This window comes from Actinophytocola sp. KF-1 (assembly GCF_054661535.1).
Genome location: NZ_BAAFVK010000001.1, coordinates 900337 through 958007, shown reverse-complemented (window position 1 = coordinate 958007; position 57671 = coordinate 900337). Strand labels below are relative to the sequence as shown.

General features: G+C 71.6%; 49 protein-coding genes (2 of these 49 only partly in view). 32 read left to right on the top strand and 17 right to left on the bottom strand.

What is annotated here, in order from left to right; genetic code table 11:
• The 6 genes in view from ACYQ77_RS04660 to ACYQ77_RS04635 are tightly spaced (at most 1 nt apart) and all read left to right on the top strand, a layout consistent with a single transcriptional unit that may run on beyond the window.
• Nucleotides 1-1772 carry the 3' portion of an acyl-CoA dehydrogenase family protein gene (locus ACYQ77_RS04660; RefSeq protein ID WP_459708151.1) on the top strand. It extends 157 nt beyond the left edge of the window, so only the last 1772 of its 1929 coding nucleotides appear in the window; its start codon lies off the left edge, out of view; it ends in the stop codon at nt 1770-1772.
• Nucleotides 1772-2710: an acyl-CoA dehydrogenase family protein gene (locus ACYQ77_RS04655; protein ID WP_459707704.1), complete on the top strand. Its 939-nt coding sequence runs from the start codon at nt 1772-1774 to the stop codon at nt 2708-2710. Before ACYQ77_RS04660 ends, ACYQ77_RS04655 begins: the two co-directional genes overlap by 1 nt.
• A gap of 1 nt (nt 2711) precedes the next feature.
• Complete coding sequence (locus ACYQ77_RS04650) at nt 2712-3860, top strand: acyl-CoA dehydrogenase family protein (RefSeq protein ID WP_459707702.1); 1149 nt, start codon at nt 2712-2714, stop codon at nt 3858-3860.
• Nucleotides 3857-4729 (top strand): bifunctional MaoC family dehydratase N-terminal/OB-fold nucleic acid binding domain-containing protein, encoded by an 873-nt coding sequence (locus ACYQ77_RS04645; RefSeq protein ID WP_459707700.1) that lies wholly within the window; start codon nt 3857-3859, stop codon nt 4727-4729. Before ACYQ77_RS04650 ends, ACYQ77_RS04645 begins: the two co-directional genes overlap by 4 nt.
• A complete protein-coding gene (locus tag ACYQ77_RS04640; protein WP_459707698.1) occupies nt 4726-5112 on the top strand; it encodes a MaoC family dehydratase in 387 nt (128 codons plus the stop codon). Before ACYQ77_RS04645 ends, ACYQ77_RS04640 begins: the two co-directional genes overlap by 4 nt.
• A complete protein-coding gene (locus ACYQ77_RS04635; protein WP_459707696.1) occupies nt 5112-6269 on the top strand; it encodes a lipid-transfer protein in 1158 nt (385 codons plus the stop codon). The genes ACYQ77_RS04640 and ACYQ77_RS04635 overlap by 1 nt, the downstream gene beginning before the upstream one ends.
• 357 nt (nt 6270-6626) lie before the next feature.
• Here the strand turns inward: ACYQ77_RS04635 and ACYQ77_RS04630 are convergent, their stop codons facing one another.
• Nucleotides 6627-7676 carry an alpha/beta hydrolase gene (locus ACYQ77_RS04630; protein ID WP_459707694.1) on the bottom strand — a complete coding sequence of 350 codons (1050 nt, stop codon included), beginning with the start codon at nt 7674-7676 and terminating at the stop codon, nt 6627-6629.
• 49 nt (nt 7677-7725) lie between these two features.
• Between ACYQ77_RS04630 and ACYQ77_RS04625 the strand changes: the two genes are divergently transcribed.
• Nucleotides 7726-8526, top strand: coding sequence for an SAM-dependent methyltransferase (locus tag ACYQ77_RS04625; RefSeq protein ID WP_459707693.1), 801 nt, complete (start codon nt 7726-7728; stop codon nt 8524-8526).
• A 33-nt stretch (nt 8527-8559) separates the two neighbouring features.
• Here ACYQ77_RS04625 and ACYQ77_RS04620 read toward each other — a convergent pair whose 3' ends face one another.
• From ACYQ77_RS04620 to ACYQ77_RS04585, 8 genes are all read right to left on the bottom strand, one after another.
• On the bottom strand, nt 8560-9789 hold the full coding sequence (locus ACYQ77_RS04620; protein WP_459707690.1) for a class I SAM-dependent methyltransferase: 1230 nt from the start codon (nt 9787-9789) through the stop codon (nt 8560-8562).
• A gap of 17 nt (nt 9790-9806) precedes the next feature.
• Complete coding sequence (locus ACYQ77_RS04615) at nt 9807-11174, bottom strand: FAD-binding oxidoreductase (protein WP_459707688.1); 1368 nt, start codon at nt 11172-11174, stop codon at nt 9807-9809.
• 1063 nt (nt 11175-12237) lie between these two features.
• Nucleotides 12238-13089: a hypothetical protein gene (locus ACYQ77_RS04610; protein ID WP_459707686.1), complete on the bottom strand. Its 852-nt coding sequence runs from the start codon at nt 13087-13089 to the stop codon at nt 12238-12240.
• The gene (locus tag ACYQ77_RS04605; protein WP_459707684.1) at nt 13086-14924 is read right to left on the bottom strand and encodes a Xaa-Pro dipeptidyl-peptidase; all 1839 of its coding nucleotides are present in this window, start codon (nt 14922-14924) and stop codon (nt 13086-13088) included. The genes ACYQ77_RS04610 and ACYQ77_RS04605 overlap by 4 nt, the downstream gene beginning before the upstream one ends.
• 73 nt (nt 14925-14997) lie before the next feature.
• Nucleotides 14998-16152 carry an acyl-CoA dehydrogenase family protein gene (locus ACYQ77_RS04600; protein WP_459707683.1) on the bottom strand — a complete coding sequence of 385 codons (1155 nt, stop codon included), beginning with the start codon at nt 16150-16152 and terminating at the stop codon, nt 14998-15000.
• Complete coding sequence (locus ACYQ77_RS04595; protein WP_459707681.1) at nt 16149-18116, bottom strand: acetyl/propionyl/methylcrotonyl-CoA carboxylase subunit alpha; 1968 nt, start codon at nt 18114-18116, stop codon at nt 16149-16151. Before ACYQ77_RS04595 ends, ACYQ77_RS04600 begins: the two co-directional genes overlap by 4 nt.
• 2 nt (nt 18117-18118) lie before the next feature.
• Entirely contained in the window at nt 18119-19723 is a 1605-nt protein-coding gene (locus ACYQ77_RS04590; RefSeq protein WP_459707679.1) for a carboxyl transferase domain-containing protein, read from the bottom strand.
• A 156-nt stretch (nt 19724-19879) separates the two neighbouring features.
• A complete protein-coding gene (locus ACYQ77_RS04585) occupies nt 19880-20677 on the bottom strand; it encodes an SGNH/GDSL hydrolase family protein (protein WP_459707677.1) in 798 nt (265 codons plus the stop codon).
• A gap of 316 nt (nt 20678-20993) precedes the next feature.
• Here ACYQ77_RS04585 and ACYQ77_RS04580 point away from each other — a divergent pair, with 316 nt between their 5' ends.
• The 4 genes from ACYQ77_RS04580 (at nt 20994) to ACYQ77_RS04565 (ending at nt 25043) form a co-directional block, all read left to right on the top strand.
• Complete coding sequence (locus ACYQ77_RS04580) at nt 20994-21563, top strand: SACE_7040 family transcriptional regulator (protein ID WP_459707676.1); 570 nt, start codon at nt 20994-20996, stop codon at nt 21561-21563.
• 126 nt (nt 21564-21689) lie between these two features.
• On the top strand, nt 21690-22487 hold the full coding sequence (locus ACYQ77_RS04575; protein WP_459707674.1) for an SAM-dependent methyltransferase: 798 nt from the start codon (nt 21690-21692) through the stop codon (nt 22485-22487).
• A gap of 101 nt (nt 22488-22588) precedes the next feature.
• Complete coding sequence (locus ACYQ77_RS04570; RefSeq protein WP_459707673.1) at nt 22589-24610, top strand: diguanylate cyclase domain-containing protein; 2022 nt, start codon at nt 22589-22591, stop codon at nt 24608-24610.
• A 40-nt stretch (nt 24611-24650) separates the two neighbouring features.
• Nucleotides 24651-25043 carry a hypothetical protein gene (locus ACYQ77_RS04565; protein WP_459708149.1) on the top strand — a complete coding sequence of 131 codons (393 nt, stop codon included), beginning with the start codon at nt 24651-24653 and terminating at the stop codon, nt 25041-25043.
• Here ACYQ77_RS04565 and ACYQ77_RS04560 read toward each other — a convergent pair.
• Nucleotides 25040-25426 carry a glyoxalase superfamily protein gene (locus ACYQ77_RS04560; protein ID WP_459707671.1) on the bottom strand — a complete coding sequence of 129 codons (387 nt, stop codon included), beginning with the start codon at nt 25424-25426 and terminating at the stop codon, nt 25040-25042. The two genes, ACYQ77_RS04565 and ACYQ77_RS04560, sit on opposite strands and share 4 nt — an antisense overlap.
• 56 nt (nt 25427-25482) lie before the next feature.
• Here ACYQ77_RS04560 and ACYQ77_RS04555 point away from each other — a divergent pair, with 56 nt between their 5' ends.
• The 12 genes from ACYQ77_RS04555 to ACYQ77_RS04500 all read left to right on the top strand — a co-directional run bounded on the left by ACYQ77_RS04555 (nt 25483) and on the right by ACYQ77_RS04500 (nt 38360).
• Nucleotides 25483-25827 (top strand): PadR family transcriptional regulator, encoded by a 345-nt coding sequence (locus ACYQ77_RS04555; protein ID WP_459707669.1) that lies wholly within the window; start codon nt 25483-25485, stop codon nt 25825-25827.
• Nucleotides 25824-26261: a VOC family protein gene (locus ACYQ77_RS04550; RefSeq protein WP_459707667.1), complete on the top strand. Its 438-nt coding sequence runs from the start codon at nt 25824-25826 to the stop codon at nt 26259-26261. The genes ACYQ77_RS04555 and ACYQ77_RS04550 overlap by 4 nt, the downstream gene beginning before the upstream one ends.
• Nucleotides 26262-26314: 53 nt before the next feature.
• On the top strand, nt 26315-27190 hold the full coding sequence (locus tag ACYQ77_RS04545) for a hypothetical protein (protein ID WP_459707666.1): 876 nt from the start codon (nt 26315-26317) through the stop codon (nt 27188-27190).
• Nucleotides 27187-27492: a transcriptional regulator gene (locus ACYQ77_RS04540; protein WP_459707664.1), complete on the top strand. Its 306-nt coding sequence runs from the start codon at nt 27187-27189 to the stop codon at nt 27490-27492. The genes ACYQ77_RS04545 and ACYQ77_RS04540 overlap by 4 nt, the downstream gene beginning before the upstream one ends.
• Before the next feature lie 22 nt (nt 27493-27514).
• Complete coding sequence (locus ACYQ77_RS04535; RefSeq protein ID WP_459707661.1) at nt 27515-29050, top strand: PucR family transcriptional regulator; 1536 nt, start codon at nt 27515-27517, stop codon at nt 29048-29050.
• A 124-nt stretch (nt 29051-29174) separates the two neighbouring features.
• A complete protein-coding gene (ald, locus tag ACYQ77_RS04530; protein ID WP_459707660.1) occupies nt 29175-30290 on the top strand; it encodes an alanine dehydrogenase in 1116 nt (371 codons plus the stop codon).
• Nucleotides 30291-31140: 850 nt separating this feature from the next.
• On the top strand, nt 31141-31263 hold the full coding sequence (locus tag ACYQ77_RS04525) for a hypothetical protein (RefSeq protein WP_459707659.1): 123 nt from the start codon (nt 31141-31143) through the stop codon (nt 31261-31263).
• A 17-nt stretch (nt 31264-31280) separates the two neighbouring features.
• The gene (locus ACYQ77_RS04520; protein ID WP_459707657.1) at nt 31281-31598 is read left to right on the top strand and encodes a hypothetical protein; all 318 of its coding nucleotides are present in this window, start codon (nt 31281-31283) and stop codon (nt 31596-31598) included.
• A gap of 87 nt (nt 31599-31685) precedes the next feature.
• Entirely contained in the window at nt 31686-32987 is a 1302-nt protein-coding gene (locus ACYQ77_RS04515) for an ABC transporter ATP-binding protein (RefSeq protein ID WP_459707655.1), read from the top strand.
• Nucleotides 32987-33889 (top strand): ABC transporter permease subunit, encoded by a 903-nt coding sequence (locus ACYQ77_RS04510; protein WP_459707654.1) that lies wholly within the window; start codon nt 32987-32989, stop codon nt 33887-33889. Before ACYQ77_RS04515 ends, ACYQ77_RS04510 begins: the two co-directional genes overlap by 1 nt.
• Before the next feature lie 83 nt (nt 33890-33972).
• Complete coding sequence (locus ACYQ77_RS04505) at nt 33973-37758, top strand: ABC transporter ATP-binding protein (protein ID WP_459707653.1); 3786 nt, start codon at nt 33973-33975, stop codon at nt 37756-37758.
• 119 nt (nt 37759-37877) lie between these two features.
• Nucleotides 37878-38360, top strand: a complete 483-nt coding sequence (locus ACYQ77_RS04500) for an SRPBCC family protein (protein WP_459707652.1) — start codon at nt 37878-37880, stop codon at nt 38358-38360.
• A 1329-nt stretch (nt 38361-39689) separates the two neighbouring features.
• On the opposite strand, the gene ACYQ77_RS04495 is transcribed toward ACYQ77_RS04500, so the two are convergent.
• A complete protein-coding gene (locus tag ACYQ77_RS04495) occupies nt 39690-40880 on the bottom strand; it encodes an MFS transporter (RefSeq protein WP_459707650.1) in 1191 nt (396 codons plus the stop codon).
• A gap of 58 nt (nt 40881-40938) precedes the next feature.
• Between ACYQ77_RS04495 and ACYQ77_RS04490 the strand changes: the two genes are divergently transcribed.
• From ACYQ77_RS04490 to ACYQ77_RS04465, 6 genes are all read left to right on the top strand, one after another.
• Nucleotides 40939-41904, top strand: a complete 966-nt coding sequence (locus ACYQ77_RS04490; protein ID WP_459707649.1) for an ArsR/SmtB family transcription factor — start codon at nt 40939-40941, stop codon at nt 41902-41904.
• A 402-nt stretch (nt 41905-42306) separates the two neighbouring features.
• Entirely contained in the window at nt 42307-46074 is a 3768-nt protein-coding gene (locus ACYQ77_RS04485; protein WP_459707647.1) for a multifunctional oxoglutarate decarboxylase/oxoglutarate dehydrogenase thiamine pyrophosphate-binding subunit/dihydrolipoyllysine-residue succinyltransferase subunit, read from the top strand.
• Nucleotides 46075-46078: 4 nt separating this feature from the next.
• Nucleotides 46079-46255: a DUF6104 family protein gene (locus ACYQ77_RS04480; protein WP_459707645.1), complete on the top strand. Its 177-nt coding sequence runs from the start codon at nt 46079-46081 to the stop codon at nt 46253-46255.
• Between the two features lie 79 nt (nt 46256-46334).
• Nucleotides 46335-47132 (top strand): inositol monophosphatase family protein, encoded by a 798-nt coding sequence (locus ACYQ77_RS04475; protein ID WP_459707643.1) that lies wholly within the window; start codon nt 46335-46337, stop codon nt 47130-47132.
• Between the two features lie 318 nt (nt 47133-47450).
• Nucleotides 47451-48104, top strand: a complete 654-nt coding sequence (locus ACYQ77_RS04470; RefSeq protein WP_459707642.1) for a hypothetical protein — start codon at nt 47451-47453, stop codon at nt 48102-48104.
• A 10-nt stretch (nt 48105-48114) separates the two neighbouring features.
• Entirely contained in the window at nt 48115-49080 is a 966-nt protein-coding gene (locus tag ACYQ77_RS04465; RefSeq protein WP_459707639.1) for a hypothetical protein, read from the top strand.
• Between the two features lie 46 nt (nt 49081-49126).
• On the opposite strand, the gene ACYQ77_RS04460 is transcribed toward ACYQ77_RS04465, so the two are convergent.
• Nucleotides 49127-50119: an aldo/keto reductase gene (locus tag ACYQ77_RS04460; RefSeq protein WP_459707637.1), complete on the bottom strand. Its 993-nt coding sequence runs from the start codon at nt 50117-50119 to the stop codon at nt 49127-49129.
• A 31-nt stretch (nt 50120-50150) separates the two neighbouring features.
• Between ACYQ77_RS04460 and ACYQ77_RS04455 the strand changes: the two genes are divergently transcribed.
• Nucleotides 50151-52127 (top strand): glycogen debranching N-terminal domain-containing protein, encoded by a 1977-nt coding sequence (locus ACYQ77_RS04455; protein WP_459707635.1) that lies wholly within the window; start codon nt 50151-50153, stop codon nt 52125-52127.
• 17 nt (nt 52128-52144) lie between these two features.
• Nucleotides 52145-52330: a hypothetical protein gene (locus ACYQ77_RS04450; RefSeq protein ID WP_459707634.1), complete on the top strand. Its 186-nt coding sequence runs from the start codon at nt 52145-52147 to the stop codon at nt 52328-52330.
• A 95-nt stretch (nt 52331-52425) separates the two neighbouring features.
• Here the strand turns inward: ACYQ77_RS04450 and ACYQ77_RS04445 are convergent, their stop codons facing one another.
• Entirely contained in the window at nt 52426-52578 is a 153-nt protein-coding gene (locus tag ACYQ77_RS04445) for a hypothetical protein (protein ID WP_459707632.1), read from the bottom strand.
• A 306-nt stretch (nt 52579-52884) separates the two neighbouring features.
• Between ACYQ77_RS04445 and ACYQ77_RS04440 the strand changes: the two genes are divergently transcribed.
• Nucleotides 52885-53070, top strand: coding sequence for a hypothetical protein (locus ACYQ77_RS04440; protein WP_459707631.1), 186 nt, complete (start codon nt 52885-52887; stop codon nt 53068-53070).
• Here the strand turns inward: ACYQ77_RS04440 and hutI are convergent.
• The 4 genes in view from hutI to hutU are tightly spaced (each overlapping or abutting the next) and all read right to left on the bottom strand, a layout consistent with a single transcriptional unit that may run on beyond the window.
• Nucleotides 53067-54206 carry an imidazolonepropionase gene (gene hutI / locus ACYQ77_RS04435; RefSeq protein ID WP_459707629.1) on the bottom strand — a complete coding sequence of 380 codons (1140 nt, stop codon included), beginning with the start codon at nt 54204-54206 and terminating at the stop codon, nt 53067-53069. The genes ACYQ77_RS04440 and hutI overlap by 4 nt on opposite strands.
• Complete coding sequence (locus tag ACYQ77_RS04430) at nt 54203-55510, bottom strand: formimidoylglutamate deiminase (RefSeq protein ID WP_459707627.1); 1308 nt, start codon at nt 55508-55510, stop codon at nt 54203-54205. The genes hutI and ACYQ77_RS04430 overlap by 4 nt, the downstream gene beginning before the upstream one ends.
• Nucleotides 55507-56712, bottom strand: a complete 1206-nt coding sequence (locus ACYQ77_RS04425; protein WP_459707626.1) for an allantoate amidohydrolase — start codon at nt 56710-56712, stop codon at nt 55507-55509. The genes ACYQ77_RS04430 and ACYQ77_RS04425 overlap by 4 nt, the downstream gene beginning before the upstream one ends.
• Nucleotides 56709-57671 carry the 3' portion of a urocanate hydratase gene (hutU, locus tag ACYQ77_RS04420; RefSeq protein WP_459707624.1) on the bottom strand. The gene runs 690 nt beyond the window's last position, so only the last 963 of its 1653 coding nucleotides appear in the window; the start codon falls outside the window, past its right edge — the gene reads right to left on this strand; the stop codon is at nt 56709-56711. The genes ACYQ77_RS04425 and hutU overlap by 4 nt, the downstream gene beginning before the upstream one ends.

The following is a 57671-nucleotide window of genomic DNA, read 5'->3' as shown; positions in this document are numbered from 1 at the left end:
TGCTCACGACCGCGTTGCTGGGGTCACCGACGGGCATCGCCTTGTCGGCGGGCGACGTGACGGTCACCGGCGGCCGCGTGTCCGGCAGCCTGACGCCCGTCCTGCCCGTCGACGGACCGGTGCTGTTCCGCGACGGCGACCGGTGGTTCACCGCCACCGGTGCCGCCACTCCCCTGACGCCGGTCGACTTCTCCCGCCCGCTCTGCCGCGTGCGGTTCGACACCGTCCCGGCCACCCCGGTCGACATCGGCACCCGTCAGGTCGACGACCTCGCCGCGACGCTGTTCGCCGCGGAGGCCGCCGGGATCGCGCGGTGGTGCCTCGACACGGCCGTCGCCTACGCCAAGGTCCGCGAGCAGTTCGGCAGGCCGATCGGGTCGTTCCAGGCCGTCAAGCACCTGTGCGCGGAGATGCTGTGCCGCACCGAGCAGGCGTCCGCGCTCGCGTGGGACGCGGCCAGGGGCGGTGAACTGTCCGCCGCCGCGGCCGCCGCGCTCGCGGTCGACGCCGCGGTCGAGAACGCGAAGGACTGCGTCCAGGTCCTCGGCGGCATCGGGTTCACGTGGGAGCACGACGCCCACCTCTACCTGCGCCGCGCGCTCGCCAACCGCCAGCTCCTCGGCGGCACCGCGCGCTGGCGCCGCGAGGTCGCGGCACGGGCGCTCGCCGGGGAGCGCAGGAGCCTGGGCGTGGACGTGGCCGACGACGAAACCCGTGCCGCCGCACGGGAGTTCGCGGTGTCGGTGGCTCCGCTGTCCACTGCGGAGCAGCGCATCCGGTTGGCGGACAGCGGTTATCTCGTGCCGCACTGGCCGCGTCCGTACGGGCTCGCCGCGTCACCGCGTGAACAGCTGGTCATCGACGACGAGCTGGCCAAGGCAGGCGTCCGCCGCCCGGACCTGGTGATCGGCGCGTGGGCCGTGCCCACGATCCTCGCGCACGGCACCGAGGAGCAGCGGACACGCTTCGCCGGGCCCACACTGCGGGGCGAGCTGCGGTGGTGCCAGCTGTTCTCCGAACCCGGCGCGGGCTCCGACCTCGCCGCGCTGCGCACCAGGGCGACCCGCGCCGGCGGCGGCTGGGTGCTGAACGGGCAGAAGGTGTGGACGTCCTCGGCGGTGGCGGCCGACTGGGGCATCTGCCTCGCCCGCACGGACCCGGACGCGCCGAAGCACAAGGGCATCACCTACTTCCTCGTCGACATGCGCTCGGCGGGCATCACGTTGCGGCCGCTGCGGGAGATGACCGGCGAGGCGCGGTTCAACGAGGTGTTCCTCGACGACGTGTTCGTGCCCGACGACTGCGTGGTCGGCGACGTCGACGGCGGCTGGCCGCTCGCACGTACCACGCTCGCCAACGAGCGGGTCGCCCTCGGCGCGGGTTCGGCGCTCGGCGATGGCGTCGAGCGACTGCTCGCGCTCGCGGCGGAGCACGCACTCGACGACGGCACCCGCGAACGCGTCGGCGCGCTGGTGGCGCAGGGCCTCTCGGTGTCGCTCGTGGACCTGCGGGCGACGTTGCGGCAGCTCGACGGCCGCGGCCCGGGACCGGAGTCGAGCGTGTGCAAGCTGGTCGGCGTGCGGCACCGGCAGGACGTCGCCGAGGCGGCCGTCGACCTGCTCGGCGCCGGTGGCGCGGCCGTCGACGACGCGACGGCCGCCGCGCTGCACGAGTTCCTCGTCACCCGCTGCCTGTCGATCGCGGGCGGCACCACGCAGGTGCTGCGCAACCTCATCGGCGAACGGATCCTCGGCCTGCCAAGGGAGCCTTGATGGACTTCGCGTTGGACGAGACACAGCAGGCCGTCGCGGACCTGGCCCGTGACGTGCTGGCGCGCGAACCCGACGCCGGCTCGGCGTGGAAGGCGCTCGGGCAGGCGGGTCTGCTGTCCGGCGAGGGGCTCGGCGTGCTGGAGACGGCGCTCGTGCTGTTCGAGGTGGGCCGCGCGGCGGCGCCGCTGCCCGCGTTGAGCACGCTCGCGCTCGGCGTGCTCCCCATTGTCTACTGTGGAGCGGAACACCACCGGTCGCTGGTGCCGCCGGTCGCGGCGGGCGAGCGGTTCCTCACCGCGGCCCTGCGCGGCGACGTGACCGCCGACGGCAACCGGCTCTCCGGCACGGCGGTCGGGGTGCCGGACGCCGGCCGGGCACACCGGATCCTGGTCCCCGCGGGCGACACCGTGTTCCTCGTCGCGCCGGAGGACGTCACGCTGACCGAGACCTACTCGGCGTCCGGTGCGCCGGAACACACCGTGGTGCTGGACGACGCGCCCGGCGACCCGCTGTGCGACACCGTGGAACTGCGGCGGTTCGCGCTCGCCGGCGCCTGCGCGTACGGCGACGGGCTCCTGGCGGGCGCGCTGTCGCTGACCGCGGCACACGTCCGGACGCGGGAGCAGTTCGGCAAGCCGCTCGCCACGTTCCAGGCGGTCGCGCAGCAGATCGCGGACGTCTACATCGCGTCCCGCACGCTGCACCTCGCGGCGTGGTCGGCGATCTGGCGGCTGTCCGCGGACCGCGACCCCGACGACGACATCGCCATCGCCGCCTACTGGCTCGCCGCCGAGGCCATGCCCGCCCTGCACACCTGCCACCACCTGCACGGCGGTCTCGGCGTCGACGAGAGCTACCCGATGCACCGCCACTACTCGGCGACCAAGGACCTCGTCCGCCTGATCGGCGGCGTCGAACACCGGCTGGCGGCGGTCTGACGTGGACATCGAGCTCTCCCCGGCGCAGCAAGCGCTCGAAGCCGAGCTGCGTGCGTACTTCCGCGACCTGCTGTCGCCCGAGGAACGCGACGCCATGCTCACCGACCGGCACGGCGCGGCGTACCGGGCGCTGGTGAAGCGGATGGGTGACGACGGCAGGCTGGGCGTCGGGTGGCCCGCCGAGTACGGCGGCCGCGGGTTCGGGCCCGTCGAGCAGCAGATCTTCGTCAACGAGGCCGCCCGCGCCGACGTGCCGCTGCCGTACGTGACGCTGCAGACCGTCGGCCCGACCCTCCAGGCCTTCGGCACGCGGGCGCAGAAGGACTTCTTCCTGCCGAGGATCCTCGCGGGCGAGATCCACTTCGCGATCGGCTACACCGAGCCGTCGGCGGGCACCGACCTGGCGTCGCTGCGGACCAGCGCGGTCCGGGACGGCGACCACTACGTCGTGAACGGCCAGAAGGTCTTCACGACCGGCGCCCACGACGCGGACTACATCTGGCTCGCGTGCCGCACCGACCCCGCCGCACCACGCCACAAGGGCATCTCGATCCTCATCGTCGACACCCGCGACCCCGGCTTCTCGTGGACGCCGATCATCACCTGCGACGGCGCGCACCACGTGAACGCGACGTACTACACCGACGTGCGGGTGCCCGCGGACATGCTGGTGGGCGAGGAGAACGCGGGCTGGCGGCTGATCACCACGCAGCTCAACCACGAACGCGTGATGCTCGGCCCGGCCGGGCGGCTCGCCGCGCTGTACGAGCGGGTGCGGGACTGGGCGGACGCGCACGACGTGCTCGCGGAACCCGACGTGCGCAGGGCCCTCGCGAAGGTCCGCGCGCACGTGCGGGTGAACGAGCTGTTGAACTGGCAGGTCGCCGCGGCGGGCGCGGACGTGTCCATCGCGGACGCGTCGGCAACGAAGGTGTTCTCGTCCGACCGCACGCAGTGGCTGGGGCGCGCGCTGGAGGAGGTCGTCGGGGCGCACGGCGACCCGGCCGACCCGGATACCGGCGCGTTGCTGCGGTGGCTGGACGTGCAGGCGAAACGCAACCTGGTGCTGACGTTCGGAGGTGGCGTGAACGAGGTGCAGCGCGAGCTGATCGCCATGGCGGGGCTGCAGCTGCCGAGGGTGCCGCGATGACCGGCATCGAGGCCGCCGCCCGCCGGGTCATGGACCGCGGCGAGTCCGCGCGGCGGCCGGGGCGCGACCCGGTCAACCTGCCGATGGTCCGCAACTGGCTGGAGGCGCTCGGCGACGAGAGCCCCGCGTACGCCGAGGTCGCGCCGCCCGCGATGGCGCAGGTGTGGACGATGGGCGGCCTGCGCCACCAGCGCCCGGACGACGACCCGCTGGGCGCCATGCTGGCCGTGCTCGACGACGCCGGGTACACGTCGATCGTCGCGACCGACTGCGAGCAGACCTACCACCGCTACCTGCGCTACGGCGAGGAGGTCGCGATCGCGTCCCGCCTGGCGAGCGTCGTCGGTCCGAAGAGGACCGCGCTGGGCGAAGGCTGGTTCGTGACCACCCACAACACCTGGTACGTCGGCGACGAGCCGGTCGCGGAGATGATGTTCCGGGTGCTCAAGTTCGCGCCCGCCCCGGCGAAACCCCCGCCCGCGCCGGTGATCCGGCCGGTGGTCAACCGGGACACGGCGTACTTCTGGGAGGGCACGGCGGCGGGCGAGCTGCGCATCCAGCAGTGCGGCGGCTGCGGCGAGCTGCGCCACCCGCCGGGGCCGATGTGCCCGTCCTGCAACGAGACCAAGCCGGAGTACGTCGTGGCGAGCGGGCTCGGCGAGGTGTACAGCTTCGTGGTGCACCACCACCCGCCGGTACCCGGGCACACGCTGCCGTTCGTGGTGGCACTGGTGGAACTGGAGGAAGGCGTGCGGTTCATGGCGGAACTGGCGGCACCGCCGGAGGAGGTCCACATCGGACTCCCGGTGCGGATCGGGTTCCAGCGCGTCGACGACGAGCTGACCATGCCCGTCTGGCGGCGCCGATGATCACCGTCGGGGATGCGCTGCCGCCGCTGGAGATCGACGTGACGCCGACGTTCGTGGTGAGCACGGCGCTCGCGACCAGGGACTTTCAGGACGTGCACCACGACCGGGACCTCGCGGTCAAGCGCGGCTCGAAGGACATCTTCCTGAACATCCTCACCGACACCGGCCTGGTGCAGCGGTTCGTGACGGACTGGGCCGGACCGTCGGCGCTCGTGCGCACGATCGCGATCCGGCTCGGTGTGCCGTGCTACGCCCACGAGAAGCTGACGTTCACCGGGCGGGTCGTCGAGCACGAGGGCAGCGAGTACGTGATCGCGGTGGTGGCGCGCAACAGCCTCGGCGACCACGTGACGGGGACCGTGCGGATCGAGGTGCCGTCGTGATGGACGCGGCCGTCGTGGGCATCGGCGCGACGGAGTTCTCGAAGGACTCCGGCCGCAGCGAGCTGCGGCTCGCGGCGGAGGCGGTGCGGGACGCGCTCGCCGACGCGGGCCTGACGCCGTCCGATGTGGACGGTCTGGTGACGTTCACCATGGACGCCAACGCGGAGATCGCGGTCGCGCGTGAGCTGGGCATCCCGTCGCTGTCGTTCTTCTCGCGCGTCGGGTACGGCGGCGGCGCGGCCTGCGCGACCGTGCAGCAGGCGGCCATGGCGGTCGCGACCGGCATGGCGAACGTCGTCGTGTGCTACCGCGCGTTCAACGAGCGGTCGGGCAACCGGTTCGGCCGCGTCCAGACGGCCGCCGCGGCCGCGCCCACGTCGAGCGGCCTCGACAACGCGTGGCACTACCCGATGGGCCTCGGCACGCCTGCCGCGTCGGTGGCGATGTTCGCGCGCCGGTACATGCACGAGTACGGGGCGACGAGCGAGGACTTCGGCCGGGTCGCGGTGGCCGACCGCAGGCACGCGGCGACGAACCCGAAGGCGTGGTTCCACAACCGCCCGATCACGCTGGCGGACCACCAGAACTCGCGCTGGATCGCCGAGCCGCTGCGGTTGCTCGACTGCTGCCAGGAGAGCGACGGCGCGGTGGCGCTGGTGGTGACGTCGCTCGCGCGGGCGGCGGACCTGCCGCACACCCCGGCCCGCGTCGCGGCGGCCGCGCAGGGCTCGGCGCACGACCAGTTCACGATGAACAGCTACTACCGGGCGGACCTGACCGGCCTGCCCGAGATGGGTGTCGTGGCGGAGCAGCTGTGGCGGCAGAGCGGCCTGGGTCCGCAGGACATGTCGGTGGCGGTCCTCTATGACCACTTCACCCCGTTCGTCCTGGTCCAGCTCGAGGAGCTGGGGTTCTGCGCACGCGGCGAGGCCCGCCACTTCGTCGCCGACGGCGGCCTCGAACTGGACGGCCGCCTGCCGACGAACCCCCACGGCGGCCAGCTCGGCGAGGCGTACATCCACGGCATGAACGGCATCGCGGAAGCGGTCCGCCAACTCCGCGGCACGGCGGCGAACCAGCTCGTGGACGCGGCGAACGTGCTGGTCACGGCCGGTACCGGGGTGCCGACCAGTGCGCTGATCCTGTCGGCTGTCTGACTGCCGCGCCTGGCCTCCGGCCCCCGGTTGCCAGCGTACGGGCAGGCACCGACAGTCCCGGACGGCGTGATCCAGGTTGTCCGCAGGGAGCGGGCCGCTATCGCGTGGCCGGGAGGCGCGAGCCGCCGCCGTCGGCTCCCCGACGAGCGCCCGCGGCGGCTGCCCGGGCCGCGCTGCCGCGGGCACGGAGGGTGACCGGCGGCCTCCGGCCCCCGATCACCAGCCTAGACGCGACCACCGACAGTTCCCGGCACCGAACCCGCGGTTGTCCACACCCTGTGGACAACCGCACCCGCGACGGCCGGGACTGTCGGTGGTCGCCGGTACGCCGGCAACCGGGGGCCGGAGGCCGCCGCCCTACCGCAACGGGGCGTGCCTGCCGAGGAACTCGTCCAGGTAGGCCCACGTCGTCGCGCGTGCGCCGCGGCCCGCCAGCACGCCCAGGTGCCCGCCGGGCGCCGTCTCGAAGCGGACCTCCGCCGCGTTGTCGAGCACGTCCACCAGCCGGCGGACCGCTCGTTCCGGGGCGATGCTGTCGCCCTTGCCCGCGACCACGAGCACCGGCGACTTCACCTCGTGCAGCGAGATCCGCCGCCCGCCGAAGTCGACCTCGCCGTTCGACAGGTCGTTGGACCGGAAGAAGCGGTGGTACATCTGCCCGAACGTGCGCCCGGGGTAGGCGACCATGTTGTCGGTGAACCGGTCGACCGCCTCGATCTGGGCCAGGAAGTCGCGGTCGTCGAGGTGCGACAGGATCGCGTACGGCTTGGTGACGACCTTGTCGATCGCCGACAGCTGGAACACCCGCTTCACCACCGACCGCGGCGCGCTGCCGAGCAGGCGGTACACGGGCGTCAGGATCCAGCCGTTCGTCACGTCGACCAGCGGCTTGATCGGCGCCACGAGCGGGATCGCGGTCATGTCGATCGGCGCGGCGATCGTCGCGATCGAGCCGATCGGCAGGTCCTGCTGGTCGGCGTGCGTGAGCAGCGACAGGATGCCGCCGAGGCACCACGCGACCACGTGCACCGGCGCGCCGCCCGCGTCCCTGCTGACCGCGCGGATGGTCCTGGGCAGCACCTCGTGGATCCAGTGCTCCAGCCCGAGGCCGCGGTCGGAGAACCGGACCTGGCCGTAGTCGACCAGGTAGAGCCGCCTGCCCGCGTCGACGAAGTGCTCGGCCAGGCTGCAGCCGCGGCGCAGGTCGAAGCAGAACGCGGGCACGGCCAGCGGCGGCACCAGCAGCACCGGCTCGCCGCCGAGCTCGCGGTCGCCCGCCACGAAGCGGTACACCGACCGGTTTGGCCCCTTGTCGATGAGCACCCTGGGCATCGGCCGGAGGTCGGCGACACCCCCGCGCAGCACCATGTCCATGACGTTGTTCGAGGCGGCGGACAGCGACATCATGCCGACATACTGCCTCGTCAAGCCGCCTTTGTCGCATAACATCGGGTGCATGACAGGTGACCGCCCGAGTTGGGCCCCGGAGTCGATCGACCTTGACCGCCCCAACGCCGCGCGGATCTACGACTACCTGCTGGGCGGCGCCGCGAACTTCGAGCAGGACCGGGTGTTCGCGGAGAAACTGCTCGAGGTGATGCCGCTCGCACGGGCCGCGGCACGGCTGAACCGGGCGTTCCTGCGGCGCGCCGTGCGGTTCTGCCTCGACTCGGGCATCCGCCAGTTCGTCGACATCGGCTCGGGCATCCCGACCGCCGGGAACGTGCACGAGATCGCGCAGGAGGTCGATCCGGCGACGCGCGTGCTGTACGTGGACAACGAGCCGGTGGCGGTGACGCACAGCGAGCTGCTGCTGAAGGACAACCCGAACGCCGAGGTCATGCGCGGCGACCTGACCGACCCCGACCCGGTGCTGGCCTCGCCGCTGATCGACTACTCGCAGCCGGTGGCCGTGCTGATGGTCGCGGTCCTGCACTTCATCCCCGACTCGGCGCGGCCGCACGAGGCCGTGGCCCGGTACGTGTCGGCGATGGCGCCGGGCAGCCTCCTCGTGCTGTCGCACGGCGTCGAGAACCCGTCGCTCGAGGGCCGCGAGGAGGTGGACCGGCTGTACCAGGAGTCGAGCCATCCCGGCGTGCGCAGGACACCGGACGACATCACCCGGTTCTTCGAGGGCCTGGAGTTCGTCGAGCCGGGGCTGGTGTGGACCCCGGAGTGGCGGCCGGAGTCGCCGGAGGACGTCGGCGAGCACCCGGAGGCGTCGCTGGTCTTCGCGGGTGTCGCCCGCAAGCCCTGACGGGCCGGTGACCCGTCAGGGCTTGCGGACGGGTCACCAGTCCGGGCGCAGCGGCATGTGCGCGTTCGCGCCGTCGAGCTTCACCGCGAGCACCTGGTGGAGCTGGATGTTGTTCTCCTCGAAACCGAGCCGCGAGCCGGCCATGTAGAGCCGCCACACCCTGGCCCGCTCCTCGCCGACCTCGCGCACGGCCTCGTCCCAGTGCGCGTCGAGGTTCGCGCACCACGCGGTCAGCGTCTTCGCGTAGTGCTCGCGGAAGTTCTCCTCGTGGCGGACCTCGAACCCGTTGTCGTGGATGGCCGAGATGATGTGGCCGGGGCCGAGCAGCTCACCGTCGGGGAACACGTACCGGTTGAAGAACCCGACGACCCGTGCCGGGCGCGTGTTGTCCGGCCGGGTGATGCAGTGGTTCAGCAGCCGCCCGCCCGGCCGCAGCTTGTCGTACAGCGACCGCACGTACGACGGCAGCTCCGCCTCGCCGATGTGCTCGGTCAGGCCGATGGAGCTGATCGCGTCGAAGCCGGACTCGGTGACGTCGCGGTAGTCCATGTGCCGGATCTCCGCGAGGTCCGTCAGCCCCGCCTCGGCGATCTTCTTCTGCCCCCACTCGGCCTGCTTGCGGGACAGCGTGACGCCCAGCGCGCGCACGCCGAAGTGCTTCGCGGCGTGCATCACCATGCCACCCCAGCCGCAGCCGACGTCCAGCAGCCGCATGCCTTCCTTCAGGCCGAGCTTGCGTGCCACGAGGTCGTGCTTGGTCCACTGCGCCTCCTCGAGCGAGGAGTCGGCGTCCGGGTACACCGCGCACGTGTACGCCATCGACGGGCCGAGCACCCACTCGTAGAAGCGGTTGGACACGTCGTAGTGGTAGGAAATGGCCTCCTGGTCCCGTTTCTTCGAGTGCCGTCTGCCGCGCAGCCGGGACTCCGCCGCCGGATGCGGCACCGGCCACCACAGGCGGGACCAGCCGAGCCGCAGCAGCAGCTCGGCCTGGGCCTTCGGCGGCACCGAGCCCAGTTCGAGCGCCGCCATGTTGCGCAGCGCCGTGTACATGTCGCCGTGGATGTCAAGGGCCCCGCTCACGTACGCCCTGGCGAGCCCGAGCTCACCCGGTGCGGACGCGATGTGGGACAACGCGAGCGGTGATTTCACGTCGATGCGCACCGGTGCGTGCCGGTCCCCCGCCCGGCTGCCGTCGTAGGCCGTGAACTCCAGCTGGGTGTTCCGCCCCACCGCACGTTCGATGATCTCCGCCAGCCGCATGTTGCCGCTCCTCCCCGTCACTGGTTCCGCACGACCTTCGAGTACAGGTCGGGTAGCCGACCCTCCGGGTCGTAGGTGTTCTTGAGCTGCCGGTACGTCTCCCCGTCGTAGGCCGACCAGAACTCATCCTCTTCGAAGTACGAAGTGGAGTACAGCGACTTGTGCCCGCCCAGTTCGGTGACCTTGTTCTCGATGAGCCTGTTGTGGGTGCCGTCCCGCTGGCCCGGTCCCAAGGGGACGGTCGCCCAGAAGCCGGCGTTCACGTAGAGGCGGCCGGGTTTCATCGGGTACAGCGGCCAGCCGGTGCTCTCGCGCAGCTTCAGCGGGCACAGCCAGACCGGGCTGATGCGGATCTCGTCGGTGAAGAAGCGGAGGAAGTCGGCGAGCCGCTCGACGGGGATCTCGACGTCCTGGATGACCGGTTCGCGGGCGGGTTTGCCGAGGGCTTTGTAGACCCGGCCGGACAGGTCGTACCGCCGGTCGAGCGCCACGATCCTGCGGTAGACGTCGGAGCGCAGGTAGCGGCGCGGCCAGAGGCGGCGGACGAGCGGGTGCTGCGCGCCGAGGGCCTTGGAGCACCAGAACCAGTCGGTGTCCCAGCGCCACAGGTAGTCGCGGATCGTGAGGTGGTCGACGACGCGGTCGCGGATGGACTTGTAGAAGATCCGTTGCCCGGTGTAGTCGGACAGCGTCGGCGCCGAGTCGGCGTAGCCACCGAGCGTCAGGTACAACTCGCTGCTGCCGAACATGACCCCGTCGAGGAAGTCGACGGGCTCGTCCCGGTAGGCGCCTGCCGCGCAGATGTCCTCGATGGCGCGGGCGCAGTCGACGGCGTCGGTGAACCGGACGTGCCGCAGGCGCACGAACGGTTTCACGTGTTCGAGCTCGATCCGCAGGCGCAGCGCGTAACCGAGGGTGCCGTAGGAGTTGGGGAAGCCGCGGAAGAGGGCGGCGTGCTCGTTGTCCGGGGTGGCGGTGACGACGTCGCCGGCCGGCGTGAGGATGTCCATCTCCAGGACGGACTCGTGCGGCATCCCGTTCCGGAAGGACGTCGACTCGATGCCGAGCCCCGCGACCGCCCCACCCAGCGTGATCGTCTTCAGCTGCGGGACGACGTGCGGGATCGCGTGGTGCGGGAGCGTCGCGTCGACGAGGTCCTCGTAGGTGGTCATGCCACCGACGTCCGCGGTCGTCCCGTCGACGTCGATGACCCCGGAGAAGGCACTGACGTCGAGGGCCCCCTGCCCGGGCGGCTCCCGGAAGCGGAAGAGGTTCGAGGTGGGTTTCGCCAGGCGGATCGGCGACCCAGCCGGCCGGGCGACGAGCTGCGCGCGGAGGGCGTCCACGGCGCGGTCGTGGGAGATCCGTGCAGGTGAGCGGCTCACGGTTTCGATGCTAGCCCTGTTCGGGCCCGGAGACCGGATGGCTTTTCCGGTGGTGATCACATGCCGGGACGGTGTCGCTCGCCAAACCGGACACGTGCACCCGAAACGTCGCTTGTGCCCATTCACGCGGTGCCGCTGATCACGGCGGCTGCCCCGCACAAGCTGTGGGTCGGCACTTCTCCGGGAGCAGCCGGATCGGCCACGTGTTCCGGATGGCGGCCTCCGGCCCCCGGATTCCAGCCTAGCCGGGAGGACCGACAACCCCGTCGGCCGCGGCCCCGGTTGTCCACACCTTCCTGAGGGCCCAGCCACAACGAGCGACCACCGGGTGTCCACGGCCTTCTCGGGGTGACTCCCGGCCCATCCCTGGCCGCAACACGTTCGACAACGAGGCTCCGGTCCTGTCACAACGCCCGGCACGTACACGTTCCCCGGGGACGGCCTCCGAACAGCAGCGTACCCACGACCACCGACAGTCCCAGCGACCGCAACCACGGGTTGTCCACAGCCGCGCGGAGGACACGCCTCCGGTTTCCAGCCTATCCGCGACCACCGACAATCCCGGCGTCTGAACCCGGGTTGTCCACAGCCGCGCGATCGGCGCGCCTCCGGCCCCGAACACCACCCCCAGCCACGGCCACCGACAATCCGGCGGCCACAACTCCGGTTGCCCACAACCGCGCGAAAGGCGCGCCTCCGGCCCCCGGTCACCAGCCGGGCCGCGACCACCGACAATCCCCGCGACCTCAACCCCGGTTGCCCACAACCGCGCGAAGGACGTGCCTCCGGCCCCCGAACACCAGCCCAGCCGCGACCACCGACAATCCCGGCCACCACAGCCCGGGCTGTCCACAACCGCGCAAAGCGCGCGCCTCCGGCCCCGAACACCAGCCTAGCCGCGGCCACCGACCATCCCGGCGTCCACAGCCCCGGTTGTCCACAACCGCGCAAAGGACACGCCTCCGGCCCCCGGTTTCCAGCCTAGCCGGGAGGACCGACAGTTCCGGACCTCGCGACCCGGGTTGTCCACAGCGCTCCGAGCCTGTGGACAACCCGGGCTTCGTCAGCGGGCGGTGTCGGTGGTTGCCTGTAGCGTGGATTCCGGGGGCCGGAGGCCGTCCCGGTACTCGTCGAACAGGTCTTCCACGTACGCGAGGAACAGGCCTGCCATGCCGAAGACACCCGTGATCGGGTTCAGCTCGGCGAAGCCGTACGCCATCTCGCAGCTCCGGCGCGACGGGGCCGACTCGCTGACGTCCGTGAACCAGTCGTAGAACGGCACCCGCATGCGGGCCAGGTCGGGGTGGATCAGCGGCCCGTAGATCGCCAGCAGGTCCAGTGCGAACGGGCGGTTCCGCAGCGCCCACCGGTACATCTCCGAGAACTGGTAGAACCGCCACTCGACCGCCGTCGGCGGCTTGCCCCGGGACACCGCCAGCGCGTTGCCGTACTCGGTCGACGCCTGCTCGGCCTCGCTCCACGCCTTGTCGTGGGCTGCGCGGGTGGTCAGCGCGCCGGTCGACAACCGGGTCAGGTAGCTCGCCCACTTCGCCGAGCCCGGGTTGCCGCCCGTGTCCGCCGACCAGCCAAGGGCGATCGCGATCCCGCGCTGGATGCCTTCCACGATCCCCGCATCCACATAGGACACCCACGTGCCGGGGGCGCCGAGGTTGCGGTCGCGGAAGAACGAGATCACGCCCTCGATGTTGCGCCACCGGTCCGACGCGCCCAGCGCCGCCGCCGGGCCGGCCTGCATGTCCCGCACGAACTCCAGGCGGTCCGCCATCGACATCGCGTCGATCTCGTCGACCGTGCAGTCCAATGTAGCGGTGCAGGGCGGGGGTTCGGCGGCCGCCACCGCGGGGACCCCGCCCAGCACCGCCACGACCGAGACGGCCACCAGCAGTCGCTTCACAGGTGGCCTCCCACGATCGGCAGCGTCACCGAGCTCTTGCCGGGGTGCACGGTGAGCCGCGTGCCGGGCAGGGGACGCAGCGTGAAGTGCATGTCCGTCGACACGACCACCAACCCGATGCGGTGCCCGGCCGGGAACACGTAGTCGTCCGGTTCCAGCGGCCAGTCGAACGTGTACGCCCGGCCCTGCTCGATCGGCGTGCTCTTCGCGACGTCCTTGCGGTTCTGCACGTCCGTCCACCCGCGCGTCACCATCGTCTGGCCGTCCGGGCCGTAGTCCACCAGCACGGCGGTCAGGTTGGCCGCGTACCGGTTGTCCACCGACGCCCGCAGCGACACCGTCGGCGTCCCGCTCAGGTGGGTGTCCCGCGCCAGCGGCTCGGTCAGGTACACGAGCCGGTTCGGGTTCGCCGCGTCCGGGTTCGGGAGCAGCGCCACGTCGGTGTCCAGGGTGCGGCCGGAGTCGACGAACGACTGCGCCGGGCCACCGCCCGTGCGGCCCAGCCCGCCCGGGGCCGTCGCGGCGGTCGCGGACAGCCGCAGCTTCGTGTCGCGGGCGCCGGGCACCGGCCAGTCCGCGTACTTCTCGTACGTGCCGTCCGGGCGCTGCACGTTCGCGCGCGGCTCGCCCATGATCCCGTTGCGCACCCCGAACAGCCAGTAGTCCATCCACCGGTTGAGCGTCCGCTGGTAGTCGGTCGCCCCCTGCGGGCCGCCGTGGCCGCCGTTGTGCAGCCAGATCTTGCGCGGCACGTCGTACCGCTCCAGCTGCGCCCACCACGACGCGTACGCCGTCGGCATGACGTTGTAGTCCTCGAGCCCGTGGACCACGAACACGCTCGCCTCGATGCCGCGGGCGCGGTGCAGGTAGTCCCGCTCGTGCCAGTACGCGTTGTAGTCGCCGGTCGTCCGATCGGCGTACTGCAGCAGCGCGTCGGTGATGTGCGCGCACTTCTCCACGCGACCGGGGCCCTCGACGTAGTACGCCAGCACGTCCAGGTCCTCGCCCTGGAAGCCGTTCTCACCCTGGCCCGACAGGTTCGAGTGCGGCGCCCTGACCAGGCCGTTCGCCCGGTAGTAGTCGTACCAGCTCGCGATCGCCGAGGTCGGGACGATCGTGCGCAGGCCGTCGACACCGGTCGTGGCCACCTGGTTGGGCAGCGTGCCGTTGTAGGAGGTGCCGACCATGCCCACGTCGCCGGTCGTCCAGTCCGCCTCGACCGGCTCGCCCGCGGCCGTGTACGCCTTCGCGCGGCCGTTCAGCCAGTCGATCACGGCCTTCGTACCGAGCGTCTCCTTCATGTCACCGACCGTGGGACACCCGTCCGAGTAGCCGGTGCCGATCGACTCGCCCAGGACGACCGCGTACCCGCGCGGCACCCAGTAGTTGTCCAGCGACCCGGGCAGGTCGGCGCGCGGGGCGGCCGCGGTGCCGCCCGCCCGCATGGCCGACGGCTGGACGCCCTCCTGCGGGAGCACCGAGAAGTCCACGTTGTGGTTCTGGCCGCCGCCGGTGTTGTACCGGTACGGGCTGTGCTCGAAGATCACCGGCACCTTGATGCCCCTGGTCTCCGTCTCGCCGGGCCGCGACAGCCGGACGCGCACCCGGTCGCGCACGCCGTCGAGGTCGCTGTCGACCTCCGTCTGCACGAACAGCGTCTCCTCGACGGCGTCGGCGAGGGCGAACTGGGGCACGCTGACCCCGTTCTCGACCTTCAGCCAGGGTGGCGGCGTCGGGCGGTCTGACTTCGCGGGGGCTGCCACCGCGGGGGTGACCACGGCGAGCGGCAGGGCCGCCGTGAGCACCAGCAGGGCGAGCCGACGGGACGTGCGCATCGGTCCTCCGAAGCTGAGCAGGGAAAACGCCCAGTCATACTAAGGCCAGGACCGGTGAATCCGTCACCGCTGATCAGCGCAGGCCGAGCTCCCGCGCGATCAGCATCCGCTGCACCTCGCTCGTGCCCTCGCCGATCTCGAGGATCTTCGCGTCGCGGTAGAACCGGCCGACCGGGTACTCGTTCATGAAGCCGTACCCGCCGAAGATCTGCGTCGCGTCCCGCGCGTTGTCCATCGCCGCGTTGGAGCTGACGAGCTTCGCGATCGCCGCCTCCTTCTTGAACGGCTCGCCGCGCAGCATCTTCGACGCGGCCGCGTAGTAGGCGAGGCGGGCGGTGTGCGCGCGGGCCTCCATGTCGGCGATCTTGAACTGGATGGCCTGGTACTCGCCGATGGCGTGCCCGAACGCGGTCCGTTCGTGGGCGTACCGGACGCACTCGTCGACGCAGCCCTGCGCCAGGCCGACGGACAGCGCGGCGATCGCGACGCGTCCTTCGTCCAGGATGGACAGGAACTGCGCGTACCCGCGGCCGCGCTTGCCGAGGAGGTTCGCCAGCGGCACCGCGCAGTCCACGAAGGACAGCTCGTGGGTGTCGGAGGCGTTCCAGCCGACCTTCGAGTAGCTCTTGGACACCGAGAAGCCGGGCGTGCCGGACGGCACGATGATCGCCGAGATCTCCTTGCGGCCGTCCGCCGCCTTGCCGGTGACCGCGGTGGCGGTGACCAGGCCGGTGATCCTGGTGCCCGAGTTGGTGATGAACGCCTTGGAGCCGTTGAGCACCCAGTTGCCGTCCCGCTCGGTGGCGGTGGTCAGCGTCGCGCCGGCGTCGGAGCCGCCGCCCGGTTCGGTGAGCCCGAACGCGCCGAGCATCTCGCCGGAGCACAGCTTGGGCAGCCACTCCCGCTTCTGCTCCTCGGTGCCGAACCGGTAGATCGGCATGGCGCCGAGCGACACCCCGGCCTCGAGCGTGATCGCGACCGACGAGTCGACCCGCGCGAGCTCCTCCAGCGCGACGCACACGGCGAGGAAGTCGCCGCCCATGCCGCCGTACTCCTCGGGGAACGGCAGGCCGAACAGGCCCATGCGACCCATCTTCGCCACGATCTCGTACGGGAACTCGCCCTTCTCGTACAGCTCGCCGATGACCGGCGCGACCTCCTCGCGCGCGAACTCCTCGACGGTCTTGCGGAGGGCCTCGTGCTCCTCGGTGAGCCGGAAGTCGATCATGACTGCTCCTCTTGTGGGGTCACCACGGCAAGGGGTTGGTTCAGCGCGACCTGTTGGCCCGCGCGGACGTGCAGTTCGGTGACCACGCCGTCGACCGGCGCCGTCACGGTGTGCTCCATCTTCATCGCCTCGACGACGACCAGCGGCGCCCCGGCCGCCACGACGTCGCCCGCCGCGGCCTTCACGACCAGGACCGTGCCGGGCATCGGGCTGGTCACCGGCCCGCCGTCGGTGACCGCGGCGGCGCCGCTGCGCAGCAGCGAGTGCTCGTCGACCGGCCAGGTCCGCCCGTCGGCGGCGAGCCACAGCGTGTCGCCGTCCTGCGCGCGCCGGAACGTGGTCCGGCGGCCGCCGAAGGTCACGACGAGCCGGTCGCGGTCGCGGCGCGCGGACGCCCGCACGGGCTCCGCCTCGCCGACCACGACGGACGCCGCCGCCGGCGTGCCGGTGACGCGCACGGTCTCCGCGCGGTCGCCGCTGACCAGCCGGAACGGGATCGCCGCCGGTCCGCCCAGCCGCCAGCCGTTGGCGAGGTCCCACGGGTCGACCACGTCGCCTGCGGGCCGCAGGTCGATCAGCTCGTCGAGCGCGGCCGCGGCGAACACCACGTCCGGCACGTCGGCCGCGACGAGCGCGTCGAGCTTGCGTTCCACCAGCCCGGTGTCGAGCCGTCCGGCCACCACGTCCTCGTCGGACAGCAGGGCGCGCAGGAACGCGACGTTGGTGCCGACCCCGAGCACGGCGGTGTCGCCGAGCGCCGTGTGCAGGTTGCGCAGCGCGGTCTCCCGGTCGCCGCCCCACGCGATCACCTTGGCGAGCATGGGGTCGTAGTTCGAGCCGACCACGGTTCCCGTGCGCAGCGCGGAGTCCACGCGCACGTGCTCGTCGAGCGGCTCGCTGATCGCCAGCACCCGGCCACCGGTGGGCAGGAAGCCGCGCGCGGGGTCCTCCGCGTAGACGCGGGCCTCCACCGCGTGCCCCCGGAAGTCCACATCGGACTGCGCGACCGTCAGCCGCTGCCCGGACGCGACCCGGATCTGCTGCTCCACCAGGTCGATCCCGGTCACCATCTCCGTCACCGGGTGCTCGACCTGCAGGCGCGTGTTCATCTCCATGAAGAAGAACTCGTCCGGCCGGTCGGTCGACACGATGAACTCGACGGTGCCGGCGCCGGTGTAGCCGACGGACCGGGCGGCGTCCACCGCGGAGGCGCCCATGCGCTCCCGCTGCTCGGGGGTGAGCAGCGGCGACGGCGCCTCCTCGATGATCTTCTGGTGCCGCCGCTGCAGGCTGCATTCGCGCTCGCCGAGGTGGATCACGGTGCCGTGGGTGTCGGCGAGCACCTGGATCTCGATGTGCCTGGGATTGCTGACGAAGCGCTCGACCAGCAGGGTGTCGTCGCCGAACGCGCCGCGGGCCTCGCGGCGCGCCGACTCCAGCGCGGCGGGCAGGTCGGCGGGGTGCTCCACGCGCCGCATGCCCTTGCCGCCGCCACCCGCGGACGGCTTGACCAGCACCGGGTAGCCGACCTCGGCGGCGGCCGCGACGAGCTGCTCGTCGGACATGCCCAGCTCGGTCCGCCCCGGCACGACCGGCACGCCCGCCGCGCTCACGGTCTGCTTCGCGCGGATCTTGTCGCCCATGGCCTCGATCGCCTCGGGCGGCGGGCCGACGAACACGACGCCCGCCTCGGCGCAGGCCCGCGCGAACGCCGCGTTCTCCGCGAGGAAGCCGTACCCCGGGTGCACGGCCTGCGCACCCGTTTCCCGCGCGGCGGCCACGATGTCCTCGATGGACAGGTAGCTGCCGACCCGCACCGCATCGTCGGCCTCGGCGACGTGCCGGGCGTCCGCGTCGGCGTCGGTGTACACCGCGACCGACCGGATCCCCATGCCGGACAACGTCCTCGCCACCCGGATCGCGATCTCGCCGCGGTTGGCGATCAGCACTGCGTGGAACACCATGCTCACATCCTGAAGACGCCGTAGCGGACCGGTTCCAGGGGCTTGTTCGCCGCGGCGGACAGGCCGAGCCCCAGCACCATCCGCGTGTCGGCCGGGTCGATCACGCCGTCGTCCCAGAGCCGCGCGGTCGAGTAGTACGGGTGGCCCTGGTCCTCGTACTGCGCGCGGATCGGCTCCTTGAACGCTTCCTCGTCCTCCGCCGACCAGTCGTCGCCGAGCTGGTCGCGGCGCACGGTCGCCAGCACGGACGCCGCCTGCTCGCCACCCATCACGGAGATCCGCGCGTTGGGCCACATCCACAGGAACCGCGGCTCGTACGCCCGGCCGCACATCGAGTAGTTGCCCGCGCCGAACGAGCCGCCGATGATCACGGTGAACTTCGGCACCCGGGCGCACGCCACCGCGGTCACCATCTTGGCGCCGTGCTTGGCGATGCCGGACGTCTCGTAGTCGCGGCCGACCATGAACCCGGTGATGTTCTGCAGGAACACCAGGGGCACGCTGCGCTGGTCGCACAGCTCGATGAAGTGCGCGCCCTTGACCGCGGACTCGCCGAACAGCACGCCGTTGTTCGCGACGATCCCGACCGGGTGGCCGTGGATGCGGGCGAACCCGGTGACGAGCGTGGTGCCGTACTCCTTCTTGAACTCCCGGAACCGGCTGCCGTCCACGATCCGCGCGATCACCTCGCGCACGTCGTACGGGGTGCGCGAGTCGGTGGGCACCACGCCGTACAGCCCGGCCGGGTCGACGGCGGGCTCCTCGACCGGCGCGACCTCCCACGGGCGCGGCGCGCGCGGGCCGAGCGTGGACACGATCGAGCGGACGATCCGCAGCGCGTGCCCGTCGTCCTCGGCGAGGTGGTCGGTGACCCCGGACTGTCGCGAGTGGACGTCGCCGCCGCCGAGCTCCTCCGCGGTGACGACCTCCCCGGTGGCGGCCTTCACCAGCGGCGGGCCGCCGAGGAAGATCGTGCCCTGGTTGCGGACGATCACGGCCTCGTCGCTCATCGCGGGCACGTACGCGCCGCCCGCGGTGCACGAGCCGAGCACGGCCGCGATCTGCGGGATGCCGCGCGCGGACATGGTGGCCTGGTTGAAGAAGATCCGCCCGAAGTGCTCGCGGTCCGGAAACACCTCGTCCTGCTTGGGCAGGAACGCGCCGCCGGAGTCCACCAGGTAGACGCACGGCAGGTTGTTGTGGAGCGCGACCTCCTGTGCGCGGAGGTGCTTCTTGACGGTCATCGGGTAGTACGTGCCGCCCTTGACCGTGGCGTCGTTGGCGACGATCACGCACTCGCGGCCGGACACGCGGCCGACGCCGGTGATGATGCCCGCGGCGGGGGCCTCGTCGTCGTACATGCCGGTCGCGGCCAGCGGGGACAGTTCGAGGAACGGCGAGCCGGGGTCGACCAGCGACTCGACCCGGTCCCGCGGCAGCAGCTTGCCGCGGTCGAGGTGCCGCTGCCTGGCCCGCTCGCCGCCACCGCGCGCGGCGGTGGCGGTACGGGCACGCAGGTCGTCGACGAGTGCGGTGTGCTCCTTCACGTACCGCTGGTACGCGGGGTCACCCGGGTCGGCTCCGCTCCCCAGCACGGGCGCGTCCATCTCACTCCGCTCACGTTAGCCATCGTTAACATGAGCGATGTTATCGCCGCCCGGCGCGGTCGTCCACCCGGTGTCCGGCCGGCCTCAACCCAGGCTCTGGCGTGCGGACGGGACCCGGCGAACGCGCGACGCCGGGTCCCGTCCGGGGTGGCCCGCCTAGGCGACCGCGGACAACGCCGCGTAGTAGCCCCCGCTGTGGCCGGCCGCGTTCGGGTGATACGACTCGTCGATCGGGAAGGTGACACTGTTCAGCCACCAGTCACCGGACGAGCAGATCTCGTGGCCCGCGAACGCCGACCGGCCGTCCACGAACGTGAAGCCGAACGCCCCCGCGCGGCCCGCGATGACCTCGGCGAGCACGTCGGACGAGCCGTTGATCGCGGCGCGCTTGGTCTCCGAGAGGCCGACGTTGCAGTCCCCGTCCAGCTGGTAGATGTGCGGGTAGCCGAGCACGACGACGTGCGCGTTCGGCGCCCGGCCGCTGATCTCGGCGTACACGCTGTCCAACCGCGCGGGCAGCTCGGTGCGCGCGAAGTCCTGCGCCTCCTGGTTCCGCGTCACGCAACTGTCGTCCGAGCCGAGGTTGCAGTCGGTCATGACGTCGGCGAAGCCGGCGTCGTTGCCGCCGATGGAGATCGTGACCAGCGCGGTGTCCGCGGTGAGCGCGCCGACCTGCCCGGCGAGCACGTCCGAGGTGACCGCCCCGGAACAGGCGACGAACTCGAACGCGGCGGGCGCGTTGGCGTTCGCCCACAGCTGCGCGTAGGCGTTGGCGCTGCGCTTGCAACCGCCGCTGTCGCCGTAGTCACCGGCACCGGTGCCGGACGCGTAGGAGTCACCGAGCGCGACGTACTTCCCAGCCGCCGCAACGGGATCGGCGGACGCTGGGGCGGACGCCACCCCGGTCGCGACCACGGCCGCGAAGAGGGAGATGGCAATGGAACGGAGACGCATTTCCTTCGAACCTCCTGTGGAGGGCTTCCCGACGCCCCATCCCTACCAGTAAGTAACAACCCTCCAAACCAGTCCGTTAGTAGGTCACGGTTACCAATAGATGCACCAGCAAACCCACGAGTCCCGCCCCCAGAACCCGCGAGTCGCGCTCTCGCGCACACCGAGTTGCACGTTTCGTGCAGGCGCGCCGGCCGGGCATGTGCACGAAACACACAACTCGGTATGCCTGAGAGCGTGACTCGCGCTGTTCGAGAGCGGGACTCGCGGGGGTTGCGGTGGTGTTAGTGGGCGTTTACGTCGTCGGTAGCATGGAGGGGTGTCCAGCCGTCGCGAGCAGATACTCGCCGCCGCAGCTGAGTTGTTCGCGCGGCACGGGTTCCACGGGGTGGGCATCGACGAGATCGGGGCGGCCGTCGGGGTTTCCGGGCCCGCGCTCTACCGGCACTTCCGCAGCAAGGACGCGATGCTCGGCGAGATGCTGACCTCGATCAGCGAGGTGCTGCTCGGCGGCGGGCTCGAACGGCGCGAGCGCACGGCGGACCCGGCGAAGCTGCTCGGCGAGCTGATCGCCTTCCACGTCGACTTCGCGCTCGACAACCCCGCGTTGATCACCGTGCAGGAACGGAACCTGGGCAACCTCACCGACCCCGACCGCCGCCGCGTGCGCGCGCTGCAGCGCCGGTACGTGGAGGTGTGGGTGCAGGCCCTCCTCGAGACCGCGCCGGACCTCGGCGAGCCGACCGCCCGCGCGGCCGCCCACGCCGTGTTCGGCCTGATCAACTCCACCCCGCACAGCAGGCACCTCGGCCGTGACGGGATGGCCACGATGCTGCGCGAGATGGCGGCCGCGGCGCTGACCGGCGCGGCGGGCGACGGCCGTCGCTGACGGGCAGCGGCGCCCACCTCGGCAAACGTTTTCTCACCGTGGTCCATCCGGGTGACCGGCCGCCACAGCAAGTCCACGTCTCGGTAGTGTTTCGCTTACCGATCAATTCAGACCAAGAGGTGGACGGTGTCACAGCAGACCAACTGGGTTCCGACCTCGGTTGACCTCGAAAAGGCCAGCGCGGCAAGGATGTACGACTACGTCCTCGGCGGGAACCACAACTTCGCCGTGGACCGCGCGCTGGTGGAGGAGCTGCTCAAGGTCCAGCCGGACGTCAAGCGGTTCGCGATCATGAACAGGGCGTTCATGCGCCGTGCTGTGCTGTTCATGATCGAGCAGGGCATCCGGCAGTTCCTCGACCTCGGGTCGGGCATCCCCACCGTCGGCAACGTGCACGAGATCGCCAGGGCGGCCGTCCCGGACGCCAGGGTGGTGTACGTCGACAACGAGCACGTCGCGGTCGCGCACAGCCAGCTCCTGCTCGAGGGCGACGAGAACGCGGTGATGGTCCACGCCGACATCACGAAGCCCGGCCTCGTGCTCAACGACGACGCGACGAGGCGGATCCTCGACTTCGATCAGCCGATCGGGCTGCTCGCGATCACGATCGGTCACTACATCCTCGACGAGCACGACCCGAACGCGGTGTTCGCCGCGTACCGCGACGTCCTGGCGCCCGGCAGCTACCTCGCCCTCACCCACCTCACCGACGACTTCGACGACATCGCGAGCGACCAGATCATCGCGAAGATGCGGTCGTCGCAGAACACCGTCATGGCCAGGACCAAGGCGGAGATCCTGCCGTTCTTCGGCGACTTCGAGCTCGTCGAGCCCGGGCTGGTGAGCACGTCCCAGTGGCGGCCCGAGCGCGAACCGGACCAGGCGAGCGACGGTCTGTATGCCGGGGTAGCCCGAAAGAGGTAACACGGTCGGGATGGCTGGGTGGCGGCAGCGGCCCGCTCCCGGCACCATCGCATGAGCCACGACCACACGACCATGGACAACCTGCAATGCCGGACCCACGCGTGACCGCTCCGCCGGTGCACCGCCGGGAGCAGCTGGCGCGCGCCTGGACCCGGTCGGCGACCACGGCGTCGTACATCCCGCGCTCGGTCGACGACATCGAGCTCGTCCTGCTCGAGCTCGTCGACGAGGTGCTGGCGAGCCTCGCGGCCGACGACTTCTCCCCGCGGCAGGGCTCGAGCATCGGCGCACGGCTGGTCGCCGAGGGCTTCATCGACCCGTCCGCGCTGGCGGCGACGATCACCGTGCTGTCCCGCGAGCTGCTCGGCGACCTGGCGGCGACCCCGGACAACGAGCTGGCGCGCCGCACGGTCACGTTGCTCGGCGCCATGTCCGCCGGCTTCGCGAACAGCCTGCGCGACTACACGCTGACCCAGCAGGAAGAGGTCAAGCAGGCGCTGTTCAACGCGGTCCTGCGGGCCGAGCACAACCTGCGCGGCACCGAGAACCGCTTCCGCGAGGTGTTCGCGACCTCCGCGACCGGCATCGTGATCACCGACCTCGACGGCATGTGCATCGAGGCGAACCCGGCGCTCGCCGCCATCCTCGCCACCGAGGCGGAGCGGTTGCCGGGCCGCATGCTGACCGACATCTTCCGCGACGAGGGCGCGGGCGACGTCATGGCCGCCTACCGGCGCATCCTGGACGGCGAGCAGGCCCGGGTGCACGAGCACCGCAGACTCCGCAAGGAGGACGGTGAGATCGCATGGGTCCTGCTCGCGATCTCGCTTCTGAGAGACGGCGCGGGCGACCCCGCGTTCTTCGTCACGATGGTGCAGGACGTCACCGAACTGCACCTGTTGCAGGACCGGCTCGGCCACCAGCTGCTGTACGACGCGCTGACCGGCCTGCCGAACCGCCAGTGCTTCCACACCAAGCTGGAGAGCATGCTCGAACGCGCCGACCCGCGCGCGACGATCACGTTGTGCTGCCTGAACCTCGACGCGTTCTCGCTGGTGAACAACAGCTTCGGCCACGCGGTCGGCGACCGGCTGCTGCAGGCGGTCGGCCGCAGGCTCGAGCAGGCGGTGTCGGACGAGAACGCGCTCGTGGCACGCATCAGCGGCGACGAGTTCGCCGTCCTCGTCGAGGATTCGCCCACCACACCGGACATCGGCGACCTGATCGGCGTGCTGACCGCGGAGCTCGCGGACCCGGAGTACATCGACGGCACCGGCGTCGCGGTCGGCGCGAGCGTCGGCGCGGTGCGCAGGCGGGCCGGTGAGGGCGACGCGACCGAGCTGTTCCGCGCCGCGGACACCGCGCTGCGCAAGGCGCGGGCGACCGGGCGGCGGCAGTGGGCCGAGTTCCACGCGGGCGAGGACCGGGCGGCGGCCGAGCTGGACCGGCTCGCCGCGGCGATGCCCGCGGCGTGGGAGGTCGGTGAGCTGTCGGTGGACTTCACCCCGGTCGTGCGGCTCGCGGACCACGAACCCGTTGGCGCGCGGGCGGTTCTGTCGTGGTCGGAGGCAGGCCACGCGACGTGCGTGCGGCTCGCGGAGCGCACGGGCTGGTCCGTCCACCTCGGACCGCTGCTGTTGCTGGAGGCGTGCAAGCGGTTCGCGGGCCGGCCCGGTGTGCTGCGGGTGCAGCTGACCCGCAACCAGTCCGGCGACGCGGACCTCGTGCGCGCGGTGCGCAGGGCGCTCGAGGAGAGCGGGCTGACCGCCGGGCGGCTGGAGCTGTCGCTCGACGTCGGCGCGCTGCTCGACGAGTTCGGTGACGCGCGGGACAACCTGGAGGTGCTCGGCGACATCGGCGTGCACGTGGGGATGTGCGGGGTCACCGGTGGGCCGCTGGACTTCGACCTGGTCAGCGCGACCGGGGTGCGGTCGGTGACGCTGTCGGGCGCGCTCGGCGCCGGCAGCGAGGTGCTGGCCGAGGAGACCGCGAGGACGGTGCGCATGTTCGACTCGCTCGGCGCGACCTGTTCGGTGCTCGACGTGCGTACGCTCGAGGCGGCGGATTGGTGGTCGTCGATCGGGGTAGCCACCGCCCAGGGTGGTGTGTTCAGTGGAGCCTGAGTCACGGGTGGTCGCCGCGGCGAGCGCCGCGCTCACCGCGATGCAGGACGGGGTGGCGGAGCCCGCCGTGCCGGAGCAGCACGCGCGGGACGTGATGTTGTTGCTGTTCCACGAGTGCAGCGCGATGGTCTCGGCACTCGGCAGCGGCGGCACGGCCCCGGTGAAGATGCAGGTCTTCGACAACGCGGGCAACGAGGTGCCGATCGACGAGGCCGACCCGCCGGTCCGCACGGCCGTGCGGGTGCTGCTCGCGGAGGTGCACGGCGACAGCGAGGCGGCGCGCACGCACATCGAGATCGCGCTCGCCAACGCGGCGCCGGACGAGATGGACACGCTGATGGTCCAGGCCCTGCGGTGGACCATGCGGCTGTCGGACGAGTGCTACAGCCGCGGCCTGCCGGTCGCGGAGTGGATCACCACGGCGCTGTCCTAGGCGCCCCAGGTCTGGCCGAGCGCGTACCGGGTGCCGTCGGGGTCGGAGAACATCGACCACCAGCCGAAGAACTGCTTCGACGGCGGCTCCGGGAAGGTGACGCCCTTGGCGGTCAACTCCTGGTAGGTCTTCTCGACATCGTCCGAGTAGAAGAACACGTTCGAGTGCGGGATGCCGTCGCGCACCTCGGGCGCGGTCCAGCCCGGCTGCCGCTTGCTGAGCACGAGCTTCGTCGCCCCGTCCGGCGAGACGACGGACAGCCAGCGCTCCTCCCCGTACGGCTCGTCCTGGTCGAGGGTGAAGCCCAGCGTGTCCACCCAGAACCGCTTCGCGACCTCCTGGTCCTCGACGTGGAGCACGACCTGGTTGACGCCTCGGATCACGACCGCCTCCATATAACCAAAGTGGATATAACCGGAGTGGACTGTATTGTGCCGGCATGGCAGACGGCAACCTCCCGCCGCTCACCCCGGCCGGCTACCAGGTGCTGCTCGCGCTCGCCAGCGGGACGACGCACGGTTACGCGATCATGCGGTTCGTCGACGAGGCCACCGGCGGCGCGGTGCGGCTCGGCCCCGGGACCCTGTACCGGACCATCGCCCGGCTGGCCGCGGACGGCCTGGTCGAGGAGACGGGCGAGGAGACCGACGCACGCAGGCGCGACTACCGGCTGACCAGGCGCGGGCAGGCCGCCGCCCGCCGCGAGTCGGCGCTGCTGGCGCGGTTGGTGGCCGTCGCGGCGGCGGCCGGGCTCCTGCCGTCCGAGGGCAGGTCGATCGCGTGAGCCGCGTCCACGCGCTCACCCCGCACCTGTTCGTCGCGGACGTCGACGCGGCGATCTCCTGGTACCGCACGGTGTTCGGCGCGGTGGAGCTGTTCCGCAACGTGCTGCCCGACGGCACGGTCCTGTTCGTCGAACTGGCCGTCGGCGACGCGCGCCTGCTGGTCAGCGCGGAGGTCCCCAGCCTGAACGCGCTGGCCCCGACCACGATCGGCGGCAGCCCGGTCCTGCTGCTGGCGGAGACCGACGACGTCGACGACCTGGCCCGGCGGGCGGTGTTCGCGGGCGGCTCGGTGGAGATGCCGGTGCGGGAGATGTTCTTCGGCGAGCGGTACGGGGTGGTCGCCGACCCGTTCGGGCACCGGTGGGCGCTGTCGACCCGACGCGAGCAGCTCACGCCGGAGGAGATCAACGCCGGCGGGCCGGGCTTGACGTGATCCGGTTTGCGATGCAAACCTATGTGCATCGCAATCAACTTGGGGGTCATGACATGACGGACACCGCGGGCCTGCTCGCCGAGCTGCGGACGCTCCGGCAACGCGCCAGGGAGGACCGGCACGGCTACGCGTTCTCGCTGCTCTTGTTCGGCGCGCTGATCCTCGCGGCGCCGCTGCTGTACGCGCCCGCCGACCGGACGGACTACTCGGCCGACTCGTTCGACCCGGCGCCGACCAAGGCGGACAACGTGCTCGTCCAGATCTTCCGCACCATGGCCGGCCCGGACCCCGCCCACCCCACGCTCATCGCCTGCTACTGGCTCTTCGTGCTGGTGGCCGGGTTCGGCGCCACCGCGTGGTGGTACCGGCGCCGGGCCGCGCGGATCGGCGTCGAGACCGACACGCGCGCGTTCCTCGTCGCGGCGGCCGCCGCGTTCGCGGGCTTCTTCCTGGGCACGTACGTCTTCTCGCGCTACGCGACCTCGCTCTACGGCGCGTGGCAGGTGAACCTGTCGCTGATGTTCGGCTCGCTGGCGCTCGCGGTGCTCGCCCTGTGGTGGAACCGGCGGCTGCCCGGTGTCTTCCTCGCGTCGGTGTTCGGCGCGGTCACCTTCTCGACCATCGCCGTGTACACCAACAAGGGCTTCTCCGCGCTGCTCGTGATCGCGGGCGGGCTGCTCGCGCTGGCGTGGCTGGAGCGGAGCGGGCTGCTCGGCGTGGTCAGCGTGCTGTTCACGATCGTGGCGATACCGTCCACGGCGATGATCATCAACCCGGTTGTCGTCCTCGACCCCGGATACGTCTTCTACCTGGCGGGCTGGCAGTACGACTGGGCGGACACCCGGATGTACGCGCTGCAGCAGGTGTTCCTGCCCGCCGTCGTGCTGCTCGTGGGCGGCACGGTCGCGGCGATCCGGTACCGCCGATGACCGACCACCCGACGAACGGCCTGAACGACGTCGTCCACCAGCGGCACCGCCTCGGCATCCTGACCATCGCGGCCGAGTCGAAGCGGGTCGAGTTCGGCTACCTCAAGGACGTGCTCGAGCTGACCGGCGGCAACCTGTCCCGCCACCTGACCGTGCTGGTCGACGCCGGGCTCCTCGACATGGAGAAGGGCTACGACGGCAAGCGGCCGAAGACGTGGGTGACCATCACGCAGGCGGGCAGGAAGGCGCTGGCCGCCGAGATCGCGGCACTGCGCGCGCTCGTCGACCGGCACGGCGGATGACCGTCCGCGCATACTTGCTGCCGTGATCACCGTGCAGGGCGTCGTGGACCGGGTCGGCCCGACGTTGCTGCACACCCGGCTCGCGGGCGGCGGCGGGCACGTGACCGACGTCGTGATCGCCGAGTCCGGCCGGCGGGACCAGGTCGGCGACGGTGACCTGGTCCTGGGTGTCGCCGTGCACACCACCAAGGACGCCGCCGAGCTGGTCCGGTACTGCGGCAGCCAGGGCGCCGCCGCCGTGCTCCTCAAGCCGCCGCTGCCGGTGCGCGCGGCCGTCCGGTCGGCCGCGCAGGCACACGGGACCGCGCTGGTGGAGGTTCATGCCGCCGCCTCCTGGGCGCAGGTGGTGTGGCTCCTGCGGTCGGTGCTGGACGCGGCCGCGGACGAGTCCGACGACGCGCACGGCGGCGAACCGGCGCTGGGCGACCTGTTCCGGCTGGCCGACGCGGCCGCCGCGGTGGTCGACGCGCCGGTCACCATCGAGGACGCCAACTCCCGCGTGCTCGCCTACTCGGCCCGCCAGGACCGCACCGACCCCGCCCGCGTGTCGACGATCATGGGCAGGCGGGTGCCGGACGACGTGCTGGCCCGCTTCCGCTCCCGTGGCGTGTTCCGGGAGCTGTCGCGCGGGCGGACGACGATCTTCGTGCCGAGGCAGGCCGACGGCACGCTGCCCCGGCTGATCGTGCCGATCCGCATGGGCGGTGAGCTGCTCGGTTCCATGTGGGCGGTGGTGGCGGGGCCGGTGTCCGACGAGCGGGCGGCCGCGTTCGCCGACACCGCCCCGGTCGTCGCGCTGCACCTGCTGCGCCGCCGTGCCAGGGAGGACGCCGAGCGCCGCCGGTCCGCCGAGCTGGTCCGCGCGGTGCTGGAGGGCACGGGCAGCGTGCGGCTCGCGGCGGCCGAGCTGGACCTGCCCGACGAGCCGCACCGCGTGGTGGCGATGGCCGTCCGCGGCCCGGACCCGCTGGGGGCCGAGGGCATGCGGCTCGCGTTGTGGGAGCGGATCACCACGGGCATCGGCAAACGGCCTGCCGTGGCCGAGCTGCGCGACGTGCTGTACGCGGTCGTGCCGGACCGCAGCGGCTGGCCCGCGCTGCGCCAGGCGCTGACCGGGGAGGAAGAACCGCTGGTCGCGGCGGGTCCGCCGGTGCCGCTGGGCGAGCTGGCCGGGTCACGGGCGCTGGCCGAGGAGATGCTGAACCTGCTGCGGACCGGGCTGATCGCGGGTCCTCTGGTCAGTCACGAGGACGCGTGGCAGGTGCTGGTGCTGCACCGCTCGGCGACCGGCGCGCTGAGCGCGGGCGCGACCGAGTTCGGGCCCCTCGCGGTGCTGCGGGCGCAGGACGAGCAGGCCGGGACGTCGTACGTGGACACGCTGTACGAGTGGCTGCGCCACCCCGGCGACCCGCGCGCGGCCAGCAAGGCGCTGCGGATCCACCCGAACACGCTGCGGTACCGGATGGCGAAGCTGGTCGAGCTGGCGAAGATCGACCTGGACGACCCGGACACCCGCCTGGCGCTGCTCGTCCAACTGGCGGCGCTGCGCTGGGCATGACTGTGCCAGCAGCACTACAGCGAGCCTCAATTCTGGTTCCAGCGTCACGATGACACTTACTTATTGTTATCTCATCGTGGTGTACGACACCCACTTGGCCCAGTCGCCGGAAGGACCACAAGCCGTGAAGATCGCCGTCCCTCGGGAGATCAAGAATCACGAGTACCGGGTCGCGCTGACCCCGGCAGGCGTGCACGAGCTGACCGCGCACGGGCACGACGTGTTCGTCGAGGCGGGCGCCGGGCTCGGCTCCGCGATCACCGACGAGGAGTACCTCGCCGCGGGCGCGAAGATCCTGGCCAAGGCCGAGGACGTGTGGGCCGAGGGCGAGATGGTCATGAAGGTGAAGGAGCCGATCGCCTCGGAGTACCCGCTGCTGCGCCGGGACCAGGTGCTGTTCACGTACCTGCACCTGGCGGCGGACGAGCCGCTGACGAAGGCGCTGATGGCGGCGGGCACGACCTCGATCGCGTACGAGACGGTGCAGACGGCGAACGGCGCGCTGCCGCTGCTGGCGCCGATGTCGGAGGTGGCGGGCAGGCTGGCGCCGCAGGTGGGCGCCTACGCGATGATGAAGCCGTCCGGTGGCCGGGGCGTGCTGCCCGGTGGTGTGCCGGGGGTGACGCCCGCGAAGGTCGTGGTGATCGGCGGCGGTGTCGCGGGCCTGAACGCGGCGACGATCGCGGTCGGCATGGGCGCTGACGTGTCGGTGCTGGACACGAACGTGGACCGGCTGCGCCAGATCGACGCCCAGTTCCAGGGCCGGTTGAAGACGGTCACGTCGAACCGGTACGCGGTGGAGCAGGCCGCGAAGGAGGCGGACCTGGTGATCGGCGCGGTGCTGGTGCCGGGTGCGCGGGCGCCGAAGCTGATCAGCAACGAGCTGGTGGCGGACATGAAGCCGGGGTCGGTGCTGGTGGACATCGCGATCGACCAGGGCGGTTGCTTCGCGGACTCGCGCCCGACGACGCACGCGGAGCCGACGTACGAGGTGCACCAGTCGGTGTTCTACTGCGTGGCGAACATGCCGGGCGCGGTGCCGAGGACGTCGACGTACGCGCTGACGAACGTGACGCTGCCGTACGCGACGGCGCTGGCGAACAAGGGCTGGGAGGCGGCGCTGCGGGACGACCGTGCGCTGGCGCTGGGCCTGAACACGCACGGCGGCGCGCTGACGAACGGCCCGGTGGCGGAGGCCCACAACCTCCCGCACACCGAGTTGACCAAAATCGTCAACTAATCAACACGTCACGAAAAGCAGAAACACCCCGGCACCCCGAAAAAGGTGCAGACCACCAACAGAAACCGAACACCCTGTCGCAAATCCGCGACAGGGTGTTCCCCCATAAGCCCCCGGAAGAGAAAACACAACCACGCCCACCCCACGAGACACCCACCCCCACCCCCGGCCCACGAGCCAGAGGACCCCACCAGCCCACCCGAGCAAGCACCAAGCGGGCAAGCCCCCGAAGACCCAGCGGCACCCCCCCAGCACCACCGACAACCGCCCCAGCCCACCAGCAAGAACCAGCAGCACAGCCCACCGGCGCAGCCCACCAGCAAGAACCACCAGCGAGAACCACCAGCAAGAACCACCGGAGCGAAAGGCAACCACGCTGAGTCGAGAGATCCCGCACCGTGGGGGTCTGGGGGGTCGCCCCCCAGAACAAACAAGGAGACCGGGAAGGCGTGAAACGCCGAACAGGCGGATCGAGGGCGGCCCGCTCAACCAGCCTGGGGGTCACTGGGAGCGGGCCGCCAGGTGCAAGCTTAAAGGCATGGGGTCGAGAACGGTGCAACTGGGGGTGGGTGAGTTTCATTAGTTCTCAACTCGACACCTTCCGTACCCCGAAGGTCGTTCACGGTCCGCACAGCAGCGGTGACTACCCATACGGCGACTGGTCACCCGACGGGAACGCTCGATCGAGTGAGAATGCTGGCAATGGAGTGAAGTACCCCGATTACCACTTCGGTCGGCCGTTTCCGCGGCCGATGTGGCAGGCGTGACTGAACCCCGCTGGTCCGTACGTTGCATCGATCCGTTCGGTCGGGACCGGGCGTTGATGGTGCTGGTCGAGAACGAGAGAGTCGTGCTGGTCCCCCCTCCGGGTGCCGCCGCGGTGTTGTCCGCGCAGCAGGCCAGGGGTCTGGGGCTGGCGCTCGACCAGGCCGCCGTCCGCACCGACGACCGCCACGACCGTCAGGCAGGCTGATCCCCGTGTGGCCTGGCATGGACGACACCCGCCGTGCCGTGCTGGCGCGGCTGGCGGCGCTCGACGAGGTGGCGGGCAAGGCCGACCCGTCGACGCTGCTGCCGCTGGCCCGCACGGAGCTGCGCAGGCTCGCCGACGGCTGGCGCCGCCTGCTGACCGCCCACCGCATGGACTCCGACGGCCGCTGCGCGGCCTGCCGAACCGCTGTTCGCGCACGTCGGTGGCCGTGCCAGGTGTGGCGGGCCGCCCACGAGCAGCTCATCGGCGACGGCCTGCCGCACCGGCAGCGCCCGCACCCGCTGCGCAACCCGTTCACCCGCACGAGCAGCCGCTGACCCACAACTCCCCCGTTCGCCACAACCTCGCCCCCGCCATGCGGCAAGATGGCCCGCACGAAACCCGCAGGCGAGGCAGGAGGACACGTGTCGGACGGCAGCGGCCGCATCGTGGTGCAGAACCTGAGCAAGAACTTCGGTCAGGTCGCCGCGGTACAGAACCTCAGTTTCCAGGTGGAACCCGGCTCGGTGACGGGCTTCCTCGGCCCGAACGGCTCGGGCAAGACCACGACGCTGCGCATGCTGCTCGGGTTGGTGACGCCGACGGCGGGCTACGCGACGATCAACGGCCAGCCGTTCCACCGGCTGGGCAACCCGGGCCGGATCGTGGGCGGTGTGCTGGAGGCGCAGGGCTTCCACCCCGGTCGTTCCGCGCGGGACCACCTGCGCGTGTACGCGGCCGCGATGGGTGTGCCCGACCAGCGCGCCGACGAGGTGCTGAACCTGGTCGGTCTCGGCCAGGCCGGCAACCGCGCGGCGGGCGGGTTCTCGCTGGGCATGAAGCAGCGCCTGGCGCTGGCGACCGCGCTGCTGGGTGACCCGCAGGTGCTGGTGCTGGACGAGCCGGCGAACGGCCTCGACCCCGAGGGCATCGCGTGGCTGCGCACGTTCCTGAAGGCGTTCGCGCAGAGCGGCAGGACGGTGCTGATCTCCAGCCACCTGCTGGCGGAGGTCGAGCAGACGATCGACCAGGTCGTGATCATCAGCCGTGGTCAGACGATGTACTACGGCATGCTGGACGACCTGCGGAAGTCGCAGAAGTCGCGGGTGGTCGTGCAGTCCGCCGACCCGCAGAAGCTGGCGGTCGCGCTGCGGGAGATGAAGATCACCGAGGTGTCGCCGACGCCGGACGGCAAGCTCGCGGTGGTCGGCGCGACCGTGCAGCAGGTGGGTGACATCGCGTCGCAGGCCGGCGTCGCCGTCTACGGCATGCAGGAGGAGCGGGCCGACCTCGAGCAGCTGTTCTTCGCGCTGACGAGCGGCCAGTACGCGGCGCCCGGCCAGGTGCCGCACGGCCAGCTGCCGCCGGTCCCGCCCGGCTACCAGCAGGGTCCGCCGCAGGGGTACCAGCAGGGGCCGCCGCCGGGGTACCAGCAGGGTTACGCCCCGCCGCAGCAGACGCCGCCCGGTGGGTGGCAGCCGCAGGGTGGCTGGCAGCAGCCCCAGCAACCGCAGCAGTACCAGCAGCAGCCGCAGGGCTACCAGACCCCGCCGGGCGGGTGGCAGCAGCCGCAGCCGCCCGCGCCACCTCAGCCGACGCCGCCGCCGCAGGACTGGGGGCAGCCGCCGAGCGGTCCGCAGCCGGTGCAGGCGCCGGTGGCACCACCGCCACCACCGGCCAACGACCAGAACCCGAACTCCGGCGGCACGGGCGGAGGCAACAACTGATGGGCAACCTGATCAAGGCGGAGTTCCGCAAGATCCTCACCACCAAGATGTGGTGGGCGATGATGGTCCCCGCCGTGCTGCTGGCGCTGGGCTGGGCGTGGGGCGTGTCGGCGCTGATCACGTCGATCGTCGACGACCTCTCCAACGAGGCGGTGTTCCGCGAGTTCAACATCACGATCGATGACCTGTCGTGGTCGGTGATCGCGATGACGCGCGCCATGAACATCGCGACGATCTTCCCGATGATCTTCGGCACGCTGGCGCTGGCGAGCGAGCTGTCGCGGCGCACGATCACGACCAGCTTCCTGACCGCGCCGACCCGCGCGTCGCTGCTGTCGGCCAAGGCCATCACCTACGTCGTGTGGGGTGTGCTGTACGGCGTGGTGATCGCCGTGGGCGCGAGCCTCGGCACGCTGCTGGGCTCGAACAGCGACTACCTGCCCGACGCGGGCCAGTGGATGATGATGGCCCTCGCGGGCATCCTCGGCTGCCTGCTGTGGACGCTGTTCGGCCTCGGCGTCGGCGCGCTGCTCGGTTCGCCGGTCGGCGCGCTCGTGATCCTGTTGATCTACTCGCTGATCGTCGGCCCGGTCGGTGACCTCGTCATGACGGGTCTCACCGAGGGTTCGTACCTGGCGGGCTTCCTGCCGAACGGCTCGGCCAACGGGCTGACGAGCGCCACCGCGAGCCAGGTGCTCGTCGGGCAGCTCAACGACCTGGTGCAGAGCCTCGGCGGCACGCTCGACGCCGACGACGGGCTGGACTTCGAGCTGGGCGTGCGTGCCATCGCGGGCGCCCCCGGCGCGCTGTCGCTGTGGCTGTCGGGCCTGGTGTTCCTGGTGTGGACCTCGGTCTTCTTCTTCCTGGGCATCATGCGCAACAAGACGCGGGACATCACCTGATCGTGTGAATCCGGCAACGGGGTCCGCCATTGGCGGGCCCCGTTGCCGTTCGGGCGCCGGGACTGTCGGTGGTCGCGCCTAATGTGGGTTTCGTGTCGAAGTCCTCTCCTGGCTGGGTCCGCCGGCTGAGTGCCGCCTGCTGGCGGCACCGTCGGCTGGTCGTGCTGTCCGTCGTCTCGTCGGTGATCGGTGTCGGGTTCCAGGCCGCCGGTCCGGTGCTGGTGAAGCTCGTCGTCGACGACGCGGTGGCGGGCACGACCGAGCGGATCGCGTGGCTGGTCGGCGCGCTGGTGCTGATGGAGCTGTCGACGTTCGCCACCGCGTTCGTCCGCCGCTACCTGGGCGGGCGGCTCGCGCTCGACGTGCAGCACGACCTGCGCCAGCAGGTGTTCTCCGCGGTGCAGCGGCTCGACGGCGCGAAGCAGGACGCGTTGCGGACCGGCCAGGTGGTGTCGCGGTCGATCACCGACCTGCAGGTCGTGCAGGGCATGTTGATGATGGTGCCGCTGTCGATCGGCACGGTGGTGTTCGCGCTGCTCGCGCTGGGCGCGATGCTGTGGCTGTCCCCGTTCCTGACGGTGATCGCGCTGGTGGTCACGCCGGTGGTGGCGGTGGTCGCGGTCCGCAGCAGGAAGGTGCTGTTCCCGGCGTCGTGGTCGGCGCAGCAGAAGGCGGCCGACCTGGCGCAGCACGTCGAGGAGACCGTCACCGGCGTGCGGGTGGTCAAGGGGTTCGGCCAGGAGGCCAGGGAGATCGCGCGGCTGGACAGGGCGGCGCGGCAGCTGTTCGCCGAGCGGATGCGCACGGCGAAGCTGACGTCCAAGCCCGCGGCCACGCTGGTCGCGATGCCGGCCGCCGGGCAGGTGGCGGTGCTCGCGCTCGGCGGGTACATGGCGTTGCGCGGCGACGTCACGCTGGGCACGTTCCTGGCGTTCGCGAGCTACGTGGCGAACCTGGTCGGCCCGACCCGCCTGCTGTCGAGCCTGCTGGTGAACGTGCAGCTGGCGCGGGCCGGCGTCGAGCGGGTGTACGAGCTGATCGACTCGCACCCGACGGTGACCGACGCGCCGGACGCGGTGGACGTGCCCGAGGGCCCCGCCGACGTGCGGCTGTCGAACGTCACCTTCGGGTACACGCGCAGCGAGCCGGTGCTGGACGGGGTGTCGCTGGAGGTGCGGCCGGGCGAGACGCTGGCGCTGGTGGGCACCGCGGGGTCGGGCAAGTCGACGGTGTCGCTGCTCTTACCCCGCTTCTACGACGTGCACGAGGGCTCGATCTCGGTGGCGGGCGTGGACATCCGGCAGCTGAAGCTGGCGTCCCTGCGGTCGACGGTCGGCGTGGTGTTCGAGGAGGCGTTCCTGTTCTCCGACACCGTGCGGGCCAACATCCGGTACGGCAGACCGGACGCGACCGACGAGGAGGTGCGGGCGGCCGCGCGTGCCGCGCAGGCGGACGGTTTCATCTCCGCTCTGCCCGACGGCTACGACACGGTGGTCGGCGAGCGCGGGCTCACGCTGTCCGGTGGGCAGCGGCAGCGGGTGGCGCTCGCGCGGGCGCTGCTGTCCGACCCGCGCGTGCTGGTGCTGGACGACGCGACGTCGGCGGTGGACACGGCGACCGAGGCCGCGATCCACGACACGCTGCGGTCGGTCACCCGCGACCGCACGACGCTGCTGATCGCGCACCGCAGGTCGACGCTGTCGCTGGCCGACCGGATCGCGGTGCTCGACAAGGGCAAGGTCGTCGACGTCGGCACGCACGAGGAGCTGACCGCGCGGTGCGAGCTGTACCGGTCGCTGCTGGCCGGGCCGGGCGAGGAGATCGAGGACGAGAGCGGCCGGGACGCCGCCGTGCTGGCACCGGGCCCGGAGGGCTGGACGCCGGAGCTGTGGCCGGACGAGGTCGAGGAGACGACCGGGCACCAGCGTGCCGGTGAGGTGGCGACCGCACCCGTCGGCCGTGGCGGGATCGGCGGCGGCCGCATCGCGGGCGCGCTGAGCGGCACACCGCCGACGCCGGAGCTGCTGGAGCGGGTGGCCGCGCTGCCGCCCGCGTCCGAGGTCCCGGTGCTGCGTGGCGAGGACCCGAAGGCGCCCGACCCGGGTTTCCGGTTACGCCGCCTGCTGAAACCGGTGCGCACGATGCTGGCGGTGGTCGCGGGCCTGGTGATCGCGGACGCGGTGCTGACCATGGCGCTGCCGATGCTGATCCAGCGGGGCGTCGACGACGGCGTGGTCACCGGCAACACGACGGCGCTGTGGGTGGTCACGGCCATCGCGGCGGTGCTGGTAGTGCTGAGCTTCGCGGACAACGCGGTCAACACGGTGCTGACCGCGCGGGTCGGTGAGCGGCTGCTGTACCTGCTGCGGGTGCGCAGCTACGCCCACCTGCAGCGGCTCGGGCTGGACTACTTCGAGCGCGAGATGGCCGGCCGGATCATGACCAGGATGACGACGGACGTGGACGCGCTGTCGACGTTCCTGCAGACCGGGCTGACGAGCGCGCTGGCGAGCCTGCTGACGATCGTCACGATCACCGCGGCGCTGGTGATCACCGATCCGGAGCTGTCGCTGGTCGCGTTGTCGGCGCTGCCGATCCTGGTGGTGGCGACGGTGATCTTCCAGCGCCTGTCGTCGGCCGCGTACTCGCAGGCCCGCGAGCAGGTCAGCGCCGTGAACGCGGACATGCAGGAGAACGTGTCCGGGCTGCGGGTCGCGCAGGCGTTCACGCGGGAGGAGCACTCGGCCCGCGAGTTCGCGCAGCGCAGCGACACCTACCGGCGCACGCGGCTGCGCGCGCAGCGGTACGTGGCGACGTACTTCCCGTTCGTGGCGCTGCTGGCGGGTCTGGCGCAGGCGGCGGTGCTGGTGGTGGGTGCGCGGCGGGTGGCGTCCGGCGACCTGTCGGTGGGTGTGCTGCTGGCGTTCATGCTGTACCTGAACCTGTTCTTCTCCCCGGTGCAGCAGTTGTCGAGCGTGTTCGACGGCTACCAGCAGGCGCGGGTGGGGTTGCGGCGGATCGCGGACCTGCTGCGCACGCCGAGTTCGGTGGAGCCCCCGGCGACGCCGGCCCCGGTCCCGCCGAAGCTGCGCGGCGAGGTCGAGCTGCGGAACGTGTCGTTCAGCTACCCGGGCACCGAACGCCCCGCGGTCCGCGACCTGAACCTGACGGTCGCGCCGGGCGAGACGGTGGCGCTGGTGGGCGCGACGGGCGCGGGCAAGTCCACGGTGGTGAAGCTGATCGCCCGGTTCTACGACCCGACGGCGGGCCAGGTCCTGGTGGACGGTGTCGATCTGCGCGACTACGACCCGTCGGAGTACCGGCAGCACCTGGGTGTCGTGCCGCAGGAGGCACACCTGTTCAGCGGTGACGTGGCGGCGAACGTCGGCTACGGCGCGGCGGCGGACGGCGTGAACGGCGACCGGGCGGCGATCGAGTCGGCGGTCCGGTCGGTGGGCGCTCTCCCGATGGTGGCGACCTTGCCGGACGGCTTCCGCCAGCAGGTGGGTGAACGCGGCCAGGGCCTGTCGGCGGGCCAGCGCCAGCTGATCGCCCTGGCGAGAGCGGAGCTGGTGGCCCCGGACATCCTGCTGCTGGACGAGGCGACCGCGGCCCTGGACCCGGCAACGGAGTCGGTGGTCCTGGCGGCGAGCGAACGCCTGTCCCACCCACGCACGACGTTCGTGGTGGCACACCGCCTGGCGACAGCGGCGCGAGCGGACCGGATCCTGGTCCTGTCCGACGGGCAGATCGTGGAGGAGGGCCCGCACGAGGAGCTGCTGGCGAAGAACGGCCACTACGCGAGGCTGTGGCACCACGGCACCGCGGAGGACGGCCTGGCCCCGGACCCGGCCCAACAGGCGAGCTGACCACCGCGGCCGGCGCCGCCAGAAGTTTTTCCGGGCCCGTTGTCGAAAGGCGGCGGGTGCGTTCGTAGCCAGGGTGAGAGACCGGCAACGGGCCGGTCCCCACTCCCCGGAGGCCGACGATGTCCGTCACCACCACCCGCGAGGCCGTGAGCGCCACCCTGACGATCACCACCTCCGCCGCACGGGTCTTCACCGTGCTGGCAGACCCGACGACCCACGCCGCGATCGACGGCACCGGCTGGGTCCAGGAACCCGCCGACCCGGCCCCGCTGACCGAGGCGGGGCAGCTCTTCCGCATGGACATGCACCACGCCGACCACCCGAACGGCGACTACCGGGTGGTCAACAAGGTGGTGGTGCTCGACGCGCCACGTGCCATCGGCTGGCTGACCGGCTACGAGAAGGACAACGGCGACCTCGTGTTCGGCGGCTGGGTCTGGCGCTACGACCTGTCACCACTGAGCCAGACCGAGACCGAGGTGACGCTCACCTACGACTGGTCGGACGTCCCGCAGTCCGGCCGGGACATCATCCAGTTCCCGCCCTTCGGCCCCGACCACCTGATCAACTCACTGCGCCACCTCGCGCAGCTAGCCGCCTGACACCACCGCCTTCGGCCCCGTCCGCCGAGACGGACGCGCAGCCCGAGGGCCACCGCCCTCGACGGCACCGACCCGCCGAAGCCGGGCAGCACTTTCCGCATCGCCATGCACTGCACCACCCCGCCGAACCAGCGACGCAGCCCGCAGGCAAGCCCCAGGGTGACCGCCACCGATGGCACCGGCTAGGTGCAAGACCCCGCCCACCGGACACCGCTGCCCGAGACCAACTCACCGCACCACCGCCCCGAACCGGCTGCGCAGCCCGGGAGCACCGCGATCGACGCCACCGGGCGGGTGCAAGGCCCCGCCAACCAAAGTCGGGACAGCCCTTCCGCACAGACACGCCCCCCAGCAACTCACCGCACCAACGCCCCGAACCGGCTGCACAGCCCGGGAGCAACCGCGATCGACACCACCGGCCGAGATGCAGGGGCCCGCCGACCAGGAACGGACAGCTCTTCCGCACGGAGACGCGCCACGCTGACCACCTCGTCGGCACTGCGCCCCCCTGCCGAACTAGCTGCTCAGCACGGGGATGACCGCCACCGACGGCACCGACCAGCTGCAGGAACCCGCCGACGCCGCACCGCCAGGCAACTCTCCGCACGAACACGCATCACACCGATCACCCCGCCGAACTGACCACGCAGCCCGCAGGCCAACCCGACGATGCCCGCCACCAACGGCACCGACCGGACGCAAGAACCCACGAAGCCAGACAGCTCTTCCGCACGGACACGCACCACACCGCCCCCACCAACTCACCACACCACCGCCCCGAACTGGCTGCGCAGCCCGGGAGCAACCGCGATCGACACCACCCGCCGGGTGCAAGAGCCCGCCGACCAGGGACGGACAACTCTTCCCGGACACGCACCAGACCACCTCGTCCGCACTGCGCCACCCTGCCGAAATAGCTGCTCAGCACGGGGATGACCGCCACCGATGGCACCGACCGGACGCAAGAGCCCACCGAAACCAGACAGCTCTTCCGCATGGACCGCGCCACCCCGCCCCCGAACTGACCACGCAGCCCGCAGGCCAACCCGAGGATGACCGCCACCGACCGGACGCAAGAACCCGCCCAAGCCAGACAGCCCTTCCCCACGAACACGCACCACCCCGACCGCCCCCGCCGCGCAGCTCGGGCCACCAACGATCGACACCACCGGCCGAAAGCAACAGCCGCCAACCCGGACACCGCCAACAACAACCCGGACAGCTCCCCCGCGCGGACACGCCCCCGAACGGCCTGCGCAGCCGAGCGACCGCGATCGACACCACCCGCCGAGAACCCGCCAACCCGGACACCGCTGACCACGCAGCCCGTCAACTCACCGCACCCCGCCCAACCGGCAGCCCGACCGGGGTGCGCAGCCCGGGAGCCAAGGCAACAGTGACCGCCACGGACGCGACCGCCATGACGGTCATCGCGGTGGTCGGGGACGTGTACTGGGCGACGGCGCCCGCGATGGCCGCGCCCACGCCCTGCATGGCGAGCATTCCCGCGGACTGCAGGCCCATGGCGTGTCCGCTGAGCTCCTCGGGTGTCAGCGCCAGCAGCCTGCGCTGCAGCAGGAGGCTCGCCGAGTACCCCACCGACGCGAGTGTCACGGCCGCGACCGCCACCGGCAGTGGCGGGTGCACCGCGAAGACCAGGAACGGGACGGCGAGCAGCAGCCGCAGCGGGGCGGCCAGCCGGTCCCGCCAGTGGTCGGTCATGAACCGGCCCGTGACGGTGTCCCCCGCCAGCATGCCCAGTGCGGCGAACGTGAACAGCAGCCACGCGTCACGCGGCGCGTACGACACGAACAGCGACTCGCAGCCCACGACCAACCCGTTCGGCACCCACAGCGCGAGGTAGACGTACCGCCTGGGCGCCGACGACCACAGCCGTGCGTTGCCGTGCCACGTCGCGGCGATCGACGGGCGGCCCGCCGCCCTTGGTTCGCGGTGGCTCAGGCCCAGGCGCGCGATGAGCGCGGCACCGAGGTACAGCGCGGCACCCACCAGCAGCGTGTGCCTCGGCGAGAGGGTGGCCGCGAGCACGCCGCCCAGTGCGAACCCGCAGATCTGCATGGTGCCGACGGACATGTTGAGCACCGAGCGCCCCAGGACGTACCCCTCCGCGGGCAGGATCTCGTTCAGCAGCCCGTACCGCACGCCGCCGCCGAGCGCGGCCAGCGGGCCGGTGCCCATGAGGATCACGAACGCCGCCCACACCGGCAGGCCGGGGATGGCCTGCGCCGCGGTGCCGACGGCGAAGACCAGTTCCAGCCCGGCGAGCGTGGCACGCGGCGCCAGCCGGTCCGCTGCCGACAGCAGCACAGTGGCGCCGGCCAGCTGGGCGAGCGACGGGCCGAACATCGCGAGCGCCGCCAGCAGCGGCGACCGGGTCTGCGCGTAGACCACCGTGCCGAGGGCCAGCCCCGTCACCGTCTGGGCCGCCACGCGCGCGGCCCCGGTCAGGAACAGCGGCGTGAACTCGGGCGTGCGGAACAGCTCGCGGTACGTGCGCATGATCGGGAGTCTCCGCAGGCCCGGCCGATGCGGTTAGAGTTTCGCGGGGAGGCGAAACATGGGCTGGTGGCAGGTCAGCGCGGACACCCTCGCGCGCAGCCGGTTCGTCATCTCCCCCTTGGCCGAGACCACCGCGTGCCTGTTCACGCTGCACCGGGCGAGCGCCGCGCACCCCGGCGAGCGCGCCTGGCTGGACACGCACCTGCCCGCCTACCGGGACCGTCTGGCCGCCGACCCGGTCACCGCGCGGCTCGTGCGGGCCGCGCGCGGGCACCGGTGGACCGCCGACTTCCTCACCGTCCCGCCCCACGAGGACGAGCCCGGCTTCGCAGGCGAGCTGGCCCGCGTCCGGGCGACGCCGCCCGACCAGGCCCGCGCGGACCTGACGGTCTCGCTGCGCGGCCCGCTGCCCGCCGAGCTGGACCGCGACGACCTGCCGGCACGCGCGGCCGACCTGCTGGAGTGGGTGTGGACGCGGACCGTGCTGCCCGACTGGCCGAGGCGCAGACGGATCCTGGAGGCGGACGTCGTCGCCCGTGCCGGGCAGCTGACCCGCGGCGGGTGGGCGGCGGCACTGGACGACATGCGCCAGGGCATGCGCTGGCTGGGCGGCGGCCGCCTGCAGATCAACACCTACGACTACCCGCCGCGCGAGGTCACCGGCGCGCGGCTGCTGTTCGTGCCCGTCACACCGCACCGCGGGTGGGTGGCGTGGGACGCGGCACAGCGCTTCGCCGTCATCTACCCGTGCGCCGGCGTGCTGGCCGCGCCCGGCCCCGCCCCCGCGCCCGAGGCGCTGGCCCGGCTGCTGGGACCGGGCCGGGCGAACGTCCTCGCACTGCTCGAGACGGCCAAGAGCACCACCCAGCTGGTCGCGCTGACCGGTCAGGGCCTCGGTTCGGTCGGCCGCCACCTGAAGGTGCTGCTCGACGCGGGCCTCGTGCACCGCCGCCGCGCGGGCCGGTCCGTCCTCTACTACCGCACCGACGCGGGCACGGCGCTCGCGCGTGCCGCGCTCGGGTGACGCGGAAACCCAGTTCTCACAACCGATTCACATGATCGATACAGCCCCGGCAGCCACCGAGATCCGCTACCACTGGGCGCTGCGTACCGACCGTCGGCCGATCCATGTGTGACCGCCGCCGCTGTCGTCCCACCTCCTAGGAGCCATCCATGAGGTCTTCACCACAGTCGAACGGCCCGAACCGGACGAACACGGCGCGGTTTTCGTGGCCGGACCGGCTGCGGACCCGCTGGGAGACAATGCGAGTATCAGGGGCAGCGGCACCTGGGGGCGGTCTTCGATCACCGACGTGACCTGCGGTCCTTCTACCGAGTCGGCACCACGTGACTCGCTCGGGGGACTAGCCTTGGGGTGCAGTCCGTACCACTACCAGATCGAGATAGATAGAGGCGAGTGCCTGCCGTGTCCAGCAGCAGCCCTGCGTCGCAGTTCGGCCCCAATGAGTGGCTCGTAGAGGAGATGTACGAGCAGTTCCTCGCTGACCCGTCGTCAGTGGACTCAGCGTGGCATGACTTCTTCGCCGACTACAAGCCGACACAGCGCGTGGCGAACAAGGCCGCGGGCGACACGAAGAGCAACACCGGGACCGGGACGGCAACGGTCGCCAAGACCACCAAGCCGACACCGCCCAAGGCTGCACCCACGGCCCCCACCAAGGCCGAGTCCACGAACGGTCAGGCGCAGGCCCAGCAGAAGGCCGCGCCGAAGCCCGCGCCCGAGGCGGAACCGAAGCCCGCGCCGAAGCCGGAGCCCAAGCCCGCTCCGAAGCCGGCCGCCAAGACCGACGCGAAGAGCGAGGCCAAGCCCGCCGCGAAGGCCGACGGCGAAGAGGTCAAGCCGCTGCGCGGCGCCGCGGCGATGATCGCGAAGAACATGGACGTCTCGCTGACGATCCCGACCGCGACCAGCGTCCGCGCCGTGCCCGCGAAGCTCCTGTTCGACAACCGGATCGTGATCAACAACCACCTGAAGCGCACGCGCGGCGGGAAGGTGTCGTTCACGCACCTCATCGGGTACGCGCTGATCCGGGCGCTCGCCGACTACCCGAACATGAACCGGCACTACGCCGAGGTCAACGGCAAGCCGAACGTGGTCACCCCCGAGCACGTCAACCTCGGCCTCGCCATCGACCTGCCCGCCAAGGACGGCGGCCGCACGCTGGTCGTCGCGTCCATCAAGAACTGCGAGGGCATGACCTTCCAGCGGTTCTGGCAGGCCTACGAGGAGATCATCCGCAAGGCCCGCAACGGCGCGCTGACCACCGAGGACTTCGCGGGCACCACGATCTCGCTGACCAACCCGGGCACCATCGGCACCAACCACTCGATGCCGCGCCTGACCAAGGGCCAGGGCGCGATCATCGGCGTCGGTGCCATGGAGTACCCGGCGCAGTACCAGGGCACGAGCGAGAAGACGCTGGTCGAGCTGGGCGTCAGCAAGATCATCACGCTGACCTCGACGTACGACCACCGCATCATCCAGGGCGCGGAGTCCGGCGAGTTCCTGCGCCGCGTGCACCAGCTGCTGCTCGGCGAGGACGGCTTCTACGACGACATCTTCACGTCGCTGCGGCTGCCCTACGAGCCGGTGCGCTGGGTCGAGGACATCCCCGAGGGTGAGATCGACAAGACCACCCGCGTCATCGGCCTCATCGACACCTACCGCACGCGCGGCCACCTGATGGCCGACGTCGACCCGCTGAACTACCGCCAGCGCAAGCACGAGGACCTCGACATCCTGTCCCACGGCCTCACGCTGTGGGACCTGGACCGCGAGTTCCCCGTCGGCGGGTTCGCCGGGAAGCAGCGGATGAAGCTGCGTGACGTGCTCGGCGTGCTGCGCGACAGCTACTGCCGGACCGTCGGCGTCGAGTACACCTACATCCTCGACCCGGCCGAGCGCCGCTGGATCCAGCAGCGCGTCGAGGTGCCGCACGCCAAGCCTGCGCAGGCGGTGCAGAAGTACATCCTGTCGAAGCTGAACGCGGCAGAGGCGTTCGAGACGTTCCTGCAGACCAAGTACGTCGGCCAGAAGCGGTTCTCGCTGGAGGGCGGCGAGTCGGTCATCGCGCTGCTCGACACCATCCTCGACAAGGCCGCCGAGTACGAGCTGGACGAGGTCGTCATCGGCATGCCGCACCGCGGCCGCCTGAACGTGCTCGCCAACATCGTCGGCAAGCCGATCAGCCAGATCTTCCAGGAGTTCGAGGGCAACCTCGACCCCGGTCAGGCGCACGGCTCCGGCGACGTGAAGTACCACCTCGGCGCCGAGGGCAAGTACTTCCGCATGTTCGGCGACGGCGAGACCAAGGTGACGCTGACCGCCAACCCGTCGCACCTGGAGACCGTCGACCCGGTCCTGGAGGGCATCGTCCGCGCCAAGCAGGACCTGCTCGACAAGGGCGGCTCGGAGGGCGGCTTCACGGTGCTGCCGGTCGCGCTGCACGGCGACGCGGCGTTCGCGGGCCAGGGCGTGGTCGCGGAGACGCTGAACCTGGCACTGCTGCGCGGCTACCGCACCGGCGGCACCGTGCACGTGATCATCAACAACCAGGTCGGCTTCACCACCGCACCGGAGCACTCGCGCTCGTCGCAGTACGCGACCGACGTGGCGAAGATGATCCAGGCGCCGGTGTTCCACGTGAACGGCGACGACCCCGAGGCGTGCTACTGGGTCGCGCAGCTGGCGATGGACTACCGCCAGGCGTTCAACAAGGACGTCGTGATCGACATGGTCTGCTACCGGCGCCGCGGCCACAACGAGGGCGACGACCCCTCGATGACGCAGCCCGCGATGTACGACATCATCGACACGAAGCGCAGCGTGCGGAAGACCTACACCGAGGCGCTGATCGGCCGCGGCGACATCTCCGTCGACGAGGCGGAGAAGGCGCTGCGGGACTTCTCCTCCCAGCTCGAGCACGTGTTCAACGAGGTGCGCGAGCTGGAGAAGCACCCGGTGGCGCCGAGCCCGTCGGTCGAGTCCGAGCAGCAGGTGCCCGCGAAGCTGGCGACGAACATCACCCGCGACGTGCTGGAGCGGATCGCGGACGCGCACATCAACCTGCCCGACGGTTTCACGCCGCACCCGCGCGTCAAGCCGGTGCTGGAACGGCGCGCGAAGATGGCCCGCGAGGGCGGCATCGACTGGGCGTTCGCGGAGCTGCTGGCGTTCGGGTCGCTGAACCTGGAGGGCCACCTGGTCCGCCTCGCGGGCCAGGACTCGCGGCGTGGCACGTTCGTGCAGCGGCACGCGGTGATCGTGGACCGCAAGACCGGCAAGGAGTACGTGCCGCTGCAGAACCTGTCGGAGGACCAGGGCCGGTTCCTGGCCTACGACTCGGCGCTGTCGGAGTACGCGGCGCTCGGCTTCGAGTACGGCTACTCGGTGGCGAACCCGGACGCGCTGGTGCTGTGGGAGGCGCAGTTCGGTGACTTCGTGAACGGCGCCCAGTCGGTGATCGACGAGTACATCTCGTCGTCCGAGGCCAAGTGGGGCCAGCGGTCGGACGTCGTGGTGCTGCTGCCGCACGGCCACGAGGGCCAGGGCCCGGACCACACGTCGGGCCGCATCGAGCGCTGGCTGCAGCTGTGCGCGGAGGGCTCGATGACCGTCGCCGTGCCGTCGACGCCCGCGAACTACTTCCACCTGCTGCGCCGTCACGCGCTGGACGGCGTGCAGCGCCCGCTGGTGGTGTTCACGCCGAAGTCGATGCTGCGCAACAAGGCCGCGGTGTCGTCGGTCGAGGACTTCACCGAGGAGGCCCGGTTCAACGCGGTCCTCGACGACCCGGTGCACCCGAACCCCGCCGACGTGCGGAAGCTGCTGCTGGTGTCGGGCAAGCTGTACTACGAGCTGGCCCACGAGCGCGAGGCCCGCGGTGCCACGGACGTCGCGATCGTGCGGCTCGAGCAGCTGTACCCGGTGCCGGTGAAGCGCCTTGGGGCGATCTTCGAGAAGTACAGCGGAGTCGACGAGGTCCGCTGGTGCCAGGAGGAGCCCGCGAACCAGGGTTCGTGGCCGTTCTACGGCCTGCACCTGCGGGAGCTGTACCCGGACCTGCCGAAGCTCGTCCGCGTCTCGCGCCGCGTGATGTCCGCCCCGTCCGCGGGTTCGGGCAAGGTGCACGAGGTCGAGCAGCGGGAGATCATCGAGAAGGCGTTCAGCTGAGCCGATGTACTTCACCGACCGAGGACTCGAAGAGCTGGAGGAACGCCGGGGCGACGAGGAGGTCACGCTGGCCTGGCTCGCCGCCAAGATGCGTGCCTTCGTGGACGCCAACCCGGAGTTCGAGAACGCCGTCGAACGCCTGGCGACCTACCTGGCGAGAGACGACGAAGACGACGAGTGACCGGCAGTGCCCCGCGCCCGCGCCCGGGGCACTGCCGTGCCTGCCGCAACCCGCGGTCCCGCCGGGACGTCCTCTGTTCATGGACCGGAGCCTGCTGGACTTCGCCGTGGACCTCGCCCGGCGCGCGGGCGCCCTCGCCGCGCGGCGGTTCTTCGCAGGCGACGTGGCCGCCACCCGGAAAGCCGACGGCACCGAGGTCACCGCGACCGACCTCGCCGTCGAGGAACTGATCCGCGACGCGCTGGCCCGGCACGCGCCGGGCGACGAGGTGTACGGCGAGGAGGCGGGCACGACCGGGGGCACCACCGGCCGCCGCTGGGTGATCGACCCGATCGACGGCACCTACTACTTCGCCCACCGCATCCCGCTGTTCGCCACCGTGCTGGCCCACGAGGACGAGCACGGCCCCGCGCTCGGCGTGATCCACGAACCGGTCGCGCGCAAGACGGTCTTCGCGGGCCGCGGGCTCGGCTGCTGGGTGGCGTTCGGCGACACGGTCACCCGGGCCCACGTCGGGGACCGGACGCGGCTCACCGGCGCCCGCACCGCCATGGGCAACCCGGGCACCTGGTCGGAGGACCTGCTCGCCACCCTGCACCGGACGGTCTACCTCAGCACGTCCGGCGACATGGCCGGCCTCGTCACCGGCGAGCTGGACGCGATGGTCGTCGCCGGTTTCCCCATGGGCTACGAGGACGTGGCGCCGCTGCCGGTCATCGTGGCGGAGGCGGGCGGGCGCGTCACCGACCTCACCGGCGCACCCGTGCTGAGCGGCAACGGCACCGTCCTCGTCACCAACGCCGCGTTGCACGACGGCTTCCTCGCGTTGCTCGACGGCGTGCCGCACGCACGCGACTACAAGAAACTCATCGGTTGACCACCATCGTGGAATATCGGTCGCACAATGGTGGCCGACGACAATCACCGCCGGCCGGAAATTCGAACCCAATGGGCGAGAAGCGCGCGCCCACCGGAGTATTCCCACAGTAGAAATTCGCCACTCACCTGATCGGCCCAACCACGCAAGATCGACGGCGACAATCCGCGACCTCGATCTCCGTCGCGGCGCTGACCAGGTGAGACAGTCGACTCGGAGGATTGAACCCCCTATTCACACCTGTGCTTCGCGCAGCTTCCTGAGGATGCTCCTGGATGCAGCACCGTAAACATGTCGAAATAATTTCCAGGAGGAGAAATGACTGCTGTCGCGACGCGCCCGGTGACGTACATGGTGACGATGACCGATTCGGGTCAGTGGCTCCACGCGCCGGGCACCGACTTCCTGTTCGCCTACCTCGAGGATTCCTGGTCGCAAACGCTGAAGGACGCGGTGTCCCAGGCGTTCGTGAACGCGCTCCAGATGTCGAACGTGATCAAGAAGGCCGTGCTGGACACGTCCGGCCAGGAGGTCGTGAACGGCCTCTACCTGCTGGACCAGGCCGCGATGACGACGGCCATGAACTCGATCGAGGGGATGGGCGAGACCTCGGTGTCCCAGAACGAGGAGTCCGGCGACGGGACCGCCGCGAGCATCAACGCGCAGTTCTTCGGCGTGGTGCTGGCGGGCCTGAGCGGCGACGTCGCGCCCATCCTCGGCTACCTCAACGAGGAGATGGCCAACATCCAGGTGCAGACCGAGAAGAGCAAGGTGACCTCCGAGTTCGGCACGGTGATCGGCCTCATCTCGGTCATGCCCGTCCTCAACGTCGTGGTGACGACCTTCCAGTACGCGTACTCCTCGGCGGAGACCGCGCACTGGTTCACGAGCGTCACGTGCGGCAGCGTCGAGCACTACTCGTACGACTACAAGTTCACGGTCGTGAACTACAACTACGACCCGACGTCCTGATCGGAGTCCCATGCTTTCGGTCAAGATCCCGCTCGGTTCGCACCTCGGTCACCGCACCCGGTTCGTCGAGCTGGTCGACACGCCCTCGGCGGTCGACGTGTCGCTCGAGGACGGCGCCCACACGTTCCAGTCGGAGGACGTCGACATCGGCACGTTCACCGCGTTCGGGAACCGGCGGCTGGTGGCGCGGCTCGTCTTCGGCTACGTCCACGACGCGGCCCGGCACACGGTGACGGTCTGCGGCACCGACTTCGCCTCGGCGGACGGCTGCCGGCTCGTCACGTTCCCGGCCGGGACGGAGGAGTACTGCCGCCACCGGGCCGCCGCGCAGGCGGGGTTCCCCGCCGACGACCTGATGGGGAACCGGCACTGGAACTGCCGCACCCCGCTGACCACCGGGGTCGACGAGGCGCTGCGCGGGATGGCCCGCGCAGCGAACGACTCCCTGATCGCCGCGTTGAAGAACCTCCCCGGCCTGACCGTCCAGGTCCGCACGGCACCGCCCGAGCTCCCGCCAGAGGACTACCGGAAGTTGCTGGTGGTCTACCGGGACGGGGTGTGCCACGGCCTGTACGAGCCCGGGGCCGAGCTGGGCCCAGGCGACGAGCTGGTGGCGATCGAGTCCGTGTGGGGCGGCACCGTGCACTTCAGCGCCGGTGAGGCCTTCGCGAACGTCATCGGCAGCACGGACGACCCGAAGATCGACGGCAAGACGTGGATCAACCTGTGGGCCGACCAGTTCGGCGTGTACCCGAACATCTGCACGTCGTACCACTTCAACGGGTTCAAGTGCGGCACGTCGTTCGTCGGCGGCCACATCATCACGGGCACGGTGGCGCGCTCGATGCCGAAGGGGTCGAACTCGGTGTACATCATGCCGATCTGCCGACCCCACAACAACGACGACAACGTCTACATGGAGGCGCTCGAGTACCAGGACGGCATCTGGCTGAAGGACTACCTCGGCGGGCCGTGAGGTGAGCGACGCCCCGGGTCCGTCCGGGCCCAGGGCGTCGTCCCGCTCACCAGGCGTACGCCTCCGGTGCGGGCTTCGAGCCGTTCGGACCCGGGGCCGGGAACAGCTCGTCCAGGCGGGCGAGGGTGCCGGCCTCCAGCTTCAGGTCCACCGCACGCAGCGAACCGTCGAGCTGTGCGATCGTCCTCGGGCCGATGATCGGCGCCGTCACGCCCTCCTGGTGCAGCAGCCACGCCACACCGAGGTCCGCCGGGTCCGCGCCGAGGTCCGCCGACAGCTTCTCGTACGCCTCGATCCGGTCGCGGTAGCGCTCCAGCGCGTCGGCGGACCGGCCGCTCGTGGACCGCGACGCGCCGCCCTCGCGCTGCTTGCGCAGCACACCGCCGAGCAGGCCGCCGTGCAGCGGCGACCACGGGATCACGCCGATGCCGTAGTGCCGCGCGGCGGGCAGCACCTCCAGCTCCACCCAGCGCGTCATCAGGTTGTAGATCGACTGCTCGCTGACCAGCCCCAGGAAGTGCCGGTTCCGCGCCGCCTCCTGCGCCTGCGCGAGGTGCCAGCCCGCGAAGTTCGACGACCCGAAGTACAGCACCTTCCCCTGCTGCCGCAGCACGGAGAACGCCTCCCAGATCTCGTCCCACGGCGTGTTCCGGTCGACGTGGTGCATCTGGTAGAGGTCGATGTGGTCGGTCCGCAGCCTGCGCAGTGACTCGTCCGCGGCGCGGCGGATGTTCAGCGCGGAGAGGAACGTCTCGTTGGGCCAGTCCCCCATCGAGCCGTACAGCTTCGTGGCCAGCACGGTCTTCTCCCGCCTGCCGCCGCCCTTCGCGAACCACCGGCCGATGATCTGCTCGGTGATCCCCTCCCCCTTCTGCCAGCCGTATACGTTGGCGGTGTCGAAGAAGTTGATGCCGTGCTCGTGCGCGCGCTCCATGATCGCGTGACTGTCCTCTTCGGACGTCTCGGGACCGAAGTTCATGGTGCCGAGCACGAGCCGGGACACGGAGAGGCCACTGCGGCCGAGCTGTGTGTACTCCATGCAAGCCAACCTATCCCCGGAGCGACTCCAGATGCACAACCAGCCGTTCCTGCACGAACTCGTCACCGCGGTCGCCGCACCGGCCACCGTCCTGTCGGCGCCGGACGGGCAGCTCCGCCGCGACGGCGCGCAGGGCTGGCTGGTGGCCGACGTGCGGCACGTCACCGAACTGACCGTCACCGTCGACGGCCGCGAGCCGGTCGCGCTCGGGCACCGCCAGGACGGCCCGGACGCGCTGCGGTTCGTCGCCGCGGTCCGCCACCTCGGTGACGAGATCACCGAGCCGACCGTCCGGGTCGAGCGGCGCAGGCGCACCGGGCCCGGCACGCTCGAGGAGACGATCGCGCTGGTCAACGACTCGCGGCGGGAGATCAGCGCGACCGTCGGCGTGCGGCTCGCGGCCGACCTGGCGCCGGTGCTGGCGTTCCGCGGCGGGCAGCGGCCGGACCTGGTGCCGCCGACCGCGAACGGGCTCGCCGAATGGGTGTCCGGCAGCCGTATCACGGCCCTGACCAGCGACCGCGCGCCGGACGACGTGGTGCTCGAGGACCACGCCCGCCTCGGCTGGCACCTCACCCTCGCACCGCGCACCCGGGTGACGTGGACGCTCACGCTCACCGCGTCCTCCGCGAGCGACGACGCCGTGTTCACCGCCCCCGCCGAGCGCCCCGCCACGGCCCGCCTGACCAGCGCCGACCAGAACCTGGAGAAGCTGTTCCGCACGGGTGTCGCCGACCTGAGCCACCTGCTGCTGGCCGACGCCGCCGCGCCGGCCGACCTGTTCGCCGCGGCCGGCGCCCCCTGGTACCTGACGCTGTTCGGCCGTGACTCGCTGTGGACGGCGCGGTTCGCGCTGCCGCTCGGCACGGACCTGGCCATGGGCACGCTCCGCACGCTCGCCCGCAGGCAGGGCACGAAGCACGACCCGGAGACCGCGGAGGAACCGGGCAAGATCGCCCACGAGATCCGCCGCGTCCCGTCCGATGTGGACCAGCAGGCCGGCCTGCCGCCGGTCTACTACGGGACGATCGACGCGACCCCGCTGTGGATCTCGCTGGCGCACGACGCGTGGCGGTGCGGCGCCGACGTCTCCGACCTGCTCGAACCCCTGCGCCGCGCGCTGGACTGGGTGCTCGCGCACGACGGCTTCCTGTCCTACCGGGACGAACTGGGCCGCGGCCTCGCCAACCAGGGCTGGAAGGACTCGGTCGACGCCATCCAGGACCGCGACGGGAAGCTGGCCGCGGCGCCGGTCGCCCTGTCGGAGGCGCAGGCGTACGCGCATCGCGCCGCGCTCGACGCCGCCGCCCTGCTGGACGCGTTCGGGCTGCCGGGCGCGGACGAGGCGCGGGCCTGGGCGGCACGCATGAACGAGCGGTTCCGGTCGGCGTTCTGGGTGCGGGACGAGGAAGGGCCGTTCCCGGCGCTGGCCTTGGACGCGCGGGGCCGCCCGGTCGACGCCGTGGCGTCGAACATGGGGCACCTGCTGGGGTCCGGTCTGCTGACCGACGAGGAGTCCGCGCTGGTGGCGGCCCGCCTGGGCAGCGGGCGCCTGGACAGCGGGTACGGGCTGCGGACGTTCGACGGCACCCACCCGTACTTCAACCCGGTCGGCTACCACACGGGTTCGGTGTGGCCGCACGACACGGCGATCGCCGTGGCCGGCTTGGCCCGCGACGGCCACGCGGAGGTGGCGGCGGCGCTGGCGGCGGGTGTGGTGCGGGCGGGCGCCCACTTCGGCCACCGGCTGCCGGAGCTGTACGGCGGCTGGGCCGAGGAGGACGGCCCGCTGCTGGACTACCCGTCGACGTGCCGGCCGCAGGCGTGGTCGGCGGCGTCGGTGTTCGCGCTGGTGTGGGCGGCGCTCGGCATCACGCCGGACACGGCTGAGGTGCGGCCGTCACCCGCGTTCGCGTCGTGGTTCCCGCTGACCGTCGACGGCGTGGTGCTCGGGGGCCGCCGCGTGCGCGTCACGGTCGACGCGGCGGGCGCGGCGACCGTGTCCTGACCGTGGAGAATGCGCCCATGGCCGAAGAAGAGCCCGAGGAGCGGGACTGGATCCCGATGGACCAGAACCCGCACGCCGACGACAAGCGCGACGTGCTCGACCCGGCGGGCGAGGAGCTGCCGTTCAAGCGGCTCATCCACGTCGGGCTTGCCATCGGCATCGTGGTGGCGGCACTGGTGATCTGGCTGGTCGTGGGCGCCTGACGGGCTACCCGGCCGCGCCCACCTGCCGGCAGGAGCCGACGAGGCTGGTCTGGGCTGTGCGGTGATGCGGACCGCTGCCCGCCTGCGTCACCGCGTCATCGGCGCCTGGCGGGCCGCGCCGCGCCCGGCGCCGTGAACTCGACCTGGCGGGCGGCGGGTGCGTCGCAGGCGTGTGCCGGACCACGTGCTTCGGCGGCGGCCGGGTGGCTGAAGGTCACGGGCACGGGGCGTTCGGTGGTGTGGCTCATCGAGACATCTCCTGAAAGTGTGGGGGCGCCGTCAGTCATCGGAGGACGAGGCGCGGTGGTGGGAAAGGGCCGGTCTGATCGTGGTGGCCGCTCGGGTGCTCCTCGCAACCCTGCTTCGCGGCGACGGATGGCCGTTCCCTGACCACCACAGTACGCGACATCGCGACGGTGCGGGTCATCAGCCGGGAACCGCGAGGTCAGCGGCGTTCCTGTGGACAACTCCAGCGGAGCGTCCTGCCGCCGTCGGTCCCCCGACGTAGCATGGAAACCGGGGGCCGGAGGCCGCCACCCCGTGGGGAGGTCACCATGTCCAACGACGACCCGCAGCGCGACCCGGTCATCTTCGGCGAGGACCCGTTCACCCACGACCGGCCACCGGTCGAGGACGAGGACCTGCCGACGTACCGGCCGCCCGCGCACTGGCCGTTGATCGTCGCGATCACGATCCTCGTGGTCGTGCTCGTCGGCGCCGTCGGGCTGTTCGTGTTCTAACGCGCGCGCTCGCCCGCCCGCCACACCGCCCACGTCAGCGGGACGCCGGGCCGGTACGCCAGGTGCGTCACCGACGGCGCGTCGAGCACCTGCACGTCCGCGCGCGCACCGGCGCGCAGCACGCCGACGTCGTCGCGCCGCAGTGCCCGCGCGCCACCCCACGTCGCCGCGCGGACCGCCTCCTCGACCGACATCCGCATCTGCAGCACGGCCGTGGCCACGCAGAACGCCATCGACGACGTGTACGACGAGCCCGGGTTGCAGTTCGTCGCCAGCGCGACCGTCGCGCCCTGGTCCAGCAGCTGACGGGCGTCCGGCAGCGGCTGGCGCGTCGACAGGTCGCACGCGGGCAGCAGCGTGGCCACCGTGTCCGACGCCGCCAGCGCGTCCACATCGGACCGGGTGAGGTACGTGCAGTGGTCGACGCTCGCCGCGCCCAGCTCCACCGCCAGGCGCACACCGGGGCCGTAGCCCAGCTGGTTGCCGTGCACGCGCAGGCCGAGGCCCTTCGCCTTGGCGGCCGTCAGCACCGCGCGCGACTCGTCCTCGTCGAACGCGCCCGTCTCGCAGAACACGTCCGCCCAGCGCACGTGCGGGGCCACCGCGTCGAGCATCGCGCCGGTCACCAGCGCCACGTAGTCCGCTGTGGACATGTCGGCGGGCACGAGGTGCGCGCCGAGGAACGTGACCTCGTCGGCCTCCTCCGCGGCGATGCGGGCGGACCGCAGCTCGTCGGCGACCGTGAGCCCGTAGCCGGTCTTGGTCTCCACGCACGTGGTGCCCTGGGCGACGGCCTCGGCGACGTGCCTGCGCAACACGCCACGGAGGTCGTCGTCCGACGCGGCGCGGGTGGCCGCCACGGTCACCGCGATGCCGCCCGCCGTGTACGGCTGACCTGCCATGCGTGCGGCGAACTCGGCCGTGCGGTCGCCCGCGAACACCAGGTGCGTGTGGCTGTCGACCCAGCCGGGCAGCACCGCGCGGCCCTCGACGTCGACCCGCTCGTCGGCGTCGGGTGCGTCCGCCGCCGCGCCGACCCACGCGATCCGGTCCCCGTCCATGACCAGCGCCGCGTCCGTGAGCGCGGGGCCGTCGTTGGTGGTCAGCTCGCCGATGCCCGTGACGAGAACACTCATGCCCACAGCTCCTCGATCGCCTCGGTCAGCAGCCTGCCCACGTCACCCAGCCGCGTGTGGTGCCCGTTCTCCGCGACGACCACGCCGTTCGACACCACCGTGTGCACGTCGGCCGCGGTCGCCGCGTACAGCACCTGCTCGGGGCGGCTGCCCGCGGTGCGGGGGCTGTCCAGCCGGACGGCCGCCAGGTCCGCCGGCGCGCCGACGTCGATCGTCCCGGCGCCCGGCCAGCCCAGCGCGGCGTTCCCCGCGGACGTCAGCGCGGTGACCAGTTCGGCGGGCCTGAACCGGCCGCGCTGCCCGGTGCGCAACCGTTCCCCGTGTTCCAGGGCCCGCGCCTCGGCGAGCGGGTCGACCACCGCGTGCTGGTCGCTGCCCAGCGAGAGCGGCGCACCAGCGTCGACCAGCTCACGGGCCGGGCCGATGCCGTCGGCGAGGTCGGCCTCGGTGGTCGGGCAGAAGCAGACCGCGGTGCGCGACGAGCCGAGGGTCGCGATGTCGTCGCCGGTCAGGTGGGTGGCGTGCACGGCGGTCGTCGACGGGCCCAGCGCGCCGGCCTCCGCCAGCAATCCGACCGGTGTCAGGCCGTACGCCGCCTGGCAGGCCTCGTTCTCGGCGGGCTGCTCGGAGACGTGGACGTGCAGCGGCCGGTCGTCCACAAAGGACGCCAGCTCGGCGATCCCCGCGCGCGGCACCGCACGCACCGAGTGGACGGCGGCGCCCCAGCGCGTGCCGCCGGTGTCCTGCCGGGACAGCGCCCGCTCGGCCCACGCCTCGACGCTGCCGTCGGAGAACCGTTGCTGCTCAGGGGCGAGCGGCGTGCCGATGCCGCCGGTCAGGTAACACGTGTCGAGCAGCGTCAACCGCGTGCCCGCGGCCAGCGCCGCCTCCCGCAGGGCCTCGCCCATCGCGTTCGGCTCGGCGTACCGGCCGCCGCCGGACGGGTGGTGCACGTAGTGGAACTCGCCGACCGCGGTCACGCCCGCGACGACCATCTCCGCGTAGGCCGCCGTCGCGAGCCGCAGGTAGTTGTCGGGTGTCAGCGTCGCCGCCAGCTCGTACATGCCGCGCCGCCACGTCCAGAACGTGCCGCCGTCGGCGTGGGTGCGGCCACGCAGCGCGCGGTGGAACGCGTGCGAGTGGACGTTCGCGAAGCCCGGGAACACCACGCCCCGCAACACGTGCGCGCCGGCGGGTGGCGTCGCGGACCGCGACACCGCGGTGATCCGGTCGGCGGCCTCGACCACCACGCCCGGCACGACCCCGGCGGGCAGCCACGCGTGCTCGCACCAGAAGGTGGTCATCCGGCGAGCCGCCCGAGCACGGTCGCGAGTGCCGTCACCCCTGCCCGGCAGTCGTCCGGTTCCGCGTGCTCCTCCGGCGCGTGGGACACCCCGGTGGGGTTGCGGACGAACAGCATCGCCGTCGGGACGTGCGCGGCGAGGATGCCCGCGTCGTGCCCGGCGCCGGTCGGCAGCGCGGGCACACCACCCAGCGCGGCGGACACCGTGTCCCGCAGCCCGGCGTCGAACACCACCGTGTCGCCGTAGGACTCCTCGACGACGTTCAGCGCGCAGGTCTCCCGCGCCGCCGCGTCCGCCGCCATCTCGCGGATCCGCGCGACCACCCGGCGGGTGTCCGCGTCGTCGTCGGCACGGGCGTCCAGCCACACGTCCACAGTGGACGCGATGACGTTGGTGCCGCCCGGGTTCGGGACCAGCCTGCCGACGGTCGCCCGCGCGTCGTCCACCTCGGACGCGGCGATCCGCGCGGCCAGCACCATCTCCGCGGCGGGCACCATGGGGTCGCGGCGGTCGCCGAGCAGCGTGGCGCCCGCGTGGTTGCCCTCGCCGGTGAACGTGAACCGCCAGCGGCCGTGCGCGAGGATCGACGACGCCACCCCCACGGGCGCGCCGAGGTCGATCAGGCCACGCCCCTGCTCCACGTGCAGTTCGACGAACGTCCCGATGTTCGCGAGCGCCTCCTCGTCGCGGCCGATGCGCGCCGGGTCGAGCCCGGCCTCGGCCGCCGCCTCGGCGAAGCTGACCCCCGCGGGGTCGTGCAGGCGCCGGGCCACGTCCGGGTCGATGGCGCCGGACAGCAGCCGCGACCCGAGGCACGGCACGCCGAACCGGCCGCCCTCCTCCTCCGCGAACACCACGATCGCGAACGGCCTGGCGGGCGTGAACCCGCCGGCCCGCAACGCGTCCACGGCCTCGAGCGCGGACGTCACGCCGAGCGGTCCGTCGAACGCCCCGCCGCCGGGCACCGAGTCGAGGTGGCTGCCGGTCACGATCGCGTCCGGCCCCGGCTCACCCCACCACGCCCACAGGTTGCCGTTGCGGTCGCAGCGCACGGCCAGGTCACGCCGCTGCGCCTGCTCGACGAACCACTCGCGCAGCTCGCGCTCGGCCGGGTCGAAGACGTGCCGGGAGTACCCGCCACGCGTGCGGTCCCGGCCGACGTCGCCGATGGCCGCGAGGAGCCCGGTCACGGCGGTGTTCATGGCATGGGCACCGTGACGCCGCGCTCGACGGCGACGTGCCGTGCCTCGTCGTAGCCCGCGTCGACGTGGCGGATGACGCCCATGCCCGGGTCGTTGGTCAGCACGCGGGCGATCTTCTCACCGGCGAGCGGGGTGCCGTCGGCGACCGTCACCTGACCGGCGTGGATCGACCGGCCGATGCCGACGCCGCCGCCGTGGTGGATGGACACCCAGCTGGCGCCGGACGCGGTGTTGACCATGGCGTTGAGCAGCGGCCAGTCGGCGATCGCGTCGGAGCCGTCGGCCATCGCCTCGGTCTCCCGGTACGGCGAGGCGACCGAGCCGCAGTCGAGGTGGTCGCGGCCGATCACGACCGGCGCGGACAGCTCACCGCTCGCGACCATCTCGTTGAACCGCAGGCCCGCGAGGTGCCGCTCGCCGTAGCCGAGCCAGCAGATGCGTGCCGGAAGTCCCTGGAACGCAACCCTTTCGCCCGCCATGCGGATCCAGCGGGCGAGGGACTCCTTCTCCGGGAACAGTTCCAGGATCGCCCGGTCGGTGGCCGCGATGTCGGCCGGGTCGCCGGAGAGCGCGGCCCACCGGAACGGGCCCATGCCCTCGCAGAACATCGGCCGGATGTAGGCGGGCACGAACCCGGGGAAGTCGAACGCGCGGTCGCTGCCGCCGAGCTTCGCCTCACCGCGGATGGAGTTGCCGTAGTCGAAGACCTCGGCGCCCGCGTCCATGAACCCGACCATGGCGTCGACGTGGTCGGCCATCGAGTCGCGGGCGCGGTCGGTGAACTCGTCGGGCTTCTTGGCGGCGTAGTCGGACCAGTCGTCGAGCGCGACGCCCTTCGGCAGGTACGCGAGCGGGTCGTGGGCCGACGTCTGGTCGGTCACCACGTCGATCTCCACGCCGCGGCGCAGCAGCTCGGGCACGACCTCGGCCGCGTTGCCGATGACCGCGACCGACAGCGC

What these genes read in the sequence shown, in the direction of transcription:
- ACYQ77_RS04655 (WP_459707704.1), top strand. Translation starts at nt 1,772, where the DNA reads ATGGACTTCGCGTTGGACGAGACACAGCAGGCCGTCGCGGACCTGGCC.
- ACYQ77_RS04645 (WP_459707700.1), top strand. Translation starts at nt 3,857, where the DNA reads ATGACCGGCATCGAGGCCGCCGCCCGCCGGGTCATGGACCGCGGCGAG.
- ACYQ77_RS04640 (WP_459707698.1), top strand. Translation starts at nt 4,726, where the DNA reads ATGATCACCGTCGGGGATGCGCTGCCGCCGCTGGAGATCGACGTGACG.
- ACYQ77_RS04635 (WP_459707696.1), top strand. Translation starts at nt 5,112, where the DNA reads ATGGACGCGGCCGTCGTGGGCATCGGCGCGACGGAGTTCTCGAAGGAC.
- ACYQ77_RS04630 (WP_459707694.1), bottom strand. Translation starts at nt 7,676, where the DNA reads ATGATGTCGCTGTCCGCCGCCTCGAACAACGTCATGGACATGGTGCTG.
- ACYQ77_RS04625 (WP_459707693.1), top strand. Translation starts at nt 7,726, where the DNA reads ATGACAGGTGACCGCCCGAGTTGGGCCCCGGAGTCGATCGACCTTGAC.
- ACYQ77_RS04620 (WP_459707690.1), bottom strand. Translation starts at nt 9,789, where the DNA reads ATGCGGCTGGCGGAGATCATCGAACGTGCGGTGGGGCGGAACACCCAG.
- ACYQ77_RS04605 (WP_459707684.1), bottom strand. Translation starts at nt 14,924, where the DNA reads ATGCGCACGTCCCGTCGGCTCGCCCTGCTGGTGCTCACGGCGGCCCTG.
- ACYQ77_RS04600 (WP_459707683.1), bottom strand. Translation starts at nt 16,152, where the DNA reads ATGATCGACTTCCGGCTCACCGAGGAGCACGAGGCCCTCCGCAAGACC.
- ACYQ77_RS04595 (WP_459707681.1), bottom strand. Translation starts at nt 18,116, where the DNA reads ATGGTGTTCCACGCAGTGCTGATCGCCAACCGCGGCGAGATCGCGATC.
- ACYQ77_RS04590 (WP_459707679.1), bottom strand. Translation starts at nt 19,723, where the DNA reads ATGGACGCGCCCGTGCTGGGGAGCGGAGCCGACCCGGGTGACCCCGCG.
- ACYQ77_RS04585 (WP_459707677.1), bottom strand. Translation starts at nt 20,677, where the DNA reads ATGCGTCTCCGTTCCATTGCCATCTCCCTCTTCGCGGCCGTGGTCGCG.
- ACYQ77_RS04565 (WP_459708149.1), top strand. Translation starts at nt 24,651, where the DNA reads ATGCAGGACGGGGTGGCGGAGCCCGCCGTGCCGGAGCAGCACGCGCGG.
- ACYQ77_RS04555 (WP_459707669.1), top strand. Translation starts at nt 25,483, where the DNA reads ATGGCAGACGGCAACCTCCCGCCGCTCACCCCGGCCGGCTACCAGGTG.
- ACYQ77_RS04545 (WP_459707666.1), top strand. Translation starts at nt 26,315, where the DNA reads ATGACGGACACCGCGGGCCTGCTCGCCGAGCTGCGGACGCTCCGGCAA.
- ACYQ77_RS04540 (WP_459707664.1), top strand. Translation starts at nt 27,187, where the DNA reads ATGACCGACCACCCGACGAACGGCCTGAACGACGTCGTCCACCAGCGG.
- ACYQ77_RS04520 (WP_459707657.1), top strand. Translation starts at nt 31,281, where the DNA reads ATGGACGACACCCGCCGTGCCGTGCTGGCGCGGCTGGCGGCGCTCGAC.
- ACYQ77_RS04510 (WP_459707654.1), top strand. Translation starts at nt 32,987, where the DNA reads ATGGGCAACCTGATCAAGGCGGAGTTCCGCAAGATCCTCACCACCAAG.
- ACYQ77_RS04500 (WP_459707652.1), top strand. Translation starts at nt 37,878, where the DNA reads ATGTCCGTCACCACCACCCGCGAGGCCGTGAGCGCCACCCTGACGATC.
- ACYQ77_RS04495 (WP_459707650.1), bottom strand. Translation starts at nt 40,880, where the DNA reads ATGCGCACGTACCGCGAGCTGTTCCGCACGCCCGAGTTCACGCCGCTG.
- ACYQ77_RS04490 (WP_459707649.1), top strand. Translation starts at nt 40,939, where the DNA reads ATGGGCTGGTGGCAGGTCAGCGCGGACACCCTCGCGCGCAGCCGGTTC.
- ACYQ77_RS04480 (WP_459707645.1), top strand. Translation starts at nt 46,079, where the DNA reads ATGTACTTCACCGACCGAGGACTCGAAGAGCTGGAGGAACGCCGGGGC.
- ACYQ77_RS04475 (WP_459707643.1), top strand. Translation starts at nt 46,335, where the DNA reads ATGGACCGGAGCCTGCTGGACTTCGCCGTGGACCTCGCCCGGCGCGCG.
- ACYQ77_RS04470 (WP_459707642.1), top strand. Translation starts at nt 47,451, where the DNA reads ATGACTGCTGTCGCGACGCGCCCGGTGACGTACATGGTGACGATGACC.
- ACYQ77_RS04465 (WP_459707639.1), top strand. Translation starts at nt 48,115, where the DNA reads ATGCTTTCGGTCAAGATCCCGCTCGGTTCGCACCTCGGTCACCGCACC.
- ACYQ77_RS04460 (WP_459707637.1), bottom strand. Translation starts at nt 50,119, where the DNA reads ATGGAGTACACACAGCTCGGCCGCAGTGGCCTCTCCGTGTCCCGGCTC.
- ACYQ77_RS04455 (WP_459707635.1), top strand. Translation starts at nt 50,151, where the DNA reads ATGCACAACCAGCCGTTCCTGCACGAACTCGTCACCGCGGTCGCCGCA.
- ACYQ77_RS04450 (WP_459707634.1), top strand. Translation starts at nt 52,145, where the DNA reads ATGGCCGAAGAAGAGCCCGAGGAGCGGGACTGGATCCCGATGGACCAG.
- ACYQ77_RS04445 (WP_459707632.1), bottom strand. Translation starts at nt 52,578, where the DNA reads ATGAGCCACACCACCGAACGCCCCGTGCCCGTGACCTTCAGCCACCCG.
- ACYQ77_RS04440 (WP_459707631.1), top strand. Translation starts at nt 52,885, where the DNA reads ATGTCCAACGACGACCCGCAGCGCGACCCGGTCATCTTCGGCGAGGAC.
- hutI (WP_459707629.1), bottom strand. Translation starts at nt 54,206, where the DNA reads ATGAGTGTTCTCGTCACGGGCATCGGCGAGCTGACCACCAACGACGGC.
- ACYQ77_RS04430 (WP_459707627.1), bottom strand. Translation starts at nt 55,510, where the DNA reads ATGACCACCTTCTGGTGCGAGCACGCGTGGCTGCCCGCCGGGGTCGTG.
- ACYQ77_RS04425 (WP_459707626.1), bottom strand. Translation starts at nt 56,712, where the DNA reads ATGAACACCGCCGTGACCGGGCTCCTCGCGGCCATCGGCGACGTCGGC.